This is a genomic window from Pseudomonas sp. BMS12, assembly GCF_001592875.1.
Taxonomy (GTDB): domain Bacteria; phylum Pseudomonadota; class Gammaproteobacteria; order Pseudomonadales; family Pseudomonadaceae; genus Aquipseudomonas.
This window is the reverse complement of sequence record NZ_LSOF01000001.1, coordinates 1,599-58,770: the sequence shown is the minus strand read 5'-3', so window position 1 is coordinate 58,770 and position 57,172 is coordinate 1,599. Positions and strand designations below refer to the sequence as shown.

At 62.1% G+C, this 57,172-nt stretch carries 51 protein-coding genes (1 of these 51 running past the window's edge); 22 read left to right on the top strand and 29 right to left on the bottom strand.

The window, feature by feature from the left end:
• A protein-coding gene (gene dtd, locus AYB31_RS00270; protein ID WP_068824590.1) for a D-aminoacyl-tRNA deacylase crosses the window boundary here: on the top strand, positions 1–24 show its 3' portion. 414 nt of this gene lie to the left of the window's left edge; only the last 24 of its 438 coding nucleotides appear in the window; its start codon lies off the left edge, out of view; it ends in the stop codon at positions 22–24.
• 13 nt (positions 25–37) lie between these two features.
• Here dtd and AYB31_RS00265 read toward each other — a convergent pair whose 3' ends face one another.
• From AYB31_RS00265 to ubiE, 10 genes are read right to left on the bottom strand one after another with little or no spacing between them, the layout of a single operon-like run.
• Positions 38–448: a UPF0158 family protein gene (locus AYB31_RS00265; protein ID WP_068824588.1), complete on the bottom strand. Its 411-nt coding sequence runs from the start codon at positions 446–448 to the stop codon at positions 38–40.
• Between the two features lie 51 nt (positions 449–499).
• Entirely contained in the window at positions 500–1,207 is a 708-nt protein-coding gene (locus tag AYB31_RS00260) for a 16S rRNA (uracil(1498)-N(3))-methyltransferase (RefSeq protein WP_068824586.1), read from the bottom strand.
• Positions 1,204–1,986 (bottom strand): twin-arginine translocase subunit TatC, encoded by a 783-nt coding sequence (gene tatC / locus AYB31_RS00255; protein ID WP_068824584.1) that lies wholly within the window; start codon positions 1,984–1,986, stop codon positions 1,204–1,206. The genes AYB31_RS00260 and tatC overlap by 4 nt, the downstream gene beginning before the upstream one ends.
• A complete protein-coding gene (gene tatB / locus AYB31_RS00250) occupies positions 1,983–2,285 on the bottom strand; it encodes a Sec-independent protein translocase protein TatB (protein WP_068824582.1) in 303 nt (100 codons plus the stop codon). The genes tatC and tatB overlap by 4 nt, the downstream gene beginning before the upstream one ends.
• Before the next feature lie 4 nt (positions 2,286–2,289).
• Positions 2,290–2,526 carry a twin-arginine translocase TatA/TatE family subunit gene (gene tatA / locus AYB31_RS00245; protein ID WP_068824580.1) on the bottom strand — a complete coding sequence of 79 codons (237 nt, stop codon included), beginning with the start codon at positions 2,524–2,526 and terminating at the stop codon, positions 2,290–2,292.
• Positions 2,527–2,550: 24 nt separating this feature from the next.
• A complete protein-coding gene (locus AYB31_RS00240) occupies positions 2,551–2,883 on the bottom strand; it encodes a phosphoribosyl-ATP diphosphatase (RefSeq protein WP_068824579.1) in 333 nt (110 codons plus the stop codon).
• Positions 2,876–3,274, bottom strand: coding sequence for a phosphoribosyl-AMP cyclohydrolase (gene hisI, locus AYB31_RS00235; RefSeq protein ID WP_068824577.1), 399 nt, complete (start codon positions 3,272–3,274; stop codon positions 2,876–2,878). Before hisI ends, AYB31_RS00240 begins: the two co-directional genes overlap by 8 nt.
• Positions 3,275–3,333: 59 nt before the next feature.
• Positions 3,334–4,923, bottom strand: coding sequence for a ubiquinone biosynthesis regulatory protein kinase UbiB (gene ubiB / locus AYB31_RS00230; protein ID WP_068824575.1), 1,590 nt, complete (start codon positions 4,921–4,923; stop codon positions 3,334–3,336).
• Positions 4,920–5,534 (bottom strand): ubiquinone biosynthesis accessory factor UbiJ, encoded by a 615-nt coding sequence (locus AYB31_RS00225; RefSeq protein WP_068824573.1) that lies wholly within the window; start codon positions 5,532–5,534, stop codon positions 4,920–4,922. The genes ubiB and AYB31_RS00225 overlap by 4 nt, the downstream gene beginning before the upstream one ends.
• The gene (gene ubiE, locus AYB31_RS00220) at positions 5,534–6,304 is read right to left on the bottom strand and encodes a bifunctional demethylmenaquinone methyltransferase/2-methoxy-6-polyprenyl-1,4-benzoquinol methylase UbiE (protein WP_068824571.1); all 771 of its coding nucleotides are present in this window, start codon (positions 6,302–6,304) and stop codon (positions 5,534–5,536) included. The genes AYB31_RS00225 and ubiE overlap by 1 nt, the downstream gene beginning before the upstream one ends.
• A gap of 160 nt (positions 6,305–6,464) precedes the next feature.
• Here ubiE and AYB31_RS00215 point away from each other — a divergent pair, with 160 nt between their 5' ends.
• The 3 genes from AYB31_RS00215 (at position 6,465) to AYB31_RS00205 (ending at position 8,112) form a co-directional block, all read left to right on the top strand.
• Positions 6,465–6,743 carry a polyhydroxyalkanoic acid system family protein gene (locus AYB31_RS00215; protein ID WP_068824569.1) on the top strand — a complete coding sequence of 93 codons (279 nt, stop codon included), beginning with the start codon at positions 6,465–6,467 and terminating at the stop codon, positions 6,741–6,743.
• Between the two features lie 93 nt (positions 6,744–6,836).
• Positions 6,837–7,283, top strand: coding sequence for a phasin family protein (locus AYB31_RS00210; RefSeq protein ID WP_068824567.1), 447 nt, complete (start codon positions 6,837–6,839; stop codon positions 7,281–7,283).
• 10 nt (positions 7,284–7,293) lie between these two features.
• Positions 7,294–8,112, top strand: a complete 819-nt coding sequence (locus tag AYB31_RS00205; RefSeq protein WP_082805164.1) for a phasin family protein — start codon at positions 7,294–7,296, stop codon at positions 8,110–8,112.
• Positions 8,113–8,185: 73 nt separating this feature from the next.
• Here the strand turns inward: AYB31_RS00205 and AYB31_RS00200 are convergent, their stop codons facing one another.
• The 10 genes from AYB31_RS00200 to AYB31_RS00155 form a co-directional block, all read right to left on the bottom strand.
• Positions 8,186–8,800 carry a TetR/AcrR family transcriptional regulator gene (locus AYB31_RS00200; protein ID WP_068824565.1) on the bottom strand — a complete coding sequence of 205 codons (615 nt, stop codon included), beginning with the start codon at positions 8,798–8,800 and terminating at the stop codon, positions 8,186–8,188.
• Between the two features lie 78 nt (positions 8,801–8,878).
• Entirely contained in the window at positions 8,879–10,561 is a 1,683-nt protein-coding gene (gene phaC / locus AYB31_RS00195; RefSeq protein WP_068824563.1) for a class II poly(R)-hydroxyalkanoic acid synthase, read from the bottom strand.
• 157 nt (positions 10,562–10,718) lie between these two features.
• Positions 10,719–11,576, bottom strand: coding sequence for a poly(3-hydroxyalkanoate) depolymerase (phaZ, locus tag AYB31_RS00190; protein WP_068824561.1), 858 nt, complete (start codon positions 11,574–11,576; stop codon positions 10,719–10,721).
• A 175-nt stretch (positions 11,577–11,751) separates the two neighbouring features.
• A complete protein-coding gene (gene phaC, locus AYB31_RS00185; protein WP_068824560.1) occupies positions 11,752–13,431 on the bottom strand; it encodes a class II poly(R)-hydroxyalkanoic acid synthase in 1,680 nt (559 codons plus the stop codon).
• Between the two features lie 300 nt (positions 13,432–13,731).
• Positions 13,732–14,103 (bottom strand): gamma-butyrobetaine hydroxylase-like domain-containing protein, encoded by a 372-nt coding sequence (locus tag AYB31_RS00180; protein ID WP_068824559.1) that lies wholly within the window; start codon positions 14,101–14,103, stop codon positions 13,732–13,734.
• 55 nt (positions 14,104–14,158) lie between these two features.
• The gene (gene hslU, locus AYB31_RS00175) at positions 14,159–15,499 is read right to left on the bottom strand and encodes an ATP-dependent protease ATPase subunit HslU (RefSeq protein ID WP_068824558.1); all 1,341 of its coding nucleotides are present in this window, start codon (positions 15,497–15,499) and stop codon (positions 14,159–14,161) included.
• A gap of 27 nt (positions 15,500–15,526) precedes the next feature.
• Positions 15,527–16,057 (bottom strand): ATP-dependent protease subunit HslV, encoded by a 531-nt coding sequence (hslV, locus tag AYB31_RS00170; protein WP_068824557.1) that lies wholly within the window; start codon positions 16,055–16,057, stop codon positions 15,527–15,529.
• Positions 16,058–16,153: 96 nt separating this feature from the next.
• Positions 16,154–16,825: an SPOR domain-containing protein gene (locus AYB31_RS00165; RefSeq protein ID WP_068824556.1), complete on the bottom strand. Its 672-nt coding sequence runs from the start codon at positions 16,823–16,825 to the stop codon at positions 16,154–16,156.
• Complete coding sequence (argS, locus tag AYB31_RS00160) at positions 16,826–18,565, bottom strand: arginine--tRNA ligase (RefSeq protein ID WP_068824555.1); 1,740 nt, start codon at positions 18,563–18,565, stop codon at positions 16,826–16,828.
• A 197-nt stretch (positions 18,566–18,762) separates the two neighbouring features.
• Positions 18,763–20,982 (bottom strand): primosomal protein N', encoded by a 2,220-nt coding sequence (locus tag AYB31_RS00155; protein ID WP_068824554.1) that lies wholly within the window; start codon positions 20,980–20,982, stop codon positions 18,763–18,765.
• A gap of 163 nt (positions 20,983–21,145) precedes the next feature.
• On the opposite strand from AYB31_RS00155, the gene rpmE reads away from it, so the two are divergent.
• The 4 genes from rpmE (at position 21,146) to AYB31_RS00135 (ending at position 24,958) form a co-directional block, all read left to right on the top strand.
• Entirely contained in the window at positions 21,146–21,358 is a 213-nt protein-coding gene (rpmE, locus tag AYB31_RS00150; RefSeq protein WP_043311131.1) for a 50S ribosomal protein L31, read from the top strand.
• A 44-nt stretch (positions 21,359–21,402) separates the two neighbouring features.
• Positions 21,403–22,167 carry a thermonuclease family protein gene (locus AYB31_RS00145; RefSeq protein WP_442961780.1) on the top strand — a complete coding sequence of 255 codons (765 nt, stop codon included), beginning with the start codon at positions 21,403–21,405 and terminating at the stop codon, positions 22,165–22,167.
• Complete coding sequence (locus tag AYB31_RS00140) at positions 22,164–23,603, top strand: M48 family metalloprotease (protein WP_068824552.1); 1,440 nt, start codon at positions 22,164–22,166, stop codon at positions 23,601–23,603. The genes AYB31_RS00145 and AYB31_RS00140 overlap by 4 nt, the downstream gene beginning before the upstream one ends.
• 86 nt (positions 23,604–23,689) lie before the next feature.
• On the top strand, positions 23,690–24,958 hold the full coding sequence (locus tag AYB31_RS00135; protein ID WP_068824549.1) for a malic enzyme-like NAD(P)-binding protein: 1,269 nt from the start codon (positions 23,690–23,692) through the stop codon (positions 24,956–24,958).
• A 60-nt stretch (positions 24,959–25,018) separates the two neighbouring features.
• On the opposite strand, the gene AYB31_RS00130 is transcribed toward AYB31_RS00135, so the two are convergent.
• Positions 25,019–27,430 (bottom strand): penicillin-binding protein 1A, encoded by a 2,412-nt coding sequence (locus AYB31_RS00130; RefSeq protein ID WP_442961779.1) that lies wholly within the window; start codon positions 27,428–27,430, stop codon positions 25,019–25,021.
• A 184-nt stretch (positions 27,431–27,614) separates the two neighbouring features.
• Between AYB31_RS00130 and AYB31_RS00125 the strand changes: the two genes are divergently transcribed.
• The 13 genes from AYB31_RS00125 (at position 27,615) to AYB31_RS00065 (ending at position 44,816) form a co-directional block, all read left to right on the top strand.
• Entirely contained in the window at positions 27,615–28,679 is a 1,065-nt protein-coding gene (locus tag AYB31_RS00125; protein WP_068824545.1) for a pilus assembly protein PilM, read from the top strand.
• The gene (locus tag AYB31_RS00120; RefSeq protein WP_068824543.1) at positions 28,679–29,308 is read left to right on the top strand and encodes a PilN domain-containing protein; all 630 of its coding nucleotides are present in this window, start codon (positions 28,679–28,681) and stop codon (positions 29,306–29,308) included. Before AYB31_RS00125 ends, AYB31_RS00120 begins: the two co-directional genes overlap by 1 nt.
• Positions 29,305–29,928: a type 4a pilus biogenesis protein PilO gene (pilO, locus tag AYB31_RS00115; protein ID WP_068824541.1), complete on the top strand. Its 624-nt coding sequence runs from the start codon at positions 29,305–29,307 to the stop codon at positions 29,926–29,928. Before AYB31_RS00120 ends, pilO begins: the two co-directional genes overlap by 4 nt.
• On the top strand, positions 29,925–30,452 hold the full coding sequence (pilP, locus tag AYB31_RS20985; protein WP_082805162.1) for a type 4a pilus biogenesis lipoprotein PilP: 528 nt from the start codon (positions 29,925–29,927) through the stop codon (positions 30,450–30,452). Before pilO ends, pilP begins: the two co-directional genes overlap by 4 nt.
• Positions 30,453–30,505: 53 nt before the next feature.
• Positions 30,506–32,563 (top strand): type IV pilus secretin PilQ, encoded by a 2,058-nt coding sequence (pilQ, locus tag AYB31_RS00105; RefSeq protein ID WP_068824537.1) that lies wholly within the window; start codon positions 30,506–30,508, stop codon positions 32,561–32,563.
• A gap of 4 nt (positions 32,564–32,567) precedes the next feature.
• Entirely contained in the window at positions 32,568–33,086 is a 519-nt protein-coding gene (gene aroK / locus AYB31_RS00100) for a shikimate kinase AroK (protein ID WP_068824623.1), read from the top strand.
• Between the two features lie 50 nt (positions 33,087–33,136).
• Positions 33,137–34,240, top strand: coding sequence for a 3-dehydroquinate synthase (gene aroB, locus AYB31_RS00095; protein WP_068824535.1), 1,104 nt, complete (start codon positions 33,137–33,139; stop codon positions 34,238–34,240).
• Positions 34,241–34,249: 9 nt separating this feature from the next.
• A complete protein-coding gene (locus AYB31_RS00090) occupies positions 34,250–35,845 on the top strand; it encodes an AAA family ATPase (RefSeq protein ID WP_068824533.1) in 1,596 nt (531 codons plus the stop codon).
• 245 nt (positions 35,846–36,090) lie between these two features.
• A complete protein-coding gene (gltB, locus tag AYB31_RS00085; RefSeq protein ID WP_068824531.1) occupies positions 36,091–40,539 on the top strand; it encodes a glutamate synthase large subunit in 4,449 nt (1,482 codons plus the stop codon).
• 32 nt (positions 40,540–40,571) lie between these two features.
• On the top strand, positions 40,572–41,990 hold the full coding sequence (locus AYB31_RS00080) for an FAD-dependent oxidoreductase (RefSeq protein ID WP_068824526.1): 1,419 nt from the start codon (positions 40,572–40,574) through the stop codon (positions 41,988–41,990).
• A 228-nt stretch (positions 41,991–42,218) separates the two neighbouring features.
• The gene (cynS, locus tag AYB31_RS00075) at positions 42,219–42,659 is read left to right on the top strand and encodes a cyanase (RefSeq protein WP_068824525.1); all 441 of its coding nucleotides are present in this window, start codon (positions 42,219–42,221) and stop codon (positions 42,657–42,659) included.
• Between the two features lie 211 nt (positions 42,660–42,870).
• Positions 42,871–43,941, top strand: coding sequence for a uroporphyrinogen decarboxylase (hemE, locus tag AYB31_RS00070; RefSeq protein ID WP_068824524.1), 1,071 nt, complete (start codon positions 42,871–42,873; stop codon positions 43,939–43,941).
• A gap of 107 nt (positions 43,942–44,048) precedes the next feature.
• Positions 44,049–44,816, top strand: coding sequence for a ParA family protein (locus tag AYB31_RS00065; RefSeq protein ID WP_068824523.1), 768 nt, complete (start codon positions 44,049–44,051; stop codon positions 44,814–44,816).
• A 57-nt stretch (positions 44,817–44,873) separates the two neighbouring features.
• On the opposite strand, the gene AYB31_RS00060 is transcribed toward AYB31_RS00065, so the two are convergent.
• The 4 genes from AYB31_RS00060 to AYB31_RS00045 form a co-directional block, all read right to left on the bottom strand.
• Positions 44,874–45,668, bottom strand: a complete 795-nt coding sequence (locus AYB31_RS00060) for a universal stress protein (RefSeq protein ID WP_068824521.1) — start codon at positions 45,666–45,668, stop codon at positions 44,874–44,876.
• A gap of 111 nt (positions 45,669–45,779) precedes the next feature.
• Positions 45,780–46,223: a YiiD C-terminal domain-containing protein gene (locus AYB31_RS00055; protein ID WP_068824519.1), complete on the bottom strand. Its 444-nt coding sequence runs from the start codon at positions 46,221–46,223 to the stop codon at positions 45,780–45,782.
• Between the two features lie 182 nt (positions 46,224–46,405).
• A complete protein-coding gene (gene trxC / locus AYB31_RS00050) occupies positions 46,406–46,840 on the bottom strand; it encodes a thioredoxin TrxC (RefSeq protein WP_068824517.1) in 435 nt (144 codons plus the stop codon).
• Between the two features lie 65 nt (positions 46,841–46,905).
• A complete protein-coding gene (locus tag AYB31_RS00045) occupies positions 46,906–48,696 on the bottom strand; it encodes an SLC13 family permease (protein ID WP_068824515.1) in 1,791 nt (596 codons plus the stop codon).
• Between the two features lie 218 nt (positions 48,697–48,914).
• Here AYB31_RS00045 and AYB31_RS00040 point away from each other — a divergent pair, with 218 nt between their 5' ends.
• Positions 48,915–50,144 (top strand): MFS transporter, encoded by a 1,230-nt coding sequence (locus AYB31_RS00040; RefSeq protein ID WP_068824513.1) that lies wholly within the window; start codon positions 48,915–48,917, stop codon positions 50,142–50,144.
• Positions 50,145–50,217: 73 nt separating this feature from the next.
• On the opposite strand, the gene AYB31_RS00035 is transcribed toward AYB31_RS00040, so the two are convergent.
• From AYB31_RS00035 to tssI, 4 genes are all read right to left on the bottom strand, one after another.
• A complete protein-coding gene (locus AYB31_RS00035; RefSeq protein ID WP_068824511.1) occupies positions 50,218–51,348 on the bottom strand; it encodes a hypothetical protein in 1,131 nt (376 codons plus the stop codon).
• Between the two features lie 114 nt (positions 51,349–51,462).
• A complete protein-coding gene (locus AYB31_RS21920) occupies positions 51,463–52,686 on the bottom strand; it encodes a hypothetical protein (protein WP_236715483.1) in 1,224 nt (407 codons plus the stop codon).
• On the bottom strand, positions 52,683–55,886 hold the full coding sequence (locus AYB31_RS00020; RefSeq protein ID WP_068824507.1) for a hypothetical protein: 3,204 nt from the start codon (positions 55,884–55,886) through the stop codon (positions 52,683–52,685). Before AYB31_RS00020 ends, AYB31_RS21920 begins: the two co-directional genes overlap by 4 nt.
• Positions 55,883–57,172 (bottom strand): type VI secretion system tip protein TssI/VgrG (gene tssI, locus AYB31_RS00015; protein ID WP_153020609.1); only part of this gene is annotated, 1,290 nt, incomplete at its 5' end. The genes AYB31_RS00020 and tssI, both read right to left, overlap by 4 nt.

The following is a 57,172-nucleotide window of genomic DNA, read 5'->3' as shown; positions in this document are numbered from 1 at the left end:
GTGACCTTCCTGCTCGACATCTAACCGCCGTCGTGCCTTACCTGGGCTCCAGTTCGTTATCGGCCAGCCAGTCCAGCGCCAGCTCGCGTAGCCGTTCCTGCTCATAGCACTGCCAGGCCTGGCGCACGTCGGGAAACTGGTTGAGGGCGTTGAGGAAGGCGCGCTGCTGGCGTCGTTCGGCCATGGCCGCGGTCAGGGCGGCATAGGCGTCGGGATCGACCACTTCGTTGAGGAAGTCCTCCATCAGCGCCAGGCGCTCGTGGCCGCTCAATGGTTCCAGGGCCAGCAGGCGCTCGGGTTCTTCTTCCAGCAGGCGTTCGATATCCGGGTCTTCACCTTGCGGTGGGATATCCAGCAGGCGGCCGCTGAGCAGGTCGAGGCGAAAGTCGGCCTGCTCATTGATCAGCGCATTCGCCAGGTGATCGAGATCGATGGTCAGGGGGCGCATGACGAACTCCGCAGCGGCTGGCGAGGTGTCAGGCTAAGCCGGATTGGTTGTTCAGAACAAGCGCGCCAGCAGCGCCGGCACGGCGGTTTCGACACGCAGGATGCGTGCGCCGAGCTGCACCGGTTGCAACCCGGCTTCCTGCAGCTTCTCGACCTCATAGGGAATCCAGCCGCCCTCCGGGCCGATGGCCAGCGTTACAGGCTGTTCGACGGCTCGTGGACAGGCCGGGAAGTCACCGGGGTGGCCGACCAGGCCGAGAGTGCCTGCCGCGATCTGCGGCAGGCGATCCTCGACGAAGGGCTTGAAGCGCTTCTCGATCAGCACTTCGGGCAACAGGGTATCGCGCGCCTGTTCCAGGCCGAGAATCAGTTGCTCGCGGATGGCCTCGGGGGTGAGAAAGGGCGTCTGCCAGAAGCTCTTCTCCACCCGGTAGCTGTTGAGCAGTACCAGGCGCGGTACGCCCATGGCGGCAATGGTCTGCAGGGTGCGCTTGAGCATCTTCGGCCTGGGCAGGGCCAGCAGCAGGGTCAGCGGCAGCTTGGTCGGCGGTGGCTGATCCAGCTCGACGTGCAGCTCGGCCTGCTGTTCGTTCAGGCTCAGCAGGGTGCCGCGGCCCATCAGGCCGCCGACGCGACCGACCCGCAGCGTGTCACCGCTTGCGGCGCCGTGCACCTCATGCAGGTGCTTGAGGCGGCGGCCGCTGAGCACGGCACGCTCCGCCGTGATGAAATCGGCGTCTTCCAGCAGCAGCAGGTTCATGGCTGTGGTGCGGGCGGCTGGTCGTCGGACTCTTCGAGGTCATGCTCGCTGCGTTTGCGCACCAGTCCGCCGAACAGCAGGCCGGCTTCGAACAGCAGCCACATCGGGACGGCCAGCAGGGTTTGCGAGAACACGTCTGGCGGGGTCAGCACCATGCCCACGGCAAAACAGCCGACCACCACATAGGGACGGCTCTTGCGCAGGGTGGCGATATCGACGATGCCGACCCAGATCAGCAGGAAGGTCGCCACCGGAATCTCGAAGGCCACGCCGAAGGCGAAGAACAGGGTGAGGACGAAGTCCAGGTACTGGCCGATGTCGGTCATCATCGCTACGCCCTCGGGCGTTACGCTGGCGAAGAAGCCGAACATCACGGGAAAGACCACGAAGTAGGCGAAGGCCATGCCGGCGTAGAACAGCAGGATGCTGGACACCAGCAGCGGTACGGCGACTCGCTTCTCGTGCTGGTACAGGCCCGGTGCGATGAAGCCCCAGATCTGTTGCAGCAGCACCGGCATGCTGAGGAACAGCGAGACCATCATGGTCAGCTTGAAGGGGGTGAGGAAGGGCGAGGCCACGCCCGTGGCAATCATGGTGGCGCCTTCCGGCAGGTAGGCACGCAGCGGCGCCGCCACCAGGGCGTAGATGTCCTGGGCGAAGTAGAACAGCGCGGCAAAGATCAGCAGGACCGCGATCACACAGCGCAGGATGCGGTTACGCAACTCGGTGAGATGCGCGATCAGGGGCATCTCCTGATCGTCGGAAGGAGTCGAGCTCATGGCTGGCTGGTCTTGTCCTGGCTGGTCGGCGCGGCGTCGGCAGCGGGCTTGGCCTCGGGCTGGATGCTCTGCTTCATCTCGCGCTCCAGTTCGAGGATGCGCTCGTTGTGCAGCTGGCGACGGATTTCATCGGCGCCGAGCTCGCGCTCAACTTCGCTCTTGATGTTGTTGAAGCTGCGCTTGAGCCGGCCGATCCACAGGCCCGCCACGCGCGCGGCCACCGGCAGGCGCTCGGGGCCGAGCACCAGCAGGGCAATCAGGCCGACCAGAAGCAGTTCGGAGAAGCCGACGTCGAACATGGCGTCAGTCTTTCTTCACAGGCTCTTCGACCTTGTGCGCTTCAGCCTGGTAGGTCTGGCCCTTGGACTCTTCCACTGCCGGCTTGGATTCTTCCTCGCCCTGATTCATCGATTTGCGAAAGCCCTTGATGGCGTCGCCCAGATCGGAGCCCAGGCCCTTGAGGCGCTTGGTGCCGAACAGCATGACGACGATGAGGAGGATAATCAGGAGTTGCCAGATGCTGATGCCGCCGATACCCATGGGAAATCTCCGGTGAGGTGTAATTCAGGATTGTGGACGCGCGGCTTTTTCCGCGTGCCCGGAGAGGCCGAAGCGGCGGTCCAGCTCGTCCAGCACGGCCTGCGGGTGCTGGCCGAGGGCGGCGAGCATGACCAGGCTGTGGAACCAGAGGTCCGCGGTTTCGTAGATCAGGTCGCTGCAGTCGCCGCTTGTGTCGGCATCCTTGGCGGCGAGGATGGTTTCCACCGACTCTTCGCCGACCTTTTCCAGGATCTTGTTCAGGCCCTTGTGGTACAGGCTGGCCACGTAGGAGCTGTCCGGCGCCGCGCCCTTGCGCGACTCCAGCACCTCGGCCAGACGGGTAAGGGTGTCACTCATGCTTGTGCCCCTGGTAAATGGCGTGCGGATCTTTCAGAACGGGGTCGACAGTCTGCCAGGCGCCGTCCTCGTAGACCCGATAGAAGCAGCTCTCGCGCCCGGTGTGGCAGGCGATGCCGCCGAGCTGTTCGACCTGCATGACGATCACGTCGGCGTCGCAGTCCAGGCGCAGTTCGTGCAGCTTTTGCACATGCCCGGACTCCTCGCCCTTGCGCCACAGCTTGCCGCGCGAGCGTGACCAGTAGATGGCACGGCCCTCGCTGGCAGTCAGGGTCAGAGCCTCATGATTCATCCAGGCCATCATCAGTATGCGGCCGGTCTGGTAGTCCTGGGCGATGGCCGGTACCAGGCCATCCTCGTTCCAGTTGATTTCGTCGAGCCAGTTGGTCATTGCTTGGCGGTGATCGGTTGTGAATAGCTGTCTAGTGTGCCAGTCGCCGTCGGTACTGGCTATCGGCGCAGGACCAGCAGCAGACCGGCCCCCAGGCTGAGCCAGGCGCTCCAGGCCGCCGGGGTCAGCAGCAGGCCCTGGCTGACGCCAGCAGCCACCAGCCCGGCACCGAGCAGGCGCAATGGCCAGGCGCGGGGTGCGGCTGTCGGTTGTGGCGCGGCGGCGCGTGGCTGGTTGAGGCGTTCCAGGGTGTCGCGAGCCATCTGCGACAGGTGCGGCACCTGCTCGGCCTGCTGTTGCAGGTTACGCAGCAGGTGCAGCGGACTAACTCGCTCGCGCATCCAGCGTTCGAGGAAGGGCTGGGCGGTGCTCCACAGATCCAGGTCCGGGTACAGCTGGCGGCCCAGGCCTTCGATGTTGAGCAGGGTCTTCTGCAGCAGCACCAGTTGTGGCTGCACTTCCATGTTGAACCTGCGCGCAGTCTGGAACAGGCGCAGCAGCAGCTGGCCGAATGAGATGTCCTTCAGCGGCTTCTCGAAGATCGGCTCGCACACGGTACGGATGGCCGCCTCGAACTCGTTGACCTTGGTCTCTGCCGGCACCCAGCCGGAGTCGATGTGCAGTTGGGCGACGCGGCGGTAATCGCGTTTGAAGAAGGCGATCAGGTTGCGTGCCAGGTAGTCCTGGTCCTCGGGCGTGAGGCTGCCGACGATGCCGCAGTCGATGGCGATGTACTGCGGGCTCCACGGCGTGCGGGTGGCGACGAAGATGTTGCCGGGGTGCATGTCGGCGTGAAAGAAGCTGTCGCGGAACACCTGGGTGAAGAAGATCTCCACGCCGCGCTCGGCCAGCAGCTTCATGTTGGTACGCTGGTCGGCCAGGGTGTCGAGGTCGGTCACCGGCACGCCGTAGATGCGCTCCATCACCAGCACCTTGTGCCGGCACCAGTCCCAGTACACCTGGGGCACGTAGAGCAGCTCGGAGTCGGCGAAGTTGCGCCGCAGCTGGCTGGCGTTGGCGGCCTCGCGCAGCAGGTCGAGCTCGTCGTAGATGGTCTTCTCGTAGTCGCTGACCACCTCCACCGGGCGCAGGCGGCGGGCGTCCGCCGAGGCCTTCTCGGCGATGCGTGCGGCGAGGAACAACCAGGCCAGGTCGGAGCGAATGATCGGCTTGAGGCCTGGGCGGATGACCTTGACCACCACCTCTTCGCCGCTCTTCAGTTGCGCGGCATGCACCTGGGCCACCGAGGCCGAGGCCAGCGGCTCGACATCGAAACGGGCGAACACTTCACCGACCTTGGCGCCGAGTTGCTCTTCGATGCGGGCCACCGACTCGGCGGCGGGGAAGGGCGGTACCTGATCCTGCAGGCGCGCCAGTTCGTCGGCGATATCCGGAGGCAGCAGGTCGCGGCGGGTGGACAGCAGCTGGCCGAACTTGATGAAGATCGGGCCGAGGTCTTCCAGGGCCAGGCGCATGGCCTGGCCGCGGCTCAGCTCGAGTTGTTTGCGCGGCAACCAGCGCCAGGGCAGGGCGAAGCGCAAGGCGCGCATCCAGGCGGGCAGTGGCAGGGTCAGCAGCAGATCGTCCAGGCGGTAGCGAATGACGACACGCAGGATGCGCAACAGGCGGCGGGTGGCGAGCAGCTTCATGCTTTCTTGTTCATGTTTTGGGCGAGGCGCTCGATGCGGGCGTCGAGGCGGTCGAGGGCGAGCTTGAGGTCGTCCAGTTCGGTGAAGCGGGCCTGGGCCTCGCGCTCGCCGACCAGGCTGCGCGACTCCTCGGCGAGATAATCGGCGAGGGTCTGGCGCAGGCTGTCGAGGCTGTCGCCGGCCCAGTTGACGCGACTGCGCAGATGGCTGGCGAGCAACTGACTGCCGACCGGTCCGAGCCAGCGAGACAGTTCATATTCCCAGTCCAGCTCGAGGTCCTGAAGGATGCTGGCCAGCTCCAGGAGCACAGCACTGTCGCCGCTGAGCGTGACCTCGGGGCGATGCAGGATGGCGGTCTTGTCCTTGGCTAGAGCCAGGCGCAGCAGACTGCTGGCGGGGGCGCTGAGCACGCAGTCGGCACCTTCCCAGTGGCTGGCCAGTTGCAGGCCGTCGCGGCTGGGCAGGATGAACAGTTTGAGCGCCGGGCTCTGGCAATCGATTTCGATCAGCTTGCCTTCCAGTCGAGCCAGGCGCGGCAGCGCCGTGCTGTCCATGGTCAGCACGCGATTGAGGCCAAGCTCGACGCCGGCCAGCAGACCGGTGAGGAGCATCAGGGTTTGATACCGCGGTGCAGGGCGACGATGCCGCCAGTCATGTTGTGGTAGGTGACGCGCTCGAAGCCGGCCTCGACCATCATCGCCTTGAGCGTTTCCTGATCCGGGTGCATGCGGATCGACTCGGCGAGGTAGCGGTAGCTGTCGGCATCGTTGCTGATCAGCTTGCCGGCCAGTGGCATGAAGCTGAACGAGTAGGTGTCGTAGGCCTTGGCCAGCAGGGCGTTGCCTGGCTTGGAGAACTCCAGCACCAGCAGGCGCCCGCCCGGCTTGAGCACGCGCAGCATGGAGCGCAGGGCGTCTTCCTTGTGGGTGACGTTGCGCAGGCCGAAGGCGATGGTGACCACGTCGAAGTGATTGTCCGGGAACGGCAGCTTCTCGGCGTCGGCCTGGACGAACTGCACGTTGCCGGCCACGCCCTTGTCGAGCAGGCGATCACGGCCGACCTTGAGCATGGAGTCGTTGATATCGGCCAGTACCACCTGGCCGCTCGGGCCGACCAGGCTGGAGAACTTGCGGGTCAGATCACCGGTGCCACCCGCGATATCCAGCACGCGGTTGCCCGGGCGCACGCCGGACAGCTCGATGGTGAAGCGCTTCCACAGGCGGTGCAGGCCGCCGGACAGCACGTCGTTCATCAGGTCGTACTTGGCCGCTACCGAGTGGAAGACTTCGGCGACCTTCTCCGCCTTCTGGCTTTCCGGTACGTCCTGGAAACCGAAGTGAGTGGTCTTTTCCTGCTCTGGGGCCTTGTGCGGGTCGTTCATGTCGCGGTCACCTGAATCGAAGTGGCGGCCATTCTAAACCTAAATGCGTCGGGAGGCTCGGGGCGCAGGAGGTGTGGGCTTGGAATGCCTGTACGGGCTCCATGATCGCGCGGCGCCTTGCTATAGTCGCGCGACATCAGGTCGCAGTCAGGAGTCATGTATGTCCCGCATCACCGTCGAGCGTTCCCATTCCCTTGGCCTGGCAGCCGCCCGCGAAAAGGCCGAGGCGTTGGCCGAACGGCTGGCCAGCGAGTACGACGTCAAGTACCGCTGGAGTGGTGACGTTCTGGAGTTCAAGCGCAGTGGCGCCGATGGCCGTATCGATGTCGGCGATGAGCATGTGCGTGTCGAGCTCAAGCTGGGTCTTTTGCTGTCCGCTTTGGGCAGTACCATCAAGCGTGAAATCGAGGCGACCCTGGACAAGCATCTCAAGGCCTGAGTCCTAGTATGTGATTTCTAATTTTTCTCACTACCTTGCGCTCAAGCCCTGGCAAAGGGCGACCCAACCATTACTGTGAGCGTGAGGTGCACCATGGCCACTAAAGCCGCTGTTAAGAAGCAAATCGAAGTAGTCGAAAGCAAAGCCGCCGTTCTGACCGACGTGAAGGCATATGCCCGCAAAGTCTGGCTGGCCGGTCTGGGTGCCTACGCCAAGGCAGGTAGCGAAGGCGCCGAGTATTTCAAAGAACTGGTCAAGGCCGGCGAAGGCGTTGAGAAGAAGGGCAAGAAGCTGGTGAGCGAGCAGGTCGATGCCGCCAACAGCCAGATCGAAACCCAACTGAGCAGCGTCAAGAGCAGCGTCTCCGAAGTTAAGGGCAAGGTTGAAGTTCAGCTCGACAAAATCGAGAAGGCCTTCGACACTCGTGTTGCCTCCGCTCTGAACCGTCTTGGCATCCCTTCCAAACAGGACGTTGAAGCACTCTCTGCTAAGCTCGATGAGTTGAATGCTTTGCTTGAGCGAGTGGCCCGTACCCAATAAGGAGAGCAGGATGGCAGTCAAGAAACCTACCGCAGCAAAACCGGCGGCAAAACCGGCGGCGAAGAAGCCGGTTGCCAAGAAGGAAAGCAGTTCCTGGATCGGCGAGATCGAGAAGTACTCGCGGCAGATCTGGTTGGCCGGCCTCGGTGCCTATTCCAAGATCAGCAACGACGGCAACAAGCTGTTCGACGGTCTGGTCAAGGATGGCGAAAAGGCCGAGAAGAAGGCCAAGGTCGAAGTCGACAAGCAGATGGATGTGGTCAAGTCCAGCGTCGGCACCACTGTCGGCAGTGCCAAGTCCAAGGTCGATGAGGTCAAGGGCAAGGCCATGGGCAAGTGGGGCGAGCTGGAAGAGGCCTTCGACAAGCGTCTGAACAGTGCCATCTCGCGTCTGGGCGTGCCCAGCCGCAACGAGGTGAAGGCGCTGCAGACCAAGGTCGACAGCCTGGCCAAGCAGATCGAGAAGCTCACCGGCGTTTCGGTGAAGTCGGTCAAGCCAGTTGCTGCCAAGCCGGCACCGAAGCCTGCGGCCAAGACGACTGCCAAGCCTGTGGCCAAAGCTGCGGCGAAACCTGCAGCCAAGCCCGCCGCCAAGGCGGCAGCGAAGCCTGCGGTCAAACCGGCTGCCAAGCCTGCGGCGAAAGCTGCTGCAAAACCCGCAGCCAAGCCTGCAGCGGCGAAGCCGGCCGCCAAGCCGGCGGCGAAGAAGCCCGCAGTGAAGAAGCCTGCCGCAGCCAAGCCCGTGGCGGCCAAGCCGGCGGCGCCCGCTCCGGCACCGGCCACCCCGGCACCGGCCGCTACTCCGGCGACCCCTGCCACACCGTCCTGATCTTTCGAGGACACCCAAACGCCCGGCCTAGTGCCGGGCGTTTGCATTTCAGCTGTCGCGGGGTTGGTTGCGGTCAGGCCTCCAGGTAGCGCTGCGCCAGTTGTTCGGCGGCGTGGCGTGGTTCGTCGGTGAGGTGGGGGGCGACCAGCATCATCACCTGGAACACGACCAGGCGGCTCTCGCCCTGGACGCCAAGGATGCGCTGGTAGTCGAGAGAGAACAGCAGGGTCAGGGTGATCTGCTCGACCAGCTGACCCAGGGCTGCCGTGTCGCTGCGCAGCTGATCGTGGGTCTTCAGGCGGGCCAGCAGGCTGGCCAGGGTACGCTTGAGCTGGTTGAGCCACAGACGAATGCCGCGGGCCAGCTTGGGCAGGCGCCCGGCCAGATTGGACAGGTCCTGGAACAGGAAGCGGTATTGCGCCAGGCGCTCGACGATCAGGTGCAGGAACAGCCAGTAGTCCTCCACACCCAGGTCGACATCGTCGGGTGGGTCGAGCAGGGGGGCCAGCTCGGCCTGGAAGCGCTCGAACAGCTCGAGGATCAGCGGTTCCTTGCCATGGAAGTGGTAGTAGAGGTTACCGGGGCTGATGCCCATCTCGGTGGCGATCTCCAGGGTGGAGACGTTGGGTTCGCCCTCTTCGTTGAACAGTTGCAGGGCACACTGGAGGATGCGGTCGCGAGTCTTCATTCCGTGATCTTGTTATGGCCGCAGGAGTGTCGACGATAACCGGCCGGGGCAGCGCCCGGCCAGTGTTTTACGCCTTGCTCAGCGCACGTGCACGTAGGTGCCGGGAGAGGCCTCCATGGCGGGGTACTGCTTGTTGCCGACGCTGAACACACTCTCGCGCTTTTCACCCGAGTGTTGCTGGATCCACTCCAGCCACTGTGGCCACCAGCTGCCGGTCTTCTTCTCGGCTTCGTGATACCAGGCGCGCGGGTCGCTGGTCAGTTTGCCGTTCTCGAAGTAGGTTGCCTTGGGGTTGCCCGGCGGGTTGAGGATGCTCTGGATATGCCCGCTGTTGGACAGCACGAAGCGCCGATTGCCGCCGAGCAGCAGCGCCGAGCGGTAGACCGAGTCCCAGGGTGTGATGTGGTCGTTGATGCCGGCCACACTGAAACTGTCCACCGTAACCTTGGACAGGTCGATCGGCGTGCCGCAGATTTCCATACCGCCGATGCGGGTCAGTGGGTTGTGCTTGAACAGATCGAGCAAGTCGCCGTGCAGGGCCGCAGGCAGGCGGGTGTTGTCGTTGTTCCAGTAGAGGATGTCGAAGGCGGGCGGCTCCTTGCCCATCAGGTAGTTGTTGACCCAGTAGTTCCAGATCAGGTCGTTGGGGCGCATCCAGGCGAACACCCGGGCCATATCACCGCCGTCCAGTACGCCGCTCTGATAGGAGCGGCGCTTGGCCGACTCCAGGGTCTGCTCATCGGCGAACAGCATCGCCGGGCTTTCCACTTGAGCATCCATCAGGCTGACCAGGTAGGTGGCGCAGCCGACCTTGCGCAGCTGGCGCTTGGCCTGCAGGTGGCCCTGCAGTGCGGCGATGGTCAGGCCGCCGGCGCAGGCGCCGAGCAGGTTGACCTCCTTGCTGCCGGTGATGGAGCGGCAGATTTCGCTGGCTTCCTCGACCGCCTGCACATAGCTGGACAGGCCCCATTCGCGATGGCGGGCATCCGGGTTGCGCCAGCTGATCATGAACACCTGCAGGTCGTTCTTCAGGCAGTACTGGATGAAGCTCTTCTCCGGCGACAGGTCGAAGATGTAGAACTTGTTGATCTGCGGCGGCACCACCAGTAGCGGCACGGCGTACTGTTTTTCGCTCATCGGCTTGTAGTGGATCAGCTCGAACATCTCGCAGCGGAACACCACCGAGCCCGGTGTCATGGCTAGGTTGCCGCCGACCTCGAAGGCGCGCTTGTCCACCTGCTGGGGCATACCGCCGTTGTGCAGCATGTCGTCGAGCAGATGGCGGGCGCCGCGGAACACGCTGCTACCGCCGCTGTTGAACAGCTCCTTGAGCGCCAGCGGGTTGAGCAAGGTGTTGGAGGGGGCGAAGGCATCGTTGAGCAGGGAGAACAGGAAATGCGCGCGGGTGCGGTCGTCCGGCGACAGGTCGCTCTCGTCGATCCACGCCTTGAGTTGCTTCTGCCAGGCCAGGTAGGCCTGCAGGCTGCGCCGATAGAAGGGGTTGAGCTGCCAGGTAGGGTCGCTGAAGCGGCTGTCCTGGGGATTGGGCTGATAGGGCGTGTCGCCGAGCATCACCCGCCCCAGTTGCTTGCCGAAGGCCAGCAGGTGGCGTGTGCTGTGGACGGGTTGGCGCAGGCCCTGGAAAGCCAGGGTGCGCAGGGTGGAGAACAGATCGCGACCGCGTACTCCTACCATGGCGCTTTGCGCGTTCATGTAGTTTGCGGGTACCGGCAATGATCCTGATGCAGTCTTTTCACGCATGGGGCAGGCTCCGTCGTCAAACTGTCATATCCGATGACAGCAAGGCTTGTACCAAAGCGCGCCGGAGGGCATTCCAGACTGCCGCGCAAAATATCTTCCTTGTCCGGCGGGCTTCGCTTTGGGGCGAGCCTGCCGGAGCAGCACTACAGTTGTGCGATCAGTGGCTGCGCACGGGTGTCGGTTGTGGATGCATCACGGCGCGCTGCCGCTCTTCCTGAAGGAACGACATGATGATCGGCGCGACGGCTTCGGCGCGCGTCACCAGAAACAGGTGACCGTCGTCGATCACGTGAAGTTCCGCATTGGGGATACGCCAGGCCAGCAGGCGCATGTTGATCAGCGGAATGAGCGGGTCGTCGTCACCCGCCAGCACCAGGGTGGGCTGGCGGATGCGGTGCAGCCAGTGGATGCTGGTCCAGCCGAGGCCGGCGAACAGTTGCCAGTAATAGCCCATCTTGCCGCCGGAGCGCACCTTGCTGGCGTGTGCCAGCGCCAGCTTGGGGTCGCGCCGGAAGGCGCCACCGTAGATGTCCGGCGCAATGTGTACGCCGTAGGACGGTTGGATATAGCGCTTGGGGCTGGCCATGCGCCAGAGCACCTTGGGTTTGCCAGGCACCATCACGGCGCCCGCCGAGGTGGCAGCGAGCACCAGTTTCTTGCAGCGTTCGGGATAATCGTGGGCGAACTGCTGAGCCAGTGCACCACCCCAGGACACACCGATGGCGTTGACCTGGCCGTAGTCCAGATAGTCGAGCATGCGTGCGGCCAGCTTGGCCAGGCCGGGGAAGCGGTAGGGCGTACTCGGGGTTGAGGAGCCGCCGACACCGGGGACGTCGAAGGCGATGACCTCCAGGTCCGGGTCGAGGGCCGCGACGAAGGGCATGACCAGCTCCAGGTTGGCGCCGATGCCGTTGAATATCAACAGTGGCGGCAGACTGCTGCTGCCTGGTCGCACCGCGGTGCGAAGGATCTGGCCATCCAGCTCGATGGATCGGAATGCAAATGGTTGCGACATGCGCTAGGCCCTATACGTGGATCGGTGGAGGCGGCCTATCCACGGCCGCACACCTGTTTCCCGCCTTGGCGGGCACTCCCCAGGCGCATCGGCACCGGGGAGCGTGCGGCACTTCCGGGTGCCGCGGGGCAGTACTGCGCAAGGTGCAGCGTTGCTGTAGTTGTGGGTATGAGCTTCAACGCTCGTGGACATAGGTCCCCGGAGCGGCTTCGCCTTCGGCGTGTTTCTTGTTGCCCAGACTGGCGGGTGCCTTCTTGAGTTTGCCCGAGCGCTCAACCAGCCACTGTTGCCAGTGCAGCCACCAGGAGTCGGCGTGCTTGGTGGCGTTTTCCTGCCACTCGCGGGCGTTGGCTGCCGGCTCGCTATTGGTCGAGAAGCGCGCCTTGGGGTTGCCCGGCGGGTTGAGGATGCTCTGGATATGGCCGCTGTTGGACAGCACGAATTCGACCTTGCCGCCGAACAGCAGCGAGGACTTGTAGCAGGCTTCCCAGGGGGTGATGTGATCGGTGGTGCCGGCCACGCAGTAGATGTCGCTGGTGACCTGTTTGAGGTCGATCGGCGTGCCGCAGACTTCCAGGGCGTTCGGGCGGGTCAGCGGGTTGGTCTTGAACAGTTCGATCAGATCGCCATGCAGGGCTGCCGGCAGGCGGGTGGTGTCGTTGTTCCAGTAGAGGATGTCGAACACCGGCGGCTCGTTACCGAGCAGGTAGTTGTTGACCCAGTAGTTCCAGATCAGGTCGTTGGGGCGCATCCAGGCGAACACCTTGGCCATGTCCTTGCCCTCCAGAACACCGGTCTGGTAGGAGCGGCGCTTGGCGGCCTCCAGGGTCTTCTCGTCGGCGAACAGGGCGACCTGGGTGTCCAGCTTGGTGTCGAGCACGCTGACCAGCAGGGTCGTGGAGTTGATCTTCTTCTCGCCGGTGGCGGCATAGTGGCCCAGCAGTGAGGAGATGGTGATCCCGCCCGAGCAGGCGCCGAGCATGTTGACGTCCTTGCTGCCGGTGATGTCGCTGACCACGTCGATGGCTTCCTTGAGCGCCTCGATATAGGTCGACAGGCCCCATTCGCGTTGGGCCTTGGTCGGGTTGCGCCAGCTCACCACGAAGGTCTGCACATGGCTGCGCAGAAGGAAACGCGCCACGCTCTTCTCGGGCGACAGGTCGAAGACGTAGAACTTGTTGATCTGCGGCGGTACCACCAGCAATGGGCGCTCGTGGACCTGCTCGGTGGTCGGCTTGTACTGGATCAGTTCCAGCAGGTCGTTGCGGAACACCACGGCACCTTCGCTGGTGGCCAGGTTCTTGCCGACCTCGAAAGCATCCATGTTGACCTGGCTGGGCATGCCGCCGTTGTTGACGATGTCCTTGGCCAGGTGGGAGAGGCCGTCGAGCAGGCTCTTGCCGCCGGTCTCGAAGAAGCGTTTGACGGCGGCCGGGTTGGCCATGCTGTTGGTCGGGGCAAAGGCCTCGGTCATCAGGTTGATGACGAAGTGGCCGCGGCTGGTGTCCTGCTCGGTGAGGTTGCTGTCTTCGATCCAGTCATGCAGTTCCTTGCGCCAGGCCAGGTAGGTCTGCAGATAGCGGCGATAGAGCGGATTCTGTGACCAGGCCGGATCGGCGAAGCGGCGGTCGGTGTCTTCCGGGGTCAGTTCGGACTGGCCGAGCATCACGCGCTTGAGCTCGAGTGCGAAGTGGGTTGCGTGTTTGGCGCTGTGCAAGGGCTGCCGGATGGCCTGGGCCAGCACCATGCGAGCAGAAGTGAGTAGATCCTTGCCGCGCAAGCCGATAACCGGGTTCAACCCCAGGGTGTTTTCCGAGGCTTGGCGGTGCAGGTCTTCATTGTTCTTTTGGGTCATCTACGACGCTCCATTGTCCTGAGACGAATACCAACTGCAGCTGTGCAACGCGGACACAGGGCGAAGGGCTGGTACTGCTCGGGTTGCCGGGTGCGGAATTTTTCCGCGCTTACTTCGCATCTAGCTTGGCTAAATGCATGGAACCTGCCAGTTCCTTGGTTACCCGAGTTTCCGTTTTTGCGCAAGTTCGCCGGTGAAGGCGAGCGGCGCGCGCGAGTATGCCGAGAGCGATTAGAAAATGCGCTCTAGGTATTAAGGGAATATTGCGCGGCGCTCTGGCCTGAGCGTTTGGCTGGGGGGTTAAAGCATCAGGCGGACGACGGACTCGTCCGGGTCGCGGGATTTGCCGGCGGCGGCCAGTTCGCCGAGGTAGTCGGCCCACAGCTCGTCCTGGCGGGTGGCGAGCTGGTAGAGGTAGTCCCAGGTGTACAGGCCGCTGTCATGGCCATCGTCGAAGCACAATTTCAGTGCATAGTTGCCCGCAGGTTCGATGCGCTCTAGGCCGACCTTGAGTTTGCCGGTCTGCAGGATCGGCTTGCCGTGGCCCTGTACCTCGGCGGAGGGCGAATGCACGCGCAGGAACTCGGCGCTCAGCGAGTAGCTCTGCTCGCCATAGCGCAGCTCCAGGGTTTTCGAGAGCTTGTGCAGTTTGATCGCGCTGGGCGTGGGCATGTTCGATTCCAGTGGGGTGACGCAGCCCGGATCGCTCCGGGCTGGCGGTGCCTGATTACAGGATATAGCGCGACAGGTCTTCGTCCTTGGCCAGCTCGCCGAGGTGACCGTTGACGTAGGCGGCGTCGATGCGGATCGCCTCGCCGTTCTGTTGCCCGGCCAGATCGCCGGCGCTGAAGGAGACTTCCTCCAGCAGGCGTTCGAGCAGGGTGTGCAGGCGCCGGGCACCGATGTTCTCGGTCTTCTCGTTGACCTGCCAGGCGATTTCGGCGATGCGCTGGATGCCATCGGCGGCGAACTCGATGTTCAGGCCTTCGGTCTTCAGCAGCTCGCGATACTGTTCGGTGAGTGCCGCGTGCGGCTCGGTGAGGATGCGTTCGAAGTCCTGCGGCGACAGGGCCTTGAGTTCGACGCGGATCGGCAGGCGGCCTTGCAGCTCCGGTACCAGATCACTGGGCTTGGACAGGTGGAAGGCGCCGGAGGCGATGAACAGGATGTGGTCGGTCTTGACCATGCCCAGCTTGGTGTTGACCGTGCAGCCTTCGATCAGCGGCAGCAGGTCGCGCTGCACGCCCTCGCGGGACACGTCGGCGCCGCCGACATTGCCGCGCTTGGCAACCTTGTCGATCTCGTCGATGAAGACGATACCGTGCTGCTCCACTGCCTCCAGGGCGCGGGCCTTGAGCTCTTCCTCGTTGACCAGGCGCGCGGCTTCTTCGTCGCGGATCAGCTTGAGGGCGTCCTTGACCTTGAGCTTGCGGGTCTTCTTCTTGCCCTTGTTGAGGCCGGAGAACAGGCTCTGCAGCTGGTTGGTCATTTCCTCCATGCCGGGCGGCGACATGATCTCCACACCCACCGGCGTTTCGGAAACCTCGATGTCGATCTCCTTGTCGTCCAGCTGGCCTTCACGCAGGCGCTTGCGGAACAGCTGGCGGGTGTTGGAGTCCTGGCTCGGCGCCGGGTCTTCGTTGAAGCCGGCGCGTGCCGGCGGCAGCAGGGCGTCGAGGATGCGCTCTTCGGCGGCATCTTCGGCGCGGTGCTGCATCTTCTGTACTTCCTGCTCGCGCAGCAGCTTCAGTGCGGCGTCGGCCAGGTCGCGGATGATCGACTCGACGTCGCGGCCGACATAGCCGACCTCGGTGAACTTGGTCGCCTCGACCTTGAGGAAGGGCGCGTTGGCCAGTTTGGCCAGGCGCCGGGCGATCTCGGTCTTGCCGACGCCAGTGGGGCCGATCATCAGGATGTTCTTCGGCGTCACTTCCTGGCGCAGCTCTGCCGGCAGCTGCATGCGCCGCCAGCGGTTACGCAGGGCGATGGCCACGGCGCGCTTGGCGTCGTCCTGGCCGATGATGTGGCGGTTGAGCTCGGAAACGATCTCGCGAGGGGTCATGGACATGCAGCGTTACTCCAGCGGAAGCCGTGCTTATTCAGCGCAGTCTTCTTCTTCGATAGTCAGGTTCTGGTTAGTGAAGACACAGATGGAGCCGGCAATGTTCAATGCGGTTTCGGTGATTTCACGGGCGGACAGTTCGGTCTTCTGCAGCAGGGCCATGGCCGCGGCCTGGGCGAAGCCGCCGCCGGAGCCCATGGCGATCAGGCCGTGCTCGGGTTCGACCACGTCGCCGTTGCCGGTGATGATCAGCGAGGCGTCCTTGTTGGCGACGGCGAGCATGGCCTCCAGGCGGCTCAGCGAGCGGTCGGTGCGCCAGTCCTTGGCCAGCTCGACGGCGGCGCGCACCAGGTGGCCCTGATGCTTCTCCAGCTGGCCTTCGAAGCGTTCGAACAGGGTGAAGGCATCGGCGGTGGCGCCGGCGAAACCGGCCAGCACCTGGCCGTGGTACAGGCGCCGGACCTTCTTGGCGTTGCCTTTCATGACGGTATTGCCGAGGGACACCTGGCCGTCGCCGCCCATGACGACTTTGCCGTTGCGGCGCACTGAAACGATGGTGGTCAAGGGGAGAGTCTCCACGCAGCGGGGCGGATTGCCCGGATGGAGAAACAGATGGGGGAGCCTGCCCGGCTTTTCAACCGGGCGGGTCAAGATCGTGCTTCAGCGAACCTGGCGCTGCTGTAACAGCAGATTGCTGAAACCGCTGCTGGCCAGCTGTTTCTGCGCGCCGCCGAGCTTCTCGCGACTGGCAAAGGGGCCGACCAGCACGCGGTGCCAGGTTTCCTCGCGGACCTTGCCGGACTCGACCTGGACGTTCTGGCCGAGCAGGAGGATCTGCGCGCGTACCTTGTCGGCGTCTTCGCGCTTGCGGAACGAGCCGGCCTGCAGGAAGTACTGGGTGGTGAGCGGTGCCTGCGCCACCACCGGCGGCGGTGGCGGCACCTCGCCGTTGAGCGCGGCCTGGGCGCGGGCGGCGTCGATCTTCGCCGCTTCCTCCGGCGTTACCGGTTTGCTCGGCGGCTTGACCGGCTCGGGCTGCACGGCCTCCGGCGGCACTATGACCTCGGACTCCGGCAGCAGCGTGTAGAAGTCGTACTTGGGCTTGTTCGCCTCGGGCTGGGGCTTTGGCTTCTGTTGTACCGTCTTCTTGGCCTGTTCCGGCTTGGCCCGCTTCACGTCGTCGCGGCCGGGCTCCAGGCTGAACAGGAACATGAAGAAACCGCCGATCACCAGACCACAGGCCAGCCAGACCCAGCCGGGTACCGGCTTTTTGGCCGGTGCCTGGTAGCGGCTGGCGCCACGCTTGGGTGCGGGTTTCTTCTTTGCTGCCACTTACATGCGCTCCAGGGTTTCCAGGCCGAGCAGCTCCAGGCCCTGCTTGAGTGTGCGACCGGTCAGGGCGGCCAGGCGCAGGCGGCTGTTACGCACGGCCTCGTCTTCGGCGGCGAGGATCGGGCAGTGTTCATAGAAGCTGGAGAACAGCCCGGCCAGGTCGTACAGATAGCTGCACAGCAGGTGCGGGGTGCCTTTCTCGGCGACGCTGGCGAGTTGCTCGTTGAACTGCGCCAGCCTGGCGCCGAGCGCCTGCTCCTGCTCTGCGATCAGCTGGATCTGCCCGCCGATGTCCTCGATGCCCTTGCCCAGCTTGCGGAACACGCTGGCTACGCGGGTGTAGGCGTACAGCAGGTAGGGCGCGGTGTTGCCCTCGAAGCTGAGCATCAGTTCGAAGTTGAAGCTGTAGTCGCTGGTGCGGTGCTTGGACAGGTCGGCGTACTTCACCGAGGCGATGCCGACGACGCGGCCGATCTGGCGCAGTTCGTCTTCGTCGAGGTTCGGGTTCTTGCTCTTGACCAGGGCGTAGGCGCGCTGCTCGGCTTCGTCGAGCAGGTCGACCAGCTTCACGGTGCCGCCATCGCGGGTCTTGAACGGCTTGCCGTCGGCGCCGTTCATGGTGCCGAAGCCCATGTGTTCCAGCTCCATGCTCGCGGGTACGAAACCGGCCAGGCGTGCGGCGGCGAACACCATTTGGAAGTGCAGGGCCTGGCGCTGGTCGACGAAGTACAGAACGCGGTCGGCCTTCAGTACATTGGCGCGATAGCGGGTGGCTGCCAGGTCGGTGGTGGCGTACAGGTAGCCGCCGCCGGCCTTCTGCACGATCAGCGGCAGCGGGTTGCCCTCGGCGTTCTGGAATTCATCCATGAACACGCACTGGGCGCCGTTGTCCTCACTCAGCAGGCCCTTGGCCTGCAGGTCGGCGACCACCTGGGGCAGATCGTCGTTGTAGGCGCTCTCGCCCTTGACGTCGGCCATGGACAGCTTGACGCCGAGGCGGTCGTACAGCGCCTGGCAGTGGCTCAGGGAGATGTCGTTGAAACGGTGCCACAGGCGCAGGCACTCGGCATTGCCGGCCTGCAGCTCGACCACCAGCTGGCGGGCGCGGTCGGCGAACTCGGCTGAGTCGTCGAAGCGCTTCTTGGCGGCGCGATAGAAACCTTCCAGGTCGGCCAGCTCGCTTTCCGCGGCGGCCGGGTTTTCCTGCATGTAGGCCAGCAGCATGCCGAACTGGGTGCCCCAGTCGCCGACATGGTTCTGGCGGATGACCTCGTCGCCGAGGAACTCCAGCACCCGGGCCACGCCGTCGCCGATGATGGTCGAACGCAGGTGGCCGACGTGCATTTCCTTGGCCAGGTTGGGCGCGGACAGGTCGACCACCACGCGCTGCAGCGGGCCGGATTTGTGTACGCCGAGCTTGGCGTCGGTCAGCGCGGCCTCCAGGCGCTGGGCCAGGGCGTCGCTGTTCTGGAAGAAGTTGAGGAAACCGGGGCCGGCGATTTCCACCTTGCTGATGGAGGCATCGCTCGGCAGGGCGGCCAGCAGCTTCTCGGCGAGGTCGCGCGGCTTCATGGCGGCCGGTTTGGCCAACATCATGGCGATGTTGCTGGCGAAGTCGCCGTTGCTCTTGTCCCGGGTGTTCTCCACCTGGATGGCCGGGCTCAGGCCTTCGGGCAGCACGCCGTCGGTGGTGAGGCGGGTCAGGGCTTGCTGGATCAGGTGGCGAATGGTGTCTTTCATGGTCTGCTCGGTCGGCCGTGGCGGGTCGAAACGGTGGATTATCGGTGCCCGAGGGCATCAGCGGCAACCCGCTAGGCGCGAGCGCTATTCGTGGCGGCGCTTCACGAACAGGGCCCGCCCTGGCGGAGGGGTGTCAGCGCGGATAGAAATCCACGTGCTAGCCCGACTGTAATCCGAGATCGTGCCCGCTCTGCGACTCAGAACAGATCGATCGGATCGACATCCAGCGACCAGCGTACGGCGCGCCCGCTGGGCATGGCTTCCAGTATCGGCAGCCAGGCTGCCAGCAGGCGGTGCAGCGACGCACGGCTGCCGGCCTGCAGCAGCAACTGGGCGCGGAAACGGCCGGCACGACGCTCCATCGGCGCCGGCACCGGACCGAGCAGCTCGATGCCGGCCAGCTTCAGCTCGTCGCGCAGCTGTTCGGCATAGGTGCAGGCCTGGTCGAGGAAGCCTTCGGCCTGGCCCGGCTTGTGCGCCTCGCCGCGCACCAGGGCGAGATGGCTGAACGGCGGCAGGCCGGCGCCACGGCGCTCGCTCAGGGCCTGTTCGGCGAAGGCGGGGTAGCCTTGCTCGGTCAGCTGGACCAGTAACGGGTGGTCGGCCAGGTGGCTCTGGATGATCACCTTGCCGGCTTCCTCGGCGCGGCCGGCGCGGCCGGCGACCTGGACGATCAGCTGGGCCATGCGCTCGCTGGCGCGGAAGTCGGCGGAGAACAGGCCGCCGTCGGCGTCGAGAATGGCCACTAGGGTCACCCGTGGGAAATGGTGCCCCTTGGCGAGCATCTGGGTGCCGACCAGGATGCACGGCTCACCCTTGTTGATGGTGTGAAACAGCTTGTCCATCGCGCCTTTGCGCGCCGTGCTGTCGCGGTCGATGCGTAGCACCGGGTGCTCCGGGAAGAGGATGTTGAGGCGTTCCTCGGCGCGCTCGGTGCCGGCGCCGACCGGGCGCAGGTCGACCTTCTGGCAGTCCGGGCAGTTGTGCGGGGTGCGCTCGACGTGGCCGCAGTGGTGGCAGCGCAGCTCATGGTGGCGCTGGTGCAGGGTCATGCGCGCGTCGCAGCGTGGGCACTGGCTGATCCAGCCACAGTCGTGGCACAGCAGGGTGGGGGCGAAGCCGCGGCGGTTGAGGAACACCAGCACCTGCTGGCCAGCCTCGAGGGTCTGGCGGATGGCCTGTTGCATGGGCCCGGAAATGCCGGAGTCCAGCGGCAGGCTCTTCACGTCCAGGCGCAGGAAGCGCGGCGGCTGGGCGTTGCCGGCGCGCTGGCCGAGGCGCAGCAGGGCGTAGCGTCCGGCATGAGCGTTGTGCAGGCTCTCCAGCGAGGGGGTTGCGGAGCCGAGGACAATCGGCAGGTTCTCCTGGCGTGCGCGCACTAGGGCCAGGTCGCGGGCGTGGTAACGCAGGCCTTCCTGCTGTTTATAGGAGGCGTCGTGTTCTTCGTCGACGATGATCAGGCCCGGTTTCTTCATGGGGGTGAACAGCGCCGAACGGGTGCCGATGACAATGTCGGCCTCGCCGTCGCGCGCCGCCAGCCAGGCGTCCAGGCGCTCGCGGTCATTGACCCCGGAGTGCAGCAGGGCGATGCGCGCATTGAAGCGCCGGGCGAAACGTTCCAGGGTCTGCGGCCCCAGGTTGATCTCGGGAATCAGCACCAGTGCCTGCTTGCCGGCTTCCAGGCAATGGCGGATCAGCTGCAGATAGACCTCGGTCTTGCCGCTGCCGGTGACGCCGTACAGCAGGTAGGCGCCGAAGTCGCCCATGCCGGATTGCACAGCGGTGAAGGCGGCGCGCTGTTCGGCATTGAGTGGCAGCTCAGGTTGTGCCAGCCAGCCGCCATGGCGTTCCAGTGGCTTGCTGCGCTGCACTTCGACGCGCACCAGGCCTTTTTCCAGCAGCAGGTCGAGGCTGTCCTTGTTCAGTAGCAGCTTGCCCAGCATCGCGTGCGGTACGCCGTGGTGGTGCTGGGCCAGAGTGCGCAGGGCCTCGCGCTGGCGCGGGGCGCGGGCCAGGCGCGGATCATCCAGGCTGGCGCCCTCGCTCATGTGCCAGTAGCGCTCCTGGCGTGCTGCCGCCGGTTCGCCCTGGCGCAGCAGCACGGGCAGGGCCCAGCTCAGGGTGTCGCCCAGGCTGTGCTGGTAGTACTGCGCCGTCCACAGGCACAGCTTGAACATTGGCGCCGGGAGCGGCGAGTTGCGGTCGAGCAGCTCCAGGGCCGGCTTGAGCTTGTCCGCCGGTACGTCGCTGCTGTCCGCCAGCTCCACCAGGATGCCGATCACTTCGCGTCGCCCGAACGATACGCGCAGGCGCGCGCCCGGCTGCAGCGCGTCACGCGGTACGCCGGCCGGCGCCTTGTAGTCGAACAGGCGGCGCAGTGGCGAGGGCAGGGCGAGGCGCAGGATGGTGTCGGGCACGGCGGGCTCCAGAGGCGAAGCGGCGATGCTAGCATGCCCGCACGTCGCCACGGTTGGGCGGCGGCTTGCGCGCAAATGGCGGTCTGGTATAGTGCGCGGCTTATTTCCGTGCGGTACTTGGCAGCGAGCCGAGTGGCGGCACATACAAACCGAGGAAAGTACGATGAAAGCCGATATCCATCCCCAGTACGAAGAAATGGTCGCCACCTGCAGCTGCGGCAACGTGATCAAGACCCGTTCGACCCTGTGCAAGCCGATGAGCCTGGACGTGTGCTCCGAATGCCACCCGTTCTACACCGGCAAGCAGAAGATGCTGGATACCGGCGGCCGTATCGACCGCTTCAAGCAGCGCTTCGGTGTGTTCGGCAGCAAGTAAGCCGAATAGTGGTGCAAGCCACGTTGCTGAAAAAGGCGTCCCTGGTGGGCGCCTTTTTCGTTTCTGCGTTTCTGGTACTGCCGGCTCAGGCCTTCTGCCCGACGGTCGATGGCCTGGCGCAGCAGCGCGTGGTCAAGGTGGTGGACGGCGATACGCTGCGGCTGGGTGATGGCAGTAGCGTGCGCCTGATCGGTATTAATACACCTGAGCGTGCCCATGACGGGCGTCCGGCTGAGCCCTTTGCCGAAGCGGCACGGCGTCGCTTGCAGGCGCTGGTGGCGGCCAATGATGGGCGCGTCGGTCTGCGCCTCGGGGCGCGCTCGCGCGATCACTACGGGCGCACCCTGGCGCATGCCTACGACCGCCAGGGGCGCAACCTGGAAACCCAGTTGCTGGCCGAGGGTATGGGCTATCGAGTGGCTTTCGAGCCGGCCAGCGGGCTGGAAGGGTGTCAGCGCGAGGCCGAAGCTGCCGCACGCCAGCAGCGTCTCGGCCTCTGGCAGCAGGCGCGCGTGCTGGAGCCGTTCGATCTGCGCCAGAGCGGCTTTGCCCTGGTGCGCGGCACGATCAAGCGGGTGCAGCGCAATCGCGGCGGCCTGTGGCTCGAACTGGATGGACCGCTGGTGCTGCGTGTCGAGCCCAAGTTGCTGGCGAGCTTCGATGTCGCTGCCCTGCAGCGCCTGGCCGGTCGCCAGGTCGAGGCGCGTGGCTGGGTGATTGACCGCTCCCGGCGCGGCGGCGTACAACCGAATCAGGCCCGCTGGATGTTGCCGCTGACCCACGCGGCGATGCTTGAGGTGCTGCCATGATTCTGCGTCTGTCTCTGCTGCTTTCGCTGCTGTTTCTGCAGGCCGGTTGCGCGGTCAATCCGGCGACCGGGCGCACCGACTTCGTGATGATGAGCGAGCAGCAGGAGATCGAACTGGGCCGTGACTATGCCCAGGAAATCGCCAAACAGTACCCGCGCTACCCCGACGAGAAGCTGCAGGCCTATGTACAGCAGGTTGGCGAGCGAGTTGCCCGGCATGGCCATCGCAGCCAACTGACCTATACATTCACCGTCATCGACTCACCGGACGTCAATGCCTTCGCCATTCCCGGCGGGCACATCTATATCCATCGCGGGCTCATGGCATACCTGGATTCCGAGGCGCAGCTTGCGGCGGTGCTCGGGCATGAGGTGGGGCATGTCACCGCGCGTCACAGTGTGCGCCAGCAGAGTCAGTCCACGGCCTGGGGCCTGCTCGGTCAGGCGGTGGCGATCGGTACCGGCGTCGGCGCCGTCGGCGACCTGACCAACGCCCTGGGTGGTGCCATCGTCAGCGGTTACGGTCGCGACATGGAGCTGGAGGCCGACGGCTTTGGCGCCCAGTACCTGGCGCGGGCGGGCTATGACCCGCAGGCCATGATCGAGGTGGTCGAGGTGCTGAAGAGTCAGGAAGACTTCGCTCGCGACGAGGCTCTGGCCAATGGGCAGGAAGTGGCGCCGAGCGGCTATCACGGCTTGTTCGATACCCATCCGGACAATGACACCCGCCTGCGTCAGGTTGTGGCGGCGGCCACGCCTCTGGCTGTCGGCCAGGGTGAGGTCGGGCGTGACATCTACCTGCGCCAGATCGATGGCATGCCCTTCGGCGACTCGACCGAGGCCGGGGTGCGTCGTGGGCAGCACTTCTACCACCGTGGTCTGGATTTCACCCTGGCCTTCCCCGAGGGCTGGGAACTGATCAATCGCTCCGATGCACTGATCGTGCACAGTGCCGATCAGCAGGCCTTCATGGTCATGAGCATGGAGCCGCTGCAGCAGTCGCTCAGTGCGCAGGCGTTCATTCGCCAGCGTACCGGTGGTCGTGCGTTGGCTCAGGAGCAGAGCTTTCGTCAGGCGGGTCTGGATGTCACCACTGGCATCGTACCGGGTACGGCCGCCAAGCGCGTGGCAGTGCTGGTGCGCGAGCGCGAGGCATTCCTGTTCGTGGGCGCGGTCAAGGGGCGTGCATCGCTGGAAAGCGCTGACCCGCAGTTCATGCAGGTAGTGCGCAGTTTTCGTCCGCTGCAGGCCGACGAGCACAAGCTGGGCGAGGCCCGTCGCCTGCGCCTGGTGCAGCTCAAGAGCGGTCAGAGCCTGGAGGCGCTGAGCCGGGAAATGCAGGGTGAGGGCGACAGGTTGCGGCGTTTGCGCTTGCTCAATGGTCTGTATCCGACTGGTCAGCCACTTCCTGGCGATTGGCTCAAGGTCGTCCGCTGATTAGCCGAGAGCCCCAGTCTTGTGGGGCTCGACCATCTTGCGTATCCTCGGCCGCCTGCCTTCATAGCAAAGCGGAAATCGCCGAAATGTCCGATCTGAAAACTGCCGCTCTCGAGTATCACGCTCAGCCCCGTCCGGGGAAACTCAGCGTCGAATTGACCAAGCCAACCGCCACCGCACGTGACCTGTCCCTGGCCTATAGCCCGGGTGTGGCCGAGCCGGTGCGGGAAATCGCCCGCGACGCCGAGCTGGCGTACCGCTACACCGGCAAGGGCAACCTGGTGGCAGTGATTTCCGACGGCACCGCGATCCTTGGCCTGGGTAACCTCGGCCCACTGGCCTCCAAGCCGGTCATGGAAGGCAAGGGCGTGCTGTTCAAGCGTTTCGCCGGTATCGACGTGTTCGATATCGAGGTCGACTCCGAGAGCCCGCAGGCCTTCATCGATACGGTCAAGCGTATTTCCATCACCTTCGGTGGCATCAACCTGGAAGACATCAAGGCGCCCGAGTGCTTCGAAATCGAGCGCGCACTGATCGAACAATGTGACATTCCAGTGTTCCACGATGACCAGCACGGTACCGCTATCGTCACTGCTGCCGGCATGCTCAACGCTCTGGAAATCGCCGGCAAGACCTTGGCCGAAGCCAAGATCGTCTGCCTGGGCGCCGGTGCTGCCGCGATTTCCTGCATGAAGCTGCTGGTCAGCATGGGTGCGCAGGTCGAGAACATCTTCATGCTCGACCGCAAAGGTGTGATCCATGCTGGTCGCGATGACCTCAACCAGTACAAGGCCGTCTTTGCTCACGCCACCGACAAGCGCAGCCTGTCCGACGCCCTCGACGGTGCCGACGTGTTCGTTGGCCTGTCCGGTGCCAACCTGCTGAGCCAGGAAGACCTCAAGCGCATGGCGCCGAATCCGATCGTCTTCGCCTGCTCCAACCCGGATCCGGAAATCAAGCCGGAGCTGGCCCATGAGGCGCGTCCGGACGTGATCATGGCTACCGGTCGTTCGGACTATCCGAACCAGGTCAACAACGTGCTCGGCTTCCCCTTCATCTTCCGTGGCGCCCTGGACGTACGTGCCACCCGCATCAACGAAGAGATGAAGATCGCTGCCGCCAACGCCCTGCGCGATCTGGCCAAGCTGCCGGTGCCGAAGGAAGTCTGCGATGCCTATGGCGGCATCGCCCTGAGCTTCGGTCGCGAGTACATCATTCCCAAGCCGATGGATGCGCGCCTGATCACCGTGGTGGCCGACGCTGTGGCCAAGGCCGCGATCGAGACCGGCGTGGCGACCCTGCCGTATCCGCAGCACTACCCGCTGAAGTCGGTGGATGACGTGTTCAACGGCTGATTGCCCAGCCAATAAAAAGCCCCGCTTCGGCGGGGCTTTTTATTGGCTGGGATTTACCGGTCAGAACAGGTCGATCGGCGCCATCTCGTCGGCTGGCAATGGGCTGCCGGGGATGCCCAGGCCGGGTTCGAGTTCGCTCATTGGCGGTGGCGAATCCTCGCTCTTGAACAGCTCGAAGTAGGCATTGGGTGAGTCTGGCGAGGCGGCACGGCCGCTGACCGGGTCCACGCGCAGGCTGAGCATGCCGGCCGGTTCAGGTGGCAGATGCTCGGGTTTATCCTTGAGTGCCGCGCCCATGTAGCTCATCCAGATCGGCAGCGCCACGGTGCCACCATACTCATGGCGACCGAGGCTCTCGGGCTGGTCGAAGCCCACCCAGACACTGGTCATGTAGTCGGCGTTGTAACCGGAGAACCAGCTGTCCTTGGACTCGTTGGTGGTGCCGGTCTTGCCGGCCAGGTCACTACGGCCCATGGCTAGCGCGCGCCGGCCGGTACCGCGCTTGATAACGTCCTGCAGCATGCTGGTCATGATGTAGGCGGTGCGCTCGTCGATGATCTGTTCGGCCAGTACTGGTTGTGGCAGCTCCGCATTGGGCACCTCGTCCTGCAGGGCTGTGCTCTGTTCTTCAACCTGCTTGGCTCGCTCCGGTGTGCGTGGCGGGTTGGCAATGAACAGCGGTTTGCCTTCGCGGCTGTCTATGCGTTGGATCAGGTAGGGTTGGATCTTGCGCCCGCCATTGGCGAAGGCGCTCCAGCCGGTGGCAATTTCCATGGGCGTCAGGCCTGCCGTGCCGAGAGCCAGCGAGAGGTTGCGTGGCAGGTCCTGCTTGTTGAAACCGAAGGCGCTGATGTAGTCGATGGTGTAGTCGATGCCAATGGTCTGCAACAGTCGGATCGACACCAGGTTGCGTGACTTGTACAGCGCTTCGCGCAAACGGATGGGGCCGAGGAAGGTGTTGTTGTCATTCTTCGGCCGCCAGGCTTCCTCCATGCCGGCTTCCTGGAAGACGATGGGGGCGTCGTTGACCAGGGTGGCGGCGGTGAAGCCGCTGTCCAGTGCCGCGCTGTAAACGAAGGGTTTGAAACTCGATCCGGGTTGGCGTTTGGCCTGGGCAGCTCGGTTGTAGTTGCTCTGCTCGAAGGAGAAGCCGCCAACCAGTGCTCGGATGGCACCGTCCTGCGGGTCAAGCGACACCAGGGCGCTCTGTGCGGCTGGGATCTGGCTCAGTTGCAGGGCGCCTTCATCGTTTTGCTCGACCCGTATCAGGTCGCCAATCTGCACTACATCTGTCGGTTGCTGGGGGCGTGGGCCCAGGCTATTGGTGTTGAGGAAGGGGCGAGCCCATTTCATGCTATCCCAGGTTACTGGCTGCTCTTCGCCATTGCGCAGCAGCACCATGATGCCGCTCTTCTCCACCTGGCTGACGATGGCGGGCTCAAGGCCGCCGATGCTGCGGTATTTGCTCAGCTCTTCAAGCCAGGCCTCGCGGGTCAGGCCTGGGAGGCGGGTTTCCGGGCCGCGGAAACCGTGGCGTTGATCGTAGGCGATCAGACCTTCATGCAGGGCGCGATTGGCGGCCTGCTGCAGGTCCGTGGGAACAGTAGTGGTGACGCGGAAGCCTTCGGTATAGGCATCGCTGCCATAGCGTCCGACCATCTCGGCGCGCGCCATTTCCGCAATATAGGGGGCATGCAGCTCGATCGGTTGGACATGATGGCGGGCGTCGATTGGCTCGGCCATTGCTGCGTCGTAGCGTGCCTGGTCGATTCTTCCGAGCTTGAGCATGCGGCCGAGAATCCAGTCGCGGCGCTCCTTGCTGCGCTGCGGATTGACCAGTGGGTTGTAGCGCGACGGCGCCTTGGGGAGGCCGGCGATCATCGCCATCTGCCCGAGGCTGAGGTCGTGAATCGATTTGCCGTAGTAGACCTGGGCGGCGGCCTCGATGCCGTAGGCACGATTGCCTAGGTAGATCTTGTTGACATAGAGCTCGAGGATTTCGTCCTTGCTCAGCTCCCGTTCGATCTGCAGGGCCAGGAGGATTTCGTTGATCTTGCGTGAGAAGCTGCGCTCGTTGGTGAGGAAGAAGTTCTTCGCCACCTGCATGGTGATGGTGCTACCACCACTCTGAATGTGCCCGCTAGACAATAACTGCGTAGCAGCGCGCATAAGGCTGCTGAAGTCGACGCCATAATGGTTGGCGAAATTGTCGTCTTCGGCGGCTAGCAGTGCGTGGATAAAGTCCTGGGGGATGTCCGCGAAGGCGATCGGAGAGCGCCTCATCTCGCCGAACTCGGCGATCAGCTTGCCGTCGCTGCTGTACACCCGCAGGGGAATCTGCAGCTGTATGCTGCGTAGCGACTCGACGGAAGGTAGGCCGGGGCTAAGATAAAGGAAGGCTCCGCTAAAACTGAGGAGCAAGCCACAAAAAGTGGCGACGAGGGACCACCAGAGAAACTTCAGCAGGCGCATCAAGGTTTGTGGAATTCCAGATAAAAGAATGAGTTAAGAGTTGCGTAGTGCGAAAAGGGGAAAACTGTTCACATTATAAGCGGTTTTTTTGCGGGGTCGCCATTTGCGCTTCTGTCAAGACTGTTATTTAATGTGGAAAAACATAAATAGTCCGTAAGTCGCGGATGCCAATAGGAAATCGGTCGTGCTAGGGCTCTTCAATAAGAAAGCGAACACGCTTCTGGGGATCGACATCAGTTCGACCTCGGTCAAGCTCCTTGAATTGAGTCGCTCAGGAAGCCGCTACAAAGTAGAGGCCTACGCCGTTGAGCCACTCCCCCCAAATGCTGTGGTCGAGAAGAACATCGCCGAGCTAGAAGGTGTTGGTCAGGCGCTCTCTCGGGTCTTGGCCAAGGCCAAGACCGGTGTGCGGACTGTTGCCGTTGCAGTGGCAGGCTCTGCGGTGATCACCAAATCCATCGAGATGGAGGCTGGCCTCAATGATGATGAGCTGGAGAATCAGCTCAAGATCGAGGCCGATCAGTACATTCCTTATCCCTTGGAAGAGGTTGCTATCGACTTCGAGGTTCAGGGCGTGTCTGCACGAAATCCTGAGCGAGTCGAAGTCCTCCTGGCAGCGTGCCGTAAGGAGAACGTTGAGGTGCGTGAGGCCGCGCTTGGGCTCTCGGGGCTCACTGCCAAGGTGGTCGACGTCGAGGCATACGCTTTGGAGCGAGCGTACGGCCTTCTTGAATCTCAGCTGGGCGGTGGTGGCGAGGATCTGACGGTGGCCATTGTCGACATCGGTGCGACCATGACCACACTGAGCGTTCTGCATAACGGGCGGACCATCTATACGCGCGAACAGCTATTCGGTGGTCGTCAACTGACGGAAGAGATCCAGCGCCGCTACGGTTTGTCTGTTGAGGAGGCTGGCCTTGCCAAGAAGCAGGGCGGTCTGCCTGACGATTATGAAAGTGAAGTGCTTCAGCCCTTCAAGGAAGCTGTGGTGCAGCAGGTTTCTCGCTCGCTGCAGTTCTTTTTTGCCGCCGGCCAGTTCAACGATGTCGACTACATCCTTCTGGCAGGTGGTACTGCTTCGATTCCCGATCTGGATCGTCTGATCCAGCAGAAGATCGGCACTCCTACTCTGGTGGCCAATCCATTTGCCGACATGGCACTGGGCGGCAAGGTCAATGCCGGCGCGCTGGCCAGTGATGCGCCGTCATTGATGATTGCCTGTGGTCTGGCGATGAGGAGTTTCGACTAATGGCGCGGATCAACTTACTTCCTTGGCGTGAACAATTGCGTGAGGAGCGTAAACAACGCTTCTTGGTTGCAATGGGTGGCACTTTGGTCGTTGCAGCTGGTCTGGTGTTTCTTGCTGGCCAGTATTTCGATGGTGCTATCGAACAACAGAACGCACGCAATGACTTCATCAAAAAGGAAATTGCCGTACTGGATGCGCGCATCAAGGAAATCAGTGAGCTGAAGGAGCGTCGCGCGCAACTGCTGGAAAGGATGAAGATCATTCAGGATTTGCAGGGGAATCGTCCTATTATTGGTCGGATATTCGATCAGTTGGTGCGGACGTTGCCCGATGGTGTTTTCTTCTCAGCGCTAAATCGTAAGGGTGCAGTAATCTCAATAGAGGGGACTGCTGAATCCAATAATCGTGTGTCGAGTCTGATGAGGAATCTGGATGCGTCGGACTGGATGAAGGCTCCCAATCTTACTGAAGTAAAAGCACTGACCGCAGGCGCGGTCGATCAAGCCAGTACTTTCAAGTTGACTGTCAAACAGACTCGCCCAGGTGCAGAGGATGAGGATGAGGAGCAGGCTAATAAGAAGCCTTTCGGCAAGAATGCCCGTCAAAAGAAAGCAGGTAAGAAGTCATGAGTCTTTCTGATGCTGTTGAGTCGCTGAAGAAGATCGAGTTGTCAGAGCTTGATGTCAATAATCTTGGTGCTTGGCCGCTTGCGGTAAAATACATTACATGCTTTTTGCTCTTATTGGCGGGGCTGGGGGCTGGTTATTATTTTTACCTGCAGGACCTGCAATTGCAGCTGGAGCAGCAGCAGGCCCAGGAATCCACCCTTAAGCAACAGTTCTCGAGCAAGGCATTTCAAGCAGCTAATCTTGAGGCATATAAAGCCCAGATGACTGAGATGGAAGAGTCGTTTGGAATGCTTCTACGTCAGTTGCCTAGTGATACCGAGGTGCCTGGGCTTCTTGAGGATATTACTCGCACCGGCCTGGAGAGTGGTCTGGAGTTTGAAGAAATCAAGCTGCAGCCTGAGGTAACCCAGCAGTTTTATATTGAACTACCAATCCAGATTTCAGTGGTTGGTACTTATCATGACTTGGCCACTTTTGTAAGTGCGGTGGCTAGCTTGCCTCGAATAGTTACCCTGCACGACTTTGATATAAGGCTTGCAGGCGATGATGGTGTTTCAAAGTTGTCAATGAAGGTGTTGGCAAAAACCTATCGTTACAATGACGAGGGGCTTAAGAAATGAGTGCTGCTCGTGTTATAACACTAGTGTCTCTTGTGATTGTGCTCAGCGCATGCTCTGGAAGTGGTGATTTTTCTGATCTTCGCCAATATATGGACGAGGTGCGTGCTCGTCCCAAGGGTTCGATAGAACCACTTCCTAAGTTTCAGCCGTATGAGCCGTTTACATATAGTGCCTCTTCGCTGAGAAGTCCCTTCCAGCCGCCGGTGAAGATTGATGTGGCTAGTCAGCAGAAGGGCTCGAAAGACATCAAGCCAGACGAGACTCGTGTAAAGCAATTTTTGGAAGGCTTCAATATAGAAGTCTTCGAAATGGTCGGCACGCTGGAAAATGACGCAGGTGTGTTCGGTCTGGTGCGTGGTGCTGGGGGGGTTCATCGCGTTAAACAGGGGGATTATCTCGGGCGTAACCACGGGCGAATCGTTTCGGTTGATGAGTCCAAGATAGATGTGGTCGAAATAGTTCCGGATGGTGAGGGTGGCTGGCTGGAGCGTCCCCGCAGTATCACACTTAAAGAACGCTCTTGATGGCGGAGTAGGTTATGAAGAACAACTACAGATCTGCTGAACGGAATTTTTCAATGAATAATGCATTTTCTCGTTTTGCCATGTCCCTACTGCTGGCTGGTTTTGCGCCAGCATTGCTGGCGGCGAATTTGCAGGGGTTGGATGTTGCCGCTCTTCCGGGCGACAAGGTTGAACTAAAGCTTCGATTTGATGAGCCTGTGGCTTCCCCGCGCGGCTATACCATAGAGCAACCGGCGCGAATTGCGCTGGATTTGCCTGGCGTGTCTAGTGCTCTGGGTGAGAAGAATCGGGAGCTGGGTGTGGGTAATGCGCGTAGCGTTACAGTTGTAGAAGCCCAGAATCGCACTCGGCTAATTATAAACTTGGCGACGCTCGTTCCCTACAGTACGCGTAGTGAGGGAAATAACATCATCGTTGTTGTTGGCGATGCAGCTACTGCGAGCGCTCAGGTGAGCTCTGCTCCGGTGCCTGGCTCTGCTCCCGTGAAGCATGCCGTCTCTGGGCGCGCGGTTCGTGGTATCGACTTTCAGCGGGGAACTGAAGGCGAAGGCAATGTAGTTATCGATCTTTCGGAATCCTCCATGAGTCCGGATATCCAAGAGCAGGGAGGGAAAATTCGAGTCGAATTTGCCAAGACTCAGTTGCCTGAAAACCTTCGTGCTCGACTAGATGTCAAGGATTTTGCGACTCCGGTTCAGTTTGTCAATGCGACAACTCAGGGGGATAAGGTCAGTATTAGTATCGAGCCTGTTGGACAGTACGATTACTTAGCCTTTCAAGCAGATAACAAGCTCACTATTAGCGTAAAGCCACTGAGTCAGGATGACGTTGAAAAACGTGCGTCCGAACGGTTTGCTTATACTGGTGAAAAGTTATCGCTCAATTTTCAGGATATCGATGTTCGTTCGGTTCTGCAGCTAATTGCAGACTTCACCGACCTCAACTTGGTAGCCAGCGATACCGTCAAGGGTAACATTACCTTGCGCTTGCAGAATGTGCCTTGGGATCAGGCGCTTGATCTTGTACTGAAAACACGTGGGTTGGATAAGCGGCAGGTGGGGAATGTTCTTCTGATCGCGCCTGCGGATGAGATTGCGGCCCGTGAGCGGCAGGAGCTTGAGTCCAAGAAGCAGATTGCAGAGCTCGCGCCCCTGCGTCGTGAACTCATTCAGATTAACTATGCCAAGGCATCCGATATCGCCAAGTTGTTCCAGTCTGTGACGGATGCAGAGACTCCCGCAGGAGAAGAGCGCGGCTCTGTAACGGTGGATGATCGTACTAATAGCATCATTGCCTACCAGACTCAGGATCGTCTGGATGAGCTGCGTCGGGTTGTAGCGCAGCTCGATATCCCAGTTCGCCAGGTCATGGTAGAAGCTCGTATCGTAGAGGCCAATGTCGATTTTGATAAGGAGCTCGGTGTGGAGTGGCGTGGTGTTGGTCTGGGGGATAACAACTGGGTCGTGGGTGGTACCAATAGTGTCGAGAAAGGTACCGATCCACTCGAGTTTCAGGCGGGGACATTCGTGGACATGGGGGCTGCTGGGCGTACTACAGGTCTAAATCTTGGTTTCATAACCAATAACACGCTGCTAGATCTTGAGCTCTCCGCGATGGAGAAGACTGGTAATGGCGAGGTGATTTCCCAACCCAAGGTTGTTACCTCCGACAAGGAAACCGCGAAGATCCTGAAGGGTGCAAAAATTCCTTATCAGGAGTCGTCTTCCAGTGGGGCCACCTCTACTGCGTTTGCCGAGGCCAATCTTTCGCTGGAGGTTACTCCGCAGATCACCCCGGACAATCGGGTGATTATTGAGGTGAAGGTCAACAAGGATGCTGCGGACTTCTCCAACCAAGTGCAAGGCACCCCCTCCATTCTGACCAATGAGGTCAATGCCAAGGTTCTTGTTAGTGACGGTGAGACCATTGTAATCGGCGGTATCTTTAGTAATACCCAGTCCAAGGCTGTAGATAAGGTGCCGTTGCTGGGCGATATCCCTTTCATTGGTCGTTTGTTCCGTCGTGATGTAGTTCAAGATTCCAAGTCTGAACTGTTGGTGTTCCTGACCCCGCGAATCATGAACAACCAGGCTATTGCAGTCAGTCGCTGATATTGTGCAGAACCTGATTCTTGTAGGCCCGATGGGGGCGGGTAAGAGCACCATCGGGCGGTTGTTGGCGAAAGAGCTAAGGCTGCAGTTTAAGGATTCGGACAAGGAAATAGAGCAGCGAACCGGTGCTGATATTCCCTGGATCTTCGATGTCGAGGGTGAGCAAGGCTTTCGTGAGCGTGAGCAGTTGATGGTCGCGGAGCTTTGCGAACTGAGTGGCGCGGTTATTGCCACCGGCGGCGGCGTGGTGTTGCGGGCAGAAAATCGCCGGGCATTGCGCGGTGGCGGAAGGGTCGTCTACCTGCATGCTTCGGTTGAGCAGCAGTTGGAACGTACCTCCCGTGACCGTAATCGTCCTTTGTTGCAGACCGCTGAGCCTGGCAAGGTGCTGCGAGGGTTGATGGATATCCGGGATCCTCTGTATCGCGAGATTGCCGACGTGATCATCGAAACCGACGAGCGCCCCCCGCGCATGGTCGTGCAAGAGATCATCGAGCGCCTCGAGGCTCTTCCGCCCCGTTAAAGACGGGGCTCAACTGCGCTATCCTATGGCCCTTTCCATTCGGGGGCTTCATGCAGACTCTTACTGTCGATCTGGGCGAGCGTAGTTATCCCATCTATATCGGGGTGGGGCTCTTGTCTCAACCTGCCTTGCTCAAGCGTCACTTGGCTGGGCGGCAGGTGGCCATTGTTACCAACGAGACCGTTGCGCCTATTTATCTTCAGACTGTCGAGCAGTCGCTACAGGAGTGCGAGATCACTTCGGTGGTCCTGCCTGACGGCGAGAGCTTCAAGAACTGGGAAACCCTGCAGCTGATCTTCGACGGTTTGTTGCAGGCCCGGCATGACCGCAAGACCACCATAGTGGCGCTGGGCGGTGGAGTGGTTGGTGATATGGCTGGCTTTGCTGCGGCCTGCTATCAGCGAGGCGTCGATTTCATCCAGGTGCCGACCACGCTTCTTTCTCAGGTTGACTCCTCTGTAGGCGGCAAAACGGGTATCAATCACCCGTTGGGCAAGAACATGGTTGGTGCCTTCTATCAGCCGAATGCCGTGCTGATCGATACCTCGGTGCTTGATACGCTGCCGGCGCGCGAGCTGTCTGCAGGGCTGGCGGAAGTAATCAAATACGGCTTGATCTGTGATCCGGACTTTCTGGGCTGGCTTGAAATACATATCGAGCAGTTGCGTGCCCTGCAGCCCGAGGCGCTGATCCAGGCTATCGAGCGCTCGTGCGCTGCCAAGGCCAGAGTGGTTGGTGCGGATGAGCGCGAGTCCGGGCTGCGTGCCATTCTCAACCTGGGCCACACCTTCGGTCATGCCATCGAAACTCATATGGGCTATGGCGCATGGTTGCATGGCGAGGCTGTCGCTGCCGGGACCGTCATGGCGCTGGAGATGTCCATGCGTCTGGGCTGGATAACTGGCGCGGAGCGTGATCGCAGTATTCGCTTGCTGCTGCGTGCCGGTTTGCCGGTGGTACCGCCGCAGGAAATGACTCCGGAGGATTTTCTTCAGCACATGGCTGTCGATAAGAAGGTGCTCGACGGTCGCCTGCGCCTGGTGTTGCTGCGCAAGTTGGGTGAGGCCGTGATCACCGATGATTTCCCGCGGGAAATCCTGAATGCCACGCTGCGTGCGGACTATCGCGCGCTGGCGGATCAGCTTGGACAATAAGAGAGCTCCATGACCAGTTTGCATGCCGACGAGGCGTTCCTCGCGCACTATCAGTTCAGCCATGATCCGTTTGCCGCAAGGGTACCGGGTTTTCGTTTCTATCCGGCGCAGCGCAAGCCTGTGCTGGGACAGCTGCACCATCTGGCGCGGTACAGCCAGTTGCTGCTTGTGGTGACCGGTCCCGAGGGTAGTGGCAAGACACTGTTGCGTCAGGCGCTGGTCGCCAGCACCAATAAGCAGTCGGTTCAATCCGTGGTTGTCTCGGCGCGCGGCGCGGGCGATGTCGGCGGGGTTCTGCGTCAGGTCGCTCAAGGGCTGGGCATGCAACAAGCCGATATGCCAAGCATTCTGGCGCAAGTGGCTCAGCTGGCTCTGACGGGGCAGGAAGTCTATTTGCTGGTGGATGATGCCGAGCAATTGGCCGACGCGGCGTTGAATGCCCTGTTCACCTTGGCGGTGGGTGCTAATGACGCACGGCCTCATGTCTTTCTTTTTGCCGAGAGTGATTTGCTGGCGCGCCTCGAGCAGCTGGCTGATGGAGAAGAGCGCTTCCACGCCATTGAGCTACAACCCTATAGCGAGGATGAAACTCGTGAGTATCTGGCTCAACGCCTGGATGGAGCGGGGCAGGGTGTGGATTTGCTCAGTGACGCCCAGGTCGGTGAAATCCATGAGGCTTCGGGTGGCTGGCCGGGCGCGATCAATCAGGCTGCGCGCGATGTGCTGGTCGAGGCCATGCTGGCGGAGCGCGGCGCTCAGGTCGCTGCGGGTCGAGGGTTGCCGAAGAAACATCTGCTGGCATTGGCGGTAGTCGCTGTTGCCTTGGGGGCGGCCTGGCTGATGCAGGGCAAGACTGAGAATACCCCGGTCGTGACGACGGAGCAGCCAATTCAGCTAATCCCTCAGGATGCCACTCCTCCTGCCGCTGTCGTTGCCACGCAGGCGCCGGAGGTTTCGGCTCCAAGTGCAGCCGCTCAGGCGCAGGTGGAGTTTTCCGGTAGCGCTCAGCCCCTGCCGTTGCCGTTGGTGGGTGAGGCTCAGCCGGTAATTCGCGAGCCACTGGCCCAGGCCTCCGGTATGGAGGATGAGCAGGGTGCAACGACCGATCTGCCGCCCGTGCAGGATGCGCCAGCGACTGAGCCAGTAGTACCTGCGGTGGCCAGTACTCCGGTGCCTACACCTGCTCCGGTGCAGGTCGTGCCAGTTACGAAACCGGCGCCGGCTTCGGTGCCAGTGCCAGTGGTCAAGGCTGTCGAGCCCAAGCCTGTTGTGACGGAGAAGCCGGCGCCAGTTGTCGCCAAGACGGCTCCTGCGGTTGGCGCCGACTGGTATGCCAGCCGTCCGGCAGGTAATTATGCTCTGCAGATTCTAGGGACTCGCTCCGAAAACAGTGCCAAGGCCTTCGTTGGCAAGCATGGTGCCGAGTACCGCTACTTCAAGAAGTTGCACCAGGGTCAGCCGCTGTACGTAGTGACCTTCGGTCAGTTTTCCGGTCGGTCCGCTGCGCAGGCGGCAATCAAGACACTGCCGGCTGATGTGCAGGCTGGCAAGCCCTGGCCGCGCAGTTTTGCCAGCATCCAGCAGGAGGCTATCCGGGCTCGTTGATGGCCCGTGATTTGCCTGTCATTTGGTGACTGAGTGGTCCTAGCACGGGCCTTCGGTCGCTGCCTTTCTTGTAAGCGACAGAAGTTTTCATCTGGCCGTCACGAAAATTTGTGACGGCCAGGGTCGATATGTACAATGTCCCCCCTTTGCCTGCGCCAAGCTGGTGCGTTGCCCTGCGCGGTCGGCAGCTAGGTCGATGAATTAGAAAGCAATTTGCCCTTGAGGCAAGCCTGGTGAGAGTGTCTATGAAAGCAGGTCTGTACCATCCTGATCAGTTCAAGGATAACTGCGGCTTCGGCCTGATCGCCCATATGCAGGGCGAGGCGAGCCATCACTTGCTCAATACTGCTATTGAAGCCCTGACCTGCATGACCCACCGCGGCGGTATCAACGCCGACGGTAAGACGGGCGATGGCTGCGGTCTGCTGATTCAGAAGCCTGATCTGTTCCTGCGCGCCGTGGCCCAGGACGAGTTCGCCCGCGATCTGCCACAGCAGTACGCCGTGGGTATGGTGTTCTTCAATCAGGACCCGGCTCGTGCCGAGGCCGCTCGCGAGAACATGAATCGCGAAATTCTGGCCGCCGGTCTGGAGCTGATCGGCTGGCGCAAGGTGCCGGTCGATACCAGCGTGCTTGGCCGTCTGGCTCTGGAGCGCCTGCCGATCATCGAGCAGGTGTTCATCGGTGGTGAAGGTCTGGACGACCAGCAGTTCGCCATCAAGCTGTTCAGTGCCCGCCGTCGTTCCTCGGTGGCCAATGCTGCCGACAGCGATCACTACATCTGCAGCTTCTCGCCCAAGACCATCATCTACAAAGGTCTGATGATGCCGGCGGATCTGCAGCAGTTCTATCCGGACCTCGGTGACGAGCGCCTGCAGACCGCCATTTGCGTGTTCCACCAGCGCTTCTCCACCAACACCCTGCCGAAGTGGCCGCTGGCTCAGCCGTTCCGCTTCCTCGCCCACAACGGCGAGATCAACACCATCACCGGCAACCGCAACTGGGCCCTGGCCCGTCGCCTGAAGTTCGCCAACGACCAGATCCCCGATCTGGAAGAGCTGGGCCCGTTGGTCAACCGCGTTGGTTCGGACTCCTCGAGCATGGACAACATGCTCGAACTGATGGTCACCGGCGGCATCGACCTGTTCCGCGGCGTGCGCATGATCATTCCGCCGGCCTGGCAGAACGTCGAGACCATGGACGCCGACCTGCGCGCGTTCTACGAGTACAACTCCATGCACATGGAGCCTTGGGACGGCCCGGCCGGCGTGGTGCTGACCGACGGTCGCCACGCCGTGTGTCTGCTCGACCGTAACGGCCTGCGCCCGGCGCGCTGGGTTACCACCAAGAACGGCTATATCACCCTGGCGTCGGAAATCGGCGTGTGGGACTACAAGCCGGAAGACGTGATCGCCAAGGGTCGGGTAGGCCCGGGCCAGATCCTCGCGGTGGACACCGAGACCGGCCAGGTGCTGGACACCGACGCCATCGACAACCGTCTGAAGTCGCGCCATCCGTACAAGCAGTGGCTGCGTCAGGGCGCCGTGCGCATCCAGGCCAGCCTGGAAGACCGCGACCACGGTTCGCCGTTCTACGACAGCGACCAGCTCAAGCAATACATGAAGATGTTCCAGGTCACCTTCGAGGAGCGTGATCAGGTGCTGCGTCCGCTCGCCGAGCAGGGCCAGGAAGCCGTCGGCTCGATGGGCGACGACACGCCGATGGCCGTGCTGTCGCAGCGCGTGCGTTCGCCGTTCGACTACTTCCGTCAGCAGTTCGCCCAGGTGACTAACCCGCCGATCGACCCGCTGCGCGAGTCCATCGTCATGTCCCTGGAAGTCTGCCTGGGCGCCGAGCGCAATATCTTCGAGGAATCGCCAGCCCATGCCAGCCGCGTGATGCTGAGCAGCCCGGTGATCTCCCCGGCCAAGTGGCGTGCGCTGATGAACCTGGCCACGCCGGGCTTCGAGCGTCAGGTGATCGACCTCAACTACGACCCGGCCATCGGCCTGGAAGCCGCGGTACGCAACATCGCCGATCAGGCCGAGGAAGCGGTACGTAGCGGCAAGGTGCTGCTGGTCCTGTCCGACCGCCACATCGCTCCGGGCAAGCTGCCGGCGCATGCTGCGCTGGCTACCGGTGCCGTACACCATCGCCTGACCGAGAAAGGCCTGCGTTGCGACTGCAACATTCTGGTCGAGACCGCTACCGCGCGTGACCCACACCACTTTGCTGTGCTGGTCGGCTTCGGCGCGTCCGCCGTGTATCCGTTCCTGGCTTACGAAGTGCTGGGCGACCTGATCCGTACCGGCGAAGTGCTGGGCGACCTCTACGAGGTGTTCAAGTACTACCGCAAGGGCATCTCCAAGGGCCTGCTGAAGATCCTGTCGAAGATGGGCATCTCCACCATCGCCTCCTACCGTGGCGCCCAGCTGTTCGAGGCCGTCGGCCTGGCCGACGAAGTCACCGAGCTGTGCTTCCGTGGTGTCGCCAGCCGCATCCAGGGTGCGCGCTTCGTCGACATCGAGAGCGAGCAGAAGCTGCTGGCCAATGAGGCCTGGAACAACCGCAAGGCCATCCAGCAGGGTGGATTGCTCAAGTTCGTCTACGGCGGCGAGTACCACGCCTACAACCCGGACGTGGTCAACACCCTGCAGGCCGCTGTCCAGCAGGGCAGCTACGAGAAGTACCAGGAGTACGCCGCACTGGTCGACCAGCGTCCGGTGTCGATGCTGCGCGACCTGCTGCAGGTCAAGCTGGCCGAACAGCCGCTGAGCTTGGACGAGGTTGAGCCGCTGGGCGAAGTGCTCAAGCGTTTCGACTCTGCGGGTATCTCCCTCGGCGCCCTGTCTCCGGAAGCCCACGAAGCCATCGCCGAGGCAATGAACCGTCTGGGCGCGCGCTCCAACTCCGGTGAGGGCGGCGAAGACCCGGCCCGTTATGGCACGGTGCGCAGCTCGAAGATCAAACAGGTGGCGACCGGCCGTTTCGGTGTAACTCCGGAATACCTGGTCAACGCCGAAGTGCTGCAGATCAAGGTGGCCCAGGGTGCCAAGCCCGGTGAGGGCGGCCAGCTGCCGGGCGGCAAGGTCAACGGTCTGATCGCCAAGCTGCGCTACGCGGTGCCGGGCGTGACCCTGATTTCGCCGCCGCCGCACCATGACATCTACTCGATCGAAGACCTTGCGCAGCTGATCTATGACCTCAAGCAGGTCAACCCGGCTGCTCTGGTGTCGGTCAAGCTGGTGGCTGAAGCCGGTGTCGGCACCATCGCCGCAGGTGTGGCCAAGGCCTATGCCGACCTGATCACTATCTCCGGCTACGACGGTGGTACCGGCGCTTCGCCGATTACCTCGATCAAGTACGCCGGCAGCCCGTGGGAACTCGGCCTGGCCGAAACCCATCAGACCCTGCGCGGCAACGATCTGCGCGGCAAGGTGCGGGTACAGACCGATGGTGGTCTGAAGACCGGCCTGGACGTGATCAAGGCCGCCATCCTCGGCGCCGAGAGCTTCGGCTTCGGCACCGGCCCGATGGTCGCGCTGGGCTGCAAGTACCTGCGTATCTGCCACCTGAACAACTGCGCCACCGGTGTGGCCACGCAGAACGACAAGCTGCGCAAGGACCACTTCATCGGTACCGTCGAGATGGTGATGAACTACTTCACCTACATCGCCGAAGACACCCGTCAGTGGCTGGCCAAGCTCGGCGTGCCGAGCCTGGGCGCCCTGATCGGACGTACCGACCTGCTCGAAATGCTGCCGGGCGAGACCGCCAAGCAGGGCAACCTGGATCTGAGCCCGCTGCTGGCCAGCGAGCACATCCCGGCCGACAAGCCGCAGTTCTGCGAAGTCGAGAAGAACCCGCCGTTCGACCAGGGCCTGCTGGCCGAGAAGATGGTCGAACTGGCCAGGGACGCCATTGCCGGCAAGACCGGTGGCGAGTACGAACTGGACATCTGCAACTGCGACCGCTCCATCGGTGCCCGTGTCTCCGGCGAAATCGCCAAGGTCCACGGTAACCAGGGCATGAAGGACGCGCCGATCACCTTCCGCTTCAAGGGCACTGCCGGGCAGAGCTTCGGCGTGTGGAACGCTGGTGGCCTGCACCTGCGCCTGGAAGGCGATGCCAACGATTACGTCGGCAAGGGCATGACCGGTGGCAAGCTGGTGATCACCCCGCCGGCCGGCAGCCCGTTCAAGACCCAGGAGTCGGCCATCGTCGGCAACACCTGTCTGTACGGCGCCACCGGCGGCAAGCTGTTCGCCGCGGGCACTGCCGGCGAGCGTTTCGCCGTGCGCAACTCCGGTGCTCACACCGTGGTGGAAGGTACCGGTGACCACTGCTGTGAATACATGACCGGCGGTTTCGTCTGCGTGCTGGGCAAGACCGGCTACAACTTCGGTTCCGGCATGACCGGCGGCTTCGCCTACGTGCTGGACATGGACAACGGCTTCGTCGACCGCGTCAACCACGAGCTGGTGGAAATCCAGCGGATCAACAACGAAGCGATGGAGGCCTACCGTAGCCACCTGCGTTCCGTGCTGGTCGAATACGTGGCGGAAACCGCCAGCCCCTGGGGTACCCACTTGCTGGAGAACCTGGAGGATTACCTGCGCAAGTTCTGGCTGGTCAAACCGAAGGCCGCAAGCCTCGGTTCGCTGCTCTCCAGCACCCGTGCCAATCCGCAATAACTGCGCCTGAAGTGGTTTGATGAGGTTTTGAAATGACTGAACGTCTGAACAACGACTTCCAGTTCATCGAGGTCGGGCGCAAGGATCCGAAGAAGAAGCTCCTGCGCCAGCGCAAGAAGGAATTCGTGGAGATCTACGAGGCCTTCAAGCCGGCCCAGGCCGCCGACCAGGCACACCGTTGCCTGGGCTGCGGCAACCCGTACTGCGAGTGGAAGTGCCCCGTGCACAACTTCATTCCGAACTGGCTCAAGCTGGTCTCGGAAGGCAACATCCTGGCGGCCGCCGAGCTGAGCCACCAGACCAACACCCTGCCGGAAGTCTGCGGCCGCGTGTGCCCGCAGGATCGTCTGTGCGAGGGTGCCTGCACCCTTAACGACGGCTTCGGCGCGGTGACCATCGGCTCGGTGGAGAAGTACATCACCGACACCGCCTTCGCCATGGGCTGGCGTCCGGACATGTCGCGCGTTGTGCCAACCGGCAAGCGTGTTGCGGTTATCGGTGCCGGCCCGGCTGGTCTCGGCTGTGCCGACGTACTGGTGCGCAACGGTGTGACCCCGGTGGTGTTCGACAAGAACCCGGAAATCGGTGGCCTGCTGACCTTCGGTATCCCCGAGTTCAAGCTGGAAAAGAGCGTGCTCAGCCGTCGTCGCGAAGTCTTCACCGGCATGGGTATCGAGTTCCGTCTGAACACCGAGATCGGCAAGGATGTGAGCATGGATGACCTGCTCGCCGAGTACGATGCCGTGTTCATGGGCATGGGCACCTACACCTACATGAAGGGCGGTTTCCCGGGCGAAGACCTACCGGGCGTGACCGATGCGCTCGACTTCCTGATCGCCAACGTCAATCGCAACCTCGGCTTCGAGAAGAGCGCGGAAGACTTCATCGACATGAAGGGCAAGCGCGTGGTGGTACTTGGTGGTGGCGACACCGCCATGGACTGCAACCGTACCTCCATCCGTCAGGGTGCCAAGAGCGTGACCTGCGCCTACCGTCGTGACGAAGAGAACATGCCGGGCTCGCGCAAGGAAGTGAAGAACGCCAAGGAAGAGGGCGTGAAGTTCCTCTTCAACCGCCAGCCCATCGCCATCGTCGGCGAGGACAAGGTGGAAGGCGTGAAGGTGGTCGAGACCCGTCTCGGCGAGCCGGATGCCCGTGGCCGCCGCAGTCCCGAGCCGATCCCGGGCTCCGAGGAGATCATCCCGGCGGAAGCCGTGCTGATCGCCTTCGGTTTCCGTCCCAGCCCGGCGCCGTGGTTCGAGCAGTTCAGCATCCAGACCGACAGCCAGGGCCGCGTAGTGGCTCCGGAGAAGAACCAGTTCAAGCACCAGACCAGCAACCCGAAGATCTTCGCGGGTGGCGACATGGTGCGTGGTTCCGACCTGGTGGTGACGGCGATCTTCGAAGGCCGCAACGCCGCCGAAGGCATTCTCGACTACCTCGGCGTCTGATCCTCGACGCCCCATTCTGGGGCGTTCGCGCGGCTACCACCGCTAGCCGCGCGGGTCCATCTGCTTTCCCCGCAAACACCCCGGTACCGCCCAGCGGCGGTACCGGGGTGTTTGCGCATGCGCGGCGCATGGCCGCCGTGGGCCTGGTACGACTCCTGCTTCGCTTCCTCACCAACCTATCCGGCTCGCCGCCCGGCGATGCCAAACACCGTCGTGAAGGAGTATTCCATGGACAAGCAGCAGATGAGCGCGGCCATCATCGAGGCCCGCCAGCGTCTCGACCTCAGCTGGGCCGACCTGGCCCGCGGTATCGAGATGTCGCCGGTGTGGACCACCTCGGCCTGCCTGGGCATGAACAGCATGCCGGCCGACAAGGCCGAGGCCGTGTGCAACATGCTGGGTCTGCCCGCTGAGGTCGCCCTGGCCTTGCAGGCATTCCCGCATAAGCACTGGGACAAGGCGGTACCGACCGACCCGCTGGTGTACCGCTTCTACGAAATGATCAATGTCTATGGCCACACCATCAAGGAGCTGATTCACGAGGAGTTCGGCGACGGCATCATGAGCGCCATCGACTTCAGCATGGACATCTCGCGGGTTGCCGACCCCAAGGGCGATCGCGTGCAGATCGTGCTCAATGGCAAGTTCCTGCCCTACAAGGCCTGGTGAATAAGCGCGGCATAAGGTCGCGAAAGACGAAAGGCACGGCGCTCGCCGTGCCTTTTGTTTTCTGGTCTGCGAAAATGCGCGCACTTTTTGCGCCACGCGCGCGGTGCGCCTGTGATTCAGGAGCCCGCCCGGGGGAGGGGGACGCCAGCGGCCGACTCCCGCACCATCCCCGCCGTGAAGTTTCCCTGCTGCATTTCCAGGAACCCTGCCAATGTCCGTCCTGAAGAACGACCGTTTTCTCCGCGCTCTGCTCAAGCAGCCCGTCGACGTCACCCCGGTGTGGATGATGCGCCAGGCCGGTCGTTACCTCCCGGAATACCGCGCCACCCGCGCCAAGGCCGGCAACTTCGTCAACCTGATGAGGAACCCCGAGCTGGCCTGCGAAGTGACCATCCAGCCGCTGGATCGCTACCCGCAGCTGGACGCGGCGATCCTGTTCTCCGACATCCTCACCATCCCCGACGCCATGGGCCAGGGTCTGTACTTCGAGACCGGCGAAGGCCCGCGTTTCAAGAAAGTGGTGTCGAGCATGGCTGATATCGAGGCCCTGCCGATTCCGGACCCGGAGCAGGACCTGGGCTACGTGATGGATGCCGTGCGCACCATTCGCCGGGAGCTGAACGGCCGCGTGCCGCTGATCGGCTTCTCCGGCAGCCCCTGGACCCTGGCCACCTATATGGTCGAGGGCGGTTCGTCGAAGGACTTCCGCAAGTCCAAGGCCATGCTCTACGACAACCCGCAGGCCATGCACGCCCTGCTCGACAAGCTGGCGCAGTCGGTGACCGCCTACCTCAACGGCCAGATCAAGGCCGGCGCCCAGGCCGTGCAGATCTTCGACTCCTGGGGCGGCGCCCTGTCCGCCGCGGCCTACCAGGAATTCTCCCTGGCTTACATGCAGAAGATCGTCGACGGCCTGATCCGCGAGCACGACGGTCGCCGTGTACCGGTGATCCTGTTCACCAAGGGTGGCGGCCTGTGGCTGGAATCCCTGGCCGAGACCGGCGCCGAGGCCCTGGGGCTGGACTGGACCTGCGACATCGGCAGCGCCCGTGCCCGTGTCGGCAGCAAGGTGGCCCTGCAGGGCAACATGGACCCGAGCGTGCTGTACGCCAAGCCGGCGGCAATCCGTGCGGAAGTGGCGCGTATCCTCGCTGCCTACGGCCAGGGTAGCGGTCAGGTGTTCAACCTGGGCCATGGCATCACCCCGGAAGTCGACCCGGAGCATGCCCGCGCCTTCTTCGAGGCGGTGCACGAGCTGTCTGCGCAGTATCACGCGCAGTAATGCAAAAGGGCCGCTAATGCGGCCCTTTTATTTGTGGGCGACTTAAACGTCGCCCTTGTCACGGGCTTTGCATAGAATCCGTCCATCTGCGATCAGGGAGGTGCGTCATGCGGCGAGTGGTGTTCAATCAGAAGGGTGGGGTCGGCAAGTCCAGCATTGCCTGCAATCTGGCGGCGGTGAGTGCTGCGGAGGGGTACCGGACCCTGTTGGTGGATCTGGATGCCCAGGCCAACTCGACTCACTACCTCACTGGCCTGACCGGTGACGAGATTCCCATGGGCATCGCCGAGTTCTTCAAGGGCACCCTGTCTTCCGGGCCGTTTGCCAAGAAGGGCGGTGTGGATATCTACGAGACGCCCTTCGACAACCTGCATGTGGTCACGGCCACCGCCGAGCTGGCCGAGCTGCAGCCGAAGCTGGAGCAGAAGCACAAGATCAACAAGCTGCGCAAACTGCTGGAAGAGCTGTCCGAGGATTACGACAGGATCTACATGGATACCCCGCCGGCGCTGAACTTCTATACGGTGTCTGCGCTTATTGCCGCTGATCGCGTGCTGATCCCCTTCGATTGCGACAGCTTCTCGCGCAATGCCCTGTATGGCCTGCTGGCCGAGATCGAGGAGCTCAAGGGCGACCACAACGAGGATCTGGAGGTGGAGGGCATCGTCGTCAACCAGTTCCAGCCACGCGCCACTCTGCCGCAGCAATTGCTCGACGAGTTGCTTGCCGAGGGTCTACCAGTGCTGCCGGTGAATCTGATGAGCTCGGTGAAGATGCGCGAGTCGCACCAGGCCTGTATGCCGCTGATCCATCTGGATCGCAGCCACAAGCTGACCCAGCAGTTCGTCGAGCTGCACAAACTGCTGGAGTCTTGATTCGTTCGCGAGAAAGAAAAAAGGCGCCCGAGGGCGCCTTTTTCACATCTGTCGTATTTAGCGCACTACATATACGTCGCAGGGTGCCTTGTGCAGGTAATGCTGGGCCAGGCTGCCGAGCAGCGCCTGGGAAATTGCACTGCGGCCATGGCTGCCGAGTACCAGCAGCTGTGGCTGACGCGTGCCGATGTATTCCTGCAGCGAACGCAGGATGCCGCCGACCTTGACCTCGTGGCTCAGCTTGGGCGCGCTTGCCGGCAGACGCAGGGCCTCGTCGTGCAGCAACTGGTCGACCAGGGCGCGCTGGGTGAGCAGTTCGGCTTCGGCGATGGCGCTGTTCTTCTGCGGCTCGAACACGTGCAGGGCATGGATGCCGGCCTCGCTCGGCAGCAGCAGGCAGGCTTCGTGCAGGGCGGTGCAGGCGCACAGGGAGAAGTCGATAGCCGCCACCGCGCTGCGGTAGGGCGTGGCCTCGTCACGGGCGACCAGCAGCAGTGGCACCGGGCAACGCCGGGCGATGCGGTCGAGGGTGGTGCCGGAGAAGAACTCGTGGCGCTGATGGTGGGCGCCGAGTACCAGCAGGTCGGCACCGCATTGCTGCACCTGCTCCAGTACCGCGTCGGCCGGCTTGCCCTGGGTCAGGCGCAGCTGGCTGCCCTTGGGGGCGAACTGGGTAAGGCTGCGATCCAGGCTCTGCTCGATGCGCTCGCGCTCGGCCTGATCCAGGCGTGGGTCGAAGACATGCAGCAGCGTCAGTTTGGCATCGTGCTGGCGTGCCAGCTGTGCCGCTCGGCGTAGCGCCAAGTCTGCGGTGTCGCGCAGATCATGGGCAATAAGGATGTGTCCTGTCATCGCTCTCCCCTCTGCGGCGCGTGCTTGGCGCGACGCTGTGAAACCTCTGGCGGGTTTTTAGTATGGTCTTTCTAAATAGACCTGCATTTGATTCACGGCAAGTCCCGCACGTCAGTGTTTGCGCAATTGATACAAAGCACACGATTCGGCCACCACTTCGCCAGCAGTGTCGAGGAGTTGCAGGTCGAGGCGGTAATCGGATTTGCCCAGTCGCTCGGCTTCGTCCTGGATGCGGGTGATCTCCTCGCCGGACAGGCTGGCCTCGATGCGAATGTCGCTGGCGGCAGGGCGGCGGAAGCGCAGGTTCATCTCCTTGATCAGTGGATAGAAGCGCTGACTGTCGAAGCTGGTGAGGAACAGCGCGCCGCCGGGAATCTCGGCGAGGGTGAACAGGGCGCCGGCGTACATGCTGCCGATATGGTTCTGGTTGCCGGCCAGCGGCATGTGCAAACACACGCGGCCAGGCTCGAGCACTTCGGCCTTGAGTCCGCTGCGTTTGACGAAGTCGATCTTCTCCTCGGTAAACAGGCGGGCCATCTCTGGGGGTAGCGGCATATGATGCTCCTGGTGCGGGAATGCCCCGAGCCTAGCCGTTCATTCGTTGCGAACAATGACCGCAGCGCTCGCGGCCACTGACAGTTACGCTCAGTACCCGCGCAGAGCATTAGGGTGCCATCCAAGCGCTTTGCGCAGCGTGCACCGGAGCAATCACGAGTGCTCGTTCGGCAGAACGACCTTCAGATGCCCTGACTGCGCAGCCAGTTGAATAACTGCGGTAGCGGCAGAGCGCCGCTCTGACGGGCGACTTCGACGCCACCTCTGAGCAGGATCAGGCTGGGGATCGAGCGAATGCCCATTTCCGCGGCCAACTGCGGGTTGGCTTCACTATCCAGCTTGCTCAGGCGGCAGTGCCCTTGTAGTTGCTTGGCGGCCTGCTCGTAGATCGGCGCAAAGCTGCGGCACGGGCCGCACCAGCTGGCCCATACATCGATCAACAGGGGCAGGTCGCCTCTGTTCTGGGCGTCGAAGCTGGCCTGAGTCAGCTCGAAAGGCGTGCTGGGCAGTACCTCGCCCTTGCAACGACCGCAGTGTGGTGAGTCAGCCAGGCGCTCGGCGGGGATACGATTGAGGCTGTTGCAGTGCGGGCAGGGAATCAGCAAGGGATCGGGCATGTGCGGGCTCCATCAGATCAGGTTGAGTAGATGGAGCCGCTGGCCACTTATATCAAGCACGGCGCTCAAACCGGGGTCAGCGGCCAGAACAGCGGGATCACCAGGGTCGCAACGCCCCACAGAATCAGGTTCAGCGGTGCGCCGACCTTCATGAAGTCGGTGAAGCGGTAGCCGCCGGCGTTGTAGACGAAAGTGTTGGTCTGGTAGCCGATGGGCGTGGCGAAGCTGGCACTGGCGGCGAACATCACGGCAACCACAAAGGGGCGCGGGTCGACGCCCAGGTGCTGGGCCAGGCCGATGGCGATGGGGGTGACCAGCACCGCCACCGCGTTGTTCGAGAGCATCTCGGTGAGGATCGAGGTGAACAGGTAGATGAACGACAGCATCAGCAGCGGGCCCGCCCAGGGCAGCAAGCCCATGACGTTCTCCACCAGCAATTTGACCAGGCCGACCTTGTCCATCGCGATACTGATCGCCAGCATGCCGAAGATCAGGCTGAGGATCTTCCAGTCCACCGCCTTGTAGGCATCCTCGACGTCCAGGCAGCGGGTGGCCAGCACGCTGACGGCACCGATGATGGCCAGGCCCTCGATGGGCATCACGCCGAACGCGGCCAACAGCATCACGGCCAGGGTGGCGATGACCGCAATCGGCGCCTTGTCGCGGCGGAACGAGCGCTCCTGCACGGTATTGAGGCTGATCAGTTCGCCGTTGTCGGCGAAGCGCTTGATCTGCGAGGGGGTGCCTTCGACCAGCATCACATCGCCGAACTGCAGCTGGAACTCGTCCAGGTTGCCCTGCACGTTCTCGTCCTGGCGGTGTACGGCCAGCACGGCGATGCCGTAGCGCGCGGTGAGGTCGAGGTCACGCATCGGCCGGTTGCTGTAGCGCGAATTGCGCCCGACGATGGCCTCGGCTAGCACCACGTCATGGTTGCTGATGGTCTCGAAGGCCTCGCTGCGGCTGAAACTGAGGTGGCCGCTACCGCGTAACTCGACCACATCCTTTACCTGGCCATGGATCACCAGCTGATCGCCGGCCATCAGCACGGTGTCGTGGCTGGGTTCGGTGAATTCCAGCTGGTCGCGGAAAATCTTCAGCACCTGCATGCCGCTGCCACCGTTGAGGTTGGCCTCGCTCAGGCTCTTGCCGATCATCGGCGAGTCGTGGGGCACCAGCAGCTCGCTCATGAAGGTGCGGCCCAGGTCCGGGCGCAGCTGCTTGGACAGGGTCTCGCGCTCGGGCAGCAGGTGGCGGCCGAGGGTCAACAGGTAGAGCATGCCGGCGGCAGCCAGGATCAGTCCGGCGCCGGTGATTTCGAACATGCCGAAAGGCTGCAGGCCGGCCTTGCGCGCCACACCATCGACCAGAATGTTGGTCGAAGTGCCGATCATGGTCAGGGTGCCGCCTAGGATCGTGGCGTAGGACAGCGGGATCAACAGCTTGGAGGGCAGGGTGCCGGCACGGCGGGCCAGGGATATTGCTACCGGGGTAAGGATGGCCACCACCGGGGTGTTGTTGAGGAAGGCGGAGATCACCAGCGCCGTGACGGTCAGGCCGGTGAGCACGCGAATCGGACTGGTACCGACCAGATCGCCCAGCCAGTTGCCCAGGGCGTCGATGCAGCCGGTACGCTCCAGCGCGGCGGAGAGCACGAACATGCAGGCGATGGTTACCGGCGCCGAGTTGCTCAGTACGCTGAGCACTTCGCCTGGGGTCAGCAGCTGGCTCACCAGCAATGCCGCCACGGCGATCGCGGCCACCACGTCCGGGCTCCACTTCTCGCGCACGAAGGCGTAGAGCACCCAGAGCAGCAGGGCGGCGACGAAGAACAGGGGCAATGAATCCCAGGACATGGGCATCCTTAACGCGTGCGAATCTCTGGAGAGGTATCGGGGGCGCCTACGGCGGCCGCTCAGGGGCGAGAAGATAAGGCCTGCTGCTTAGATAGTCTAAGAATGTTTTTAGAGGTTTATATTCTATTTTTGCAGGTTATTTTCAGCCTCTATGGCGGCCGTGTGGCGAGTGGAACTTCGTTTTCGCTACCCTTGGCCACCTCTCTCGGAACGCTCTCATGAACGCCTCTGATCGCCCCGCCAATACCACCCTGGTGCTGCTCGCCTCCCTGTATTGTGCCCAGGGGCTACCTTCCGGCCTGGTCGCCCACTCGCTGCCGGTACTGCTGCGTCAGCACGGTGTCGACCTGGGTTTGATCGGCCTGCTCAAGCTGCTGGCGCTGCCTTGGTTGCTCAAGGTGCTTTGGGCCCCCTGGATCGATCGCATCGGCTCGCGCCGGCTGGGACATCACCGCGGCTGGATTCTGCCGCTGCAGGCTGTGGTGATCCTCTGTCTGGGCGGCCTGGCCATGCTCGCGCCGCAGCATCTGTTCACCAGCAGTTTCTGGCTGCTGGTCGGCACCCTGCTGGTCATCAACCTGGCTGCTGCCAGTCAGGACGTGGCCACCGATGGTTTGGCCGTGCGCCTGTTGCCCGAGCGTTGGCGTGGCCTGGGCAACAGCCTGCAGGTGGGGGGTTACAAGGTCGGCATGCTGGCCAGCGGTAGCGGCCTGCTGCTGGCGATCGGAGGGCTGGGCTGGAACCTGTCGATTGGCCTGCTAGCTCTCGCGTTGGTGGCGCTGACCTTGCCAATTCTGCTCTTTCCGGAAAAGCGTCTGCTGCCACAGCACGTCGAGCAGGCCGAACCCGCCGGCCCCGGCCTGCTCTGGCGCCATTACAAGGGGCTGCTGGCCCAGCCCGGCATGCTCGCCTGGCTAGCCGTGGTGCTGACCTTCAAGCTCGGCGATGCGCTTGGCTCGCCGATGATCAAACCGATGCTGGTCGATCAAGGCTGGACGACCGCCGAGCTGGGCCAGCTGACCCTGATCAGCAGTCTGGTCGGCATCGGCGGCGCCTTACTCGGGGGGCTGCTCTATGCGCGGCTGGGTGCGCTGCGCTCATTGCTGATCTTCGGTGCGCTGCAGGCGCTGGGTATCGCCGGCATGGCCTTGCTGGTGGGCAGGGGCGGGGACGTCCTGCTGGTCTACGCGGTTGCTCTGTTCGAACAGGCCGCGGATGGCATGTCCACCGTCGCCCTGTTTGCCGTGATGATGCGCATGTGCCGCCCCGAGCACGAAGGCGCCGACTTTACCCTGCAGGCCAGCGCGCAGGTGTTGCTGGCGGGCGTAGTGGGAGCTTGTAGTGGGGTATTGGCCAAGGTGGTGGGGTATGAGGCGCTGTTTATTCTCGCTGCAGCTCTGGGGGCTTCAGTACTAGTGCTGGTGCTGCGCTATTTCTGGGCTAAATAAAGGGGCACTGCTTGTCGCTCTGTTGGGTTCGATCCTGCGGAGGGTATCGGTGGTTTCCGGCAGCAGGAAGGTGCTATGCGCTTTTGGCCGCTGCTCCCTGGACCTCGGCGAATATCTCGATAATCGGGCGTTGCGGGTTGCGTTTGCGCAATTGCCGCACTTGCTCACTCAGGCGCTGCAGCTCGGCGCTGGGCTTGGCCCATTGCTCAGGCGGCAGCGGTTGAGACCATTGCTGCATGGCTGGCGGCAGGTCCTGGCGGTGCATACGCTTGATCGCGCCGATTTCCCACTCGGTAAGGCGCGCCGGTAGCGTCCACAGGGTCATCAGGTGGTACAGGTACCAGGCGAACAGGCGAAAGCCGCCGACCTCGCCGGCCCGGTAGCGACGATGGATACGGACACGGGCATTGCGGAAGGTATGCAGGCCCTCATGGGGAGGGTCGCCTGGGCCTTGCAGATCAAGCGGGTCCTGAATTTCCTTGAGGCTGTGCACCTCGTATTCCATGTAGGCGCGCACCGCCTCCCAGTTGCTGATGGCGAGGGGCAGGCCGGAGCAGGGGAATTCCAGACAGAAGTCCTTGCCGCTTGCGGCATGATGAAAGCCCACCCCCATGGCGTACTGGCGCTGAACACCGTACTGAGTCGCGCCTTGGGCTTGGATTACCCAGGCGGAGTGAGTTTCCCAAGGCACGAAAATAGGTTCGCTGTGCCCTTCGGGCACTACGCAGATTTCGCAGCGTTGGCGGTTGAAACGGGTGGGGATGATTTCGTGACGCGTGTTGTAGCGCTTGAACCAGATGAGTAGTGCCAATGCGAGAAAAGCTATTGATGAGTAGATCGCTATTTTGCTGCTCTCTTTAAAGAGGCCTATAAGTGCTTCGCTTGCAGCATCCATCCCCCCCACGAGCAAGACTAAGAGAGCACCCAATACAGGTAGCAAAAAGGCCACCACTAGAAAGAAGCTAAATGGAAACCCGAGGGTGACTTGCCAGCCAAATATATGCGGCAGCCCCACCCCGAAATCCAGATAAGTGTCGTTGACCTCACCCACCGCATGGCCATAGTCCTGTGCTGGGTGGCCGGTCGGTAGGGGCAGCGGTGCCAGGTAGCTGACCTGGCCGCCGGGGAAGGTTTCGATATCCCCGGCTTTATGGGGCTGTTGCAGGTGGGCGGTATGGGCTTGCGGGTCGTTACTGGTCGGCATCGGTGGTTTCCGGAAGCAGGAGAGGGTCGATACACAACCAGCGAGTAAATAGGGGAAAGACCACGATTCAGCGGAAAGTAACCGCGGTATTTTCCTTGTTGTTCTTCGCCTGTATTAACCTCGATGAATGTTATCGAAATCGTTGGCTTTGGGCGTTGCCTCTATACCGTTGGCCTCTTGGCTACGATAGTAAGTCTCGATACTCAGGCTGGGATCAATCTTCGCCTGTAGAATGCAGGGCTGCTTCTGCCATTGGTAGGCGTGATTGCGCTTCATTGTTTCGGCTCTACCGCGACGTTCCCAAACGCGATAGGGCATGTCGCGCCAGCGGCGGGGTGGGCGGCTATGCTGCTGATCATGCGCGGCGGTGAGCGGATCCAGGTGGCGAAACTGCTCGAGCAGTGGCAGGTCAGGCAGTGGCTCGGTCACGTCCATGTAACGCTGCAGGGTGTCCCAGAAAGTCAGAGATTCTTCGAGACTCATGCCGAGCGACTGAAGCTTGCCGCCAAGAGAGACCTCTACATCGCTGTAGCGGTGATGCAGCCAGATGGCGAAACTGCTGTTGCCGTGTGGTCCCGGGCGAAATTCCAGGGTGGCATCGAACTCGTAGAAAGGTGCCGAAAAGGGTTTGCGCAGGAAACGGCCGATGGTGAGCATGCCGGTCTGACGATTGAAGTCGCTGCCATCATGGGCGAAGACGCGTAAATAGAGATCCTGCAGGTAATCCCAACCGATCAGCCCCATAAAAACACTGAAGGCCATGGCAGCGCAGGCTAAAAACAAATCTGCGCCATGCTGGGACGTTTTAAAAGTAAGTATTGATGCAGTAAGTGCGATAGAAAAGCCGACTCCTACTTGGGCAAGATAAGCCCTAGTGTTTGGTGTGTCTCGCCACATGAACCAGCTGCTCACGCCTATCATGCATATAGAAAGAAAAACCAATGTTATTTCGGATATAAGTTTTAACGAGTCATTGCTGAAGCTGGGCGTTGGAACGGTGAGCATCCAAAAAAACCACGGAGCAAATAAGATTGACCACCACTTTAAGTACGGAATGAGCATCGTCCATTTGCTGGAGTTCTCGAACCTCCAGCGTTTATGGTTGATGTAAAGATCATTCTCTCCCCTGCCATCGAGGAAGTTACGCATGTCGGGTTGAAGTTGCGCATCGATATCCTGCCAGGGCTCCAGATGGGCATAGTGCCCCCAGCGTAGTGGTGTGCGAGTGGGGCCGCTGCGGTTGACGTCCTGTTGCCATTTGTGTGGCGGTTGGGCTGGGATGGCCTTGCTGCGGTAGGCGGATCGGGCGTAGCGATCCGATGGGGCGGGCGCGTTCATTGGTCGGCGAAGTCTCGTTTGCTTATCAGCCAGTAAGCTGCTTCATCAAGGGTTTCCAGATCGGCAGGCGTGTCTGCGTTATAGGGCTTCCATTGACGTGGGGTGGGTTGCGGCAAGGTGATGCGGTTATAGCCGGGGAAGGGGTCGTTGGCATAGCAGATGGCTTCCCCCAGGTGGAATTGCGCACAGACCTTCAGGCTGTATTGAATGGTTTGTAGATTACGGCGTGGATCGCGTGGAGCGACCACCTGATATATGGCGGGCAACACGAACAGCAGACGATTGCTTTTTAGTGCAACCGCACCGAGTTTTTCCTTGTCGATTTTGGCCGGACGCTGGTAATTCCAGCCTGATGAGTGGCTGCAAGTACGTAGGCGCTCCCAAGCGATCAGATTGAAGTCCCGACCATTACGGAACTGACCAAGCAGTGGGCTGGCAATTTCCACCACCCAGTCTGCCGATGACAGCGCGATTCGCTGTTCTTGCTGGCTCATTTGCAGGCGTCGGCGATCTTCCGTGCTGGCTTGAGTCAGCCATTGCTCCAGACGTTCGATGCGGATGGCGGGAGCCCCCATGATGCCCAGCAGTTGCTGGTAGGCCTGGAGTGGGTCGTTCATCTGCGTCAGGCGTTGTTTGCTGCCGAATGGTCCGTGCTTGATCGCCTGTTCCAGCGGACTTGCAGCCATCATTACCGTACCGGCTACACCGCCCAGCAACAGAGCCACGCCCACACCGAGCAACCAGGGGCTGGCGATAATGCCGATGGTATAGAGCGCCCATACTCCCGCGCCGCTGGCTGCCACTATATTGGCGATGGCAACTTCGTTATCGCCGTCACGAAAAGCACGGTAAGCGTCCCAAGCGAATAGTGCAGCAGTAACTGCCATGGCGGCAGAGCAGCCGATGCGCGATAAATTAAGCCAACTGTTGCCCGTGCGTTTCATCAGGTTTTCGGCCCAGAAACCCGAGGTGTTAAATCGTCCACGCTCCCAGAAGACATGCCAAGGGTGAGCTCCTCGCTTTACATCCGTTAATAGTTTCAGCGCAAGATTATTGGCGGCTAAACCAAGGTCAACGAGTGCTCCACCTGCTCCTACTCGAAATCTCCATTCTTCACTATTAATTAGTTCTTTCGTCCCAACCGTGTTCGCATAAAGACTAAACGCCGCACATACCGTCGCTACTACGGGGATCGCCTTGCTATTGGCCAGAGCTTTGGCCGTATCCAGTCGCGGTGCAACGCTGCGCCACTGCCTGAAATCCTCGACCAGCGGATCATTGGCTTCAGCCACCACGACCATGATCTTGCCCATATCCTTGCTGGCGAAGCCCAGACGCTCAGCGACCTTGGCGCTACTGCTGGCTATAGTGCTGCCGCGTTTGCTCAGGTTGGCGTAGTAGTAGTTTTCCCGGGTCAGCGTGAGGCGCTCTGCGGTAGTGATACCAAAGCTGACACCTCCACCGTGTACGCCTAATACGACCTTATGCTCCATCAGCGCTTTTCCTTGGGGGAGCATATCCAGGCCCTTGGCCTGGCTATGCAGGCGCTTGAGGGTCGAGAAGGTCGGCAGGAAGCTGCGATGTAGCTCTACCTGAGTGACGTTTGGGCTCTCTGAGATGCGCTTGATCGCCAGCATAGTGGCTGTTGCTACATGGTTGAGCACTTCGTCAGTTGCTGCTGCCATGTTTTGAAGGATGTAAGCGCGATTGAGAATGCTCAGGGAGCTGAGCCCGAGGCGCTCGGGACGTATCGTCTGGCCGCTGGCGATACGTTGCTCCAAGCGCTCCAGTGCCCGTGGAAGCTTATCGGCTTGGGGCAGCAGGTTATGGGTCAAGTCGTGGGTGGCCTGCACCAGTTTTTTGCTCAGTCTTTCAACATCCCGGGCGAGGGATGTATCACCCGGCTCGACACAGCGGGGATCACTACTTTTGGGTGAACATGTCAGCACTTCCAGTAGCTCTACCAGTTGCGCATAAGGCTCAAGTAGCCGTTCATCCTTGCTGTGGATGTAGTCCTGCCAGGCTGGCGCCAGACGTTGAACTAGGTGGAGTAGTCGCTCCTGCTGGCGACAAAGCTGGTCACGAGCGAGCTCACGCTCATCATGGAGAGTGGCTTTCTTGAGTGCTGCCAAGTCGACGTGTTCAGAGAATTCCTTGAGTGAGCCCGCTGGGGTCAGCATTTCCTGATACAGCACTTCGGCATAGCGCCCAAACGGCTGATGTGGGACGAGGGCGTTGAGTATTTGCAGCAACTCCGTGCACAGCTTGGCCTGTGCGACGGCGTGCCGCAGCGCGAAGATCGGGTCGTCCAGCATGATGCCGACCAGGCGTGGATAGCCGCGCAGCTGATATTCGCTCAGTAGATCATTGTTCTCAGGCGGTGGTGGTAATGGCTCTGGCGCTGGCCCCTGAGTCTTGGCGGCCAATTCCTGATGGCGTTGTTGTAATTGGTTGACCAGCGAGTTGGCCGGTAGCTCCGTCAGGCCAGAGGTATAGAGCAGCGGGTCTTCGAGAAGGGTTTCAAAATGTAGCTCACGTGCGCAGAGCCCTTTGCTGAGGCGCGTGAGTGGGATGATGGGCATGGCTTGTGTGGCTTTCCATTGCTCGGGTCCGACCACTGCGGCAGCCCATGCCGGCGCTACATTTTGGCAGCGTTGTTTGACATTGCCACTACTGGTTTCCAGCCAGTTGATGTACTCCCATGTCCAGGGCAGTTCGCTGTAGGCCATTTCATACTGGTCACCTACGAAGCGGCCTTGGAGCAGCATCGGCAATAGCAGCAGATATTGCTTGGCTCCTACGGGAGGGCGTTCGTCTGCTATGCCGCCAGCCTGGGCTATTTTGCGCCAGTGCGGTACGTCCACTTCGTACAGTCGACCATGCCCATCACTTTCCAGCTCTCGCCATAGCTTGCCTCGGCAAAAAACATACAGCCGACCGGGGCGCAGCACGGCGCCTTTTGGTGCTTCTGCGATTTTGTCGTAACCAGGCAGGCGACCCATGGGAACTACTGCGAGGAATGTATTCTGTTGGATGTGCTCCTCTTCCTCGTGGCTACGCATCTGCTGCTCCACCGGAATGCGCAAGGTGCCACCGTCCTGGCGTGGCACATTCAATGCCATAGATGCACGGCGTGAATTGTCGTAGTCCGTTCGTTTGCGAACACCTTGCTCTATAGGCTGATCCGTCAACTCACTCATACATCCTCCTCTGGGTCGAGCAGTGCAACTTGTCCGCCCTGCTCGGGGTCGCCCCAGACATCCACGATCAATTGCATTGGCCCCTTGGCATTCGAGTGCTTAAGCGGAGCCGGTAGGTTCGCTTGTGCTGCAGTGGTTTTCTCGCCAACGGGTGCAGTGTCTGCCTGATGCGGTAATAGTGGAGAAGCAGGAGCCGCCCCAGTCCCGCTCCCCGGCCCGCCGCCGGAGTTGATCTTGATCTGCGGACCAACCAGGGTGACGCCGCTGGCGTCCAGCTTGATGAAGCTGCCTGCGGCCTTGAAGGTGAGTTCGGCGCCGGCTTCAAGGACGACCTTGAGGCCGCTGGACAGGTGAATCTCGTTACCCGCTTCGACGAACTGCCCTGTGCCCAGCTTCACATGCTGTGTGGTGGCCACGGTGAGGTGGTCGTTGGCGCGGATTTCGGTCTTGCGGTCGGCGTGGGTGGTGCGGTGTTCCTCGGCTTTGAGCTCGGTGTAGCTGTTGGCCTCCACGGTGTCGTGGCGTTCATGGCCGATGCGTATCTTCTGGTCGTGCTCGACGTTCTCGTCCCAGTCCTTCTGGGCGTGGATGTAGATCTGCTCCTGGCCCTTGCGGTCTTCGATGCGCAGTTCGTTGTAGCCGCCGCCACCGGGTGAGCTGAGGGTCTTGAAGACGGTTCTGGTCTTGTTCGCCGGCAGGTCGTAGGGCACCACGTGCTCGGCGTGGTACAGGCAGCCGCTGACCAGGGGCTGGTCGGGGTCGCCTTCGAGGAAGGTGACCAGCACTTCCATGCCGATGCGCGGGATGGCGATGCCGCCGTAGCGGTCGCCGGCCCAGCTGGAGCTGACGCGCAACCAGCAGCTGGTGGTGTCGTCGGCCTGGCCTTCGCGGTCCCAGTGGAACTGGACTTTCACCCGACCGTACTGGTCGCAGTGGATTTCTTCACCCTGCGGGCCGGTGACCACGGCGCTCTGGCTGCCCAGGATGCGCGGCTTGGGGTGCTGCAGCGGCGGGCGGTAGGGGATGTCCCACGGCGTGGCGCTGAAGCGGTTGCGGTAGCCCTGGTTGAAGCTGTCGTCGGCTTGGCCTGCTTCCTTGCGGCCGCCGAGGAAGCTGGTGATGGACTCTTCCAGCACCTGCGGCTGCTTGCCCTCGTGGTGGATTTCGCCCAGCAGCCACAGTTGGTTCCAGTCGCCGCGCGGGTGGTCGATCAGGTTGAGGAAGTGACCGGTGCGCAGCAGCGGCTGGTCGCTCTCGCCCTCGGCCAGTTGGTAGTCGCTGCGATG

Coding starts and splice junctions, on each gene's coding strand:
- AYB31_RS00265 (WP_068824588.1), bottom strand. CDS start 448: ATGCGCCCCCTGACCATCGATCTCGATCACCTGGCGAATGCGCTGATC.
- AYB31_RS00260 (WP_068824586.1), bottom strand. CDS start 1,207: ATGAACCTGCTGCTGCTGGAAGACGCCGATTTCATCACGGCGGAGCGT.
- tatC (WP_068824584.1), bottom strand. CDS start 1,986: ATGAGCTCGACTCCTTCCGACGATCAGGAGATGCCCCTGATCGCGCAT.
- tatB (WP_068824582.1), bottom strand. CDS start 2,285: ATGTTCGACGTCGGCTTCTCCGAACTGCTTCTGGTCGGCCTGATTGCC.
- tatA (WP_068824580.1), bottom strand. CDS start 2,526: ATGGGTATCGGCGGCATCAGCATCTGGCAACTCCTGATTATCCTCCTC.
- AYB31_RS00240 (WP_068824579.1), bottom strand. CDS start 2,883: ATGAGTGACACCCTTACCCGTCTGGCCGAGGTGCTGGAGTCGCGCAAG.
- hisI (WP_068824577.1), bottom strand. CDS start 3,274: ATGACCAACTGGCTCGACGAAATCAACTGGAACGAGGATGGCCTGGTA.
- ubiB (WP_068824575.1), bottom strand. CDS start 4,923: ATGAAGCTGCTCGCCACCCGCCGCCTGTTGCGCATCCTGCGTGTCGTC.
- AYB31_RS00225 (WP_068824573.1), bottom strand. CDS start 5,534: ATGCTCCTCACCGGTCTGCTGGCCGGCGTCGAGCTTGGCCTCAATCGC.
- ubiE (WP_068824571.1), bottom strand. CDS start 6,304: ATGAACGACCCGCACAAGGCCCCAGAGCAGGAAAAGACCACTCACTTC.
- AYB31_RS00215 (WP_068824569.1), top strand. CDS start 6,465: ATGTCCCGCATCACCGTCGAGCGTTCCCATTCCCTTGGCCTGGCAGCC.
- AYB31_RS00210 (WP_068824567.1), top strand. CDS start 6,837: ATGGCCACTAAAGCCGCTGTTAAGAAGCAAATCGAAGTAGTCGAAAGC.
- AYB31_RS00205 (WP_082805164.1), top strand. CDS start 7,294: ATGGCAGTCAAGAAACCTACCGCAGCAAAACCGGCGGCAAAACCGGCG.
- AYB31_RS00200 (WP_068824565.1), bottom strand. CDS start 8,800: ATGAAGACTCGCGACCGCATCCTCCAGTGTGCCCTGCAACTGTTCAAC.
- phaC (WP_068824563.1), bottom strand. CDS start 10,561: ATGCGTGAAAAGACTGCATCAGGATCATTGCCGGTACCCGCAAACTAC.
- phaZ (WP_068824561.1), bottom strand. CDS start 11,576: ATGTCGCAACCATTTGCATTCCGATCCATCGAGCTGGATGGCCAGATC.
- phaC (WP_068824560.1), bottom strand. CDS start 13,431: ATGACCCAAAAGAACAATGAAGACCTGCACCGCCAAGCCTCGGAAAAC.
- AYB31_RS00180 (WP_068824559.1), bottom strand. CDS start 14,103: ATGCCCACGCCCAGCGCGATCAAACTGCACAAGCTCTCGAAAACCCTG.
- hslU (WP_068824558.1), bottom strand. CDS start 15,499: ATGTCCATGACCCCTCGCGAGATCGTTTCCGAGCTCAACCGCCACATC.
- argS (WP_068824555.1), bottom strand. CDS start 18,565: ATGAAAGACACCATTCGCCACCTGATCCAGCAAGCCCTGACCCGCCTC.
- rpmE (WP_043311131.1), top strand. CDS start 21,146: ATGAAAGCCGATATCCATCCCCAGTACGAAGAAATGGTCGCCACCTGC.
- AYB31_RS00140 (WP_068824552.1), top strand. CDS start 22,164: ATGATTCTGCGTCTGTCTCTGCTGCTTTCGCTGCTGTTTCTGCAGGCC.
- AYB31_RS00135 (WP_068824549.1), top strand. CDS start 23,690: ATGTCCGATCTGAAAACTGCCGCTCTCGAGTATCACGCTCAGCCCCGT.
- AYB31_RS00130 (WP_442961779.1), bottom strand. CDS start 27,430: ATGCGCCTGCTGAAGTTTCTCTGGTGGTCCCTCGTCGCCACTTTTTGT.
- AYB31_RS00120 (WP_068824543.1), top strand. CDS start 28,679: ATGGCGCGGATCAACTTACTTCCTTGGCGTGAACAATTGCGTGAGGAG.
- pilO (WP_068824541.1), top strand. CDS start 29,305: ATGAGTCTTTCTGATGCTGTTGAGTCGCTGAAGAAGATCGAGTTGTCA.
- pilP (WP_082805162.1), top strand. CDS start 29,925: ATGAGTGCTGCTCGTGTTATAACACTAGTGTCTCTTGTGATTGTGCTC.
- pilQ (WP_068824537.1), top strand. CDS start 30,506: ATGAATAATGCATTTTCTCGTTTTGCCATGTCCCTACTGCTGGCTGGT.
- aroB (WP_068824535.1), top strand. CDS start 33,137: ATGCAGACTCTTACTGTCGATCTGGGCGAGCGTAGTTATCCCATCTAT.
- AYB31_RS00090 (WP_068824533.1), top strand. CDS start 34,250: ATGACCAGTTTGCATGCCGACGAGGCGTTCCTCGCGCACTATCAGTTC.
- gltB (WP_068824531.1), top strand. CDS start 36,091: ATGAAAGCAGGTCTGTACCATCCTGATCAGTTCAAGGATAACTGCGGC.
- AYB31_RS00080 (WP_068824526.1), top strand. CDS start 40,572: ATGACTGAACGTCTGAACAACGACTTCCAGTTCATCGAGGTCGGGCGC.
- cynS (WP_068824525.1), top strand. CDS start 42,219: ATGGACAAGCAGCAGATGAGCGCGGCCATCATCGAGGCCCGCCAGCGT.
- hemE (WP_068824524.1), top strand. CDS start 42,871: ATGTCCGTCCTGAAGAACGACCGTTTTCTCCGCGCTCTGCTCAAGCAG.
- AYB31_RS00065 (WP_068824523.1), top strand. CDS start 44,049: ATGCGGCGAGTGGTGTTCAATCAGAAGGGTGGGGTCGGCAAGTCCAGC.
- AYB31_RS00060 (WP_068824521.1), bottom strand. CDS start 45,668: ATGACAGGACACATCCTTATTGCCCATGATCTGCGCGACACCGCAGAC.
- AYB31_RS00055 (WP_068824519.1), bottom strand. CDS start 46,223: ATGCCGCTACCCCCAGAGATGGCCCGCCTGTTTACCGAGGAGAAGATC.
- trxC (WP_068824517.1), bottom strand. CDS start 46,840: ATGCCCGATCCCTTGCTGATTCCCTGCCCGCACTGCAACAGCCTCAAT.
- AYB31_RS00045 (WP_068824515.1), bottom strand. CDS start 48,696: ATGTCCTGGGATTCATTGCCCCTGTTCTTCGTCGCCGCCCTGCTGCTC.
- AYB31_RS00040 (WP_068824513.1), top strand. CDS start 48,915: ATGAACGCCTCTGATCGCCCCGCCAATACCACCCTGGTGCTGCTCGCC.
- AYB31_RS00035 (WP_068824511.1), bottom strand. CDS start 51,348: ATGCCGACCAGTAACGACCCGCAAGCCCATACCGCCCACCTGCAACAG.
- AYB31_RS21920 (WP_236715483.1), bottom strand. CDS start 52,686: ATGAACGCGCCCGCCCCATCGGATCGCTACGCCCGATCCGCCTACCGC.
- AYB31_RS00020 (WP_068824507.1), bottom strand. CDS start 55,886: ATGAGTGAGTTGACGGATCAGCCTATAGAGCAAGGTGTTCGCAAACGA.